The organism is Nonomuraea sp. NPDC005983, assembly GCF_040614375.1.
Taxonomy (GTDB): Bacteria; Actinomycetota; Actinomycetes; order Streptosporangiales; family Streptosporangiaceae; genus Nonomuraea.
In genome coordinates, this window is the sequence record NZ_JBEXUP010000034.1 from 1 (window position 1) to 57,671 (window position 57,671).

Sequence of the window (57,671 nt, forward strand, 5' to 3'; positions counted from 1 at the left end):
GGGCGGGCGCGGCCGCCCCGCCGGTGGCCGCGCGGCCCCCCCCGGCCGGGGTGGCGGCGCCCCGCCCCCCGGGGGGGCCGGATCGGGCTCCCGGTCGGCGAACTCGGTCGTTGAACCCAGTCGTTGAACCGGTCGTCGCGTGCCGCCCCGGGGATTCGAACCCCGACTGCCCGCGTCCTGAGCACGGTGCCTCTGCCGTTGGGCTAGAGCGGCGAGCCCGCGGCCCGCGATCATCTGGGGCGTTTGGACGGCGCCCGTGATGACCATCGCGTCACCGTCCGGTCATGCCGTACGGCGGGCCGCGGGGAGAGCCGCAGCGGGGCCTCGAACCCCGTCCTGCTGGTTGGAAGCCAGCTGCCTTACCCGTTCGGCCTCTGCGGCGGGACTTCCCCTCGGAATGTCTATGGAGTTTTCTTCTCAGCCGGCTGCCGGCTGGAACGAGCGAAAGAAAAAGCCGCCAGGTGCGTTTCCCGGCGGCTTCGACATTCCTCTGTCGAGGATCATCCAGAAGCCCGCCAGACGGCGCCGCCGCCGAACAGGACCGCTCGCCCGTGCAGGCAGGCGGCCGACGTCAGGTCGCTGAGCATGTTCACCGCTGTCCTTTCACCGCGTACCGATCCGTCTTTCTTGCTGTGTGATCACAGTAACCGCGGGCATTCCCCGGATGCCACACATTAAAAAGCGAGGGTGATGTCACGGGCTCGGCTGGAAAAGCGGCCGTGACATCACCCTCGCAGAATCTCAGCCCTTGGGGCTCGCGCTCTCGACGACCTCGAACGTCCACAGCTCCGACCCGGACGCGGCAGCCCCCTGGCCGTGGCCGTGCCCCTGGGCGGCCTGAGCAGCCTGGGCGTGCCCTCGCTGGAAGGCCTGCCCCTGCTGCCACTTCTGGAAGTCGTCCTCGCTACGCCAGCGGGTGTAGACGAAGTACTGATCGGTGCCCTCGACGGGCCGCAGCAGCTCGAACCACTCGAACCCGTCGGCGGATTCCACCATCCCGGCGCGGTTGGAGAAGCGTCGCTCCAGCTCCTCCCGCATCTCCGCCGGCACGGTCAACACGTTGATCTTCACGACTGACAACGGAAACCCCCTCTCGTCCACCCCAACGCTAGCGTCCGGGCGGCTGGGGGTGGTCGAGGGCAGGGGCATCGTGCCCCGGTGGCGCTAGCGCATGAGCCAGGCCTGCTCCGCGGTGTCGCGGCAGGTCCACTGGATGAGCCACTTGCCCGGCTTGGGCTCGCCCTTGCCGACTGCCAGGCACAGGCCGGTGGCCCGGTTCTTCAGCCGCTGCAGGTCGTCGTACATCCACTCCTGCTCGATGCCGCCGTCGGTGCACGGCCACTGGATCGCGTACTTGCCCTTGACCCGGGAGCCGTGCGCGATCGCCAGGCACATGCCGGTCTTGGCGTTGACGAGCCTACGATCCCGGTAGATCCACTGCTGGTCCTTGTTGTTGGAGCACGTCCACTGGATGACCTTCTTGCCCGCCCGCACCTCGCTCTTGCCCACGGCCAGGCAGAGCTCGGTGGCGGCGTTCATCAGGCGCGTGCTGCCCGCCAGGTGCGAACCGCCCGCTGCCGAGGCGGGGGCGGCGGCGAGGGAGAGCGCCATGGCGGTCGTCGCGGCGACGGCGAACAGCTTGCTGGGGGTGGCGACCACGTCGGTGACCTTCCTAAGAGGTGTTGGTCACTATGACGCCCGCAATCCCCGATTTGTTGTGCGATTCCCGGCCTGTGCGCTCGCAGGACAACCCGTACGCCCACAAGGTTGATACGACCTGCTGCGCCTACACTGCGACGACCGCTCGGGCGCGCTGCGGCGGCTGCTCTACTCGGAGAGCACCCGGTTTCCCGACGTCCTCGACATCGTCCGGCAGAGCGGGCCGCACCGTCTCAACCAGGCACTCGCCGACCGGCTGGCCCGGCTCCCGGACGTCGCCGGTGGGAGACGGGCGAGCCCGCCCCGCCCGGAGTACTCAGCGACCGGCCGGGGTGATGCCGGAGATCCGGGCGGCGAGCTCGGCCAGGCGCGTGAGCGTGGAGTCCGCTGACGGGTCCGGGACGGCCACGATGACGTGGTCGACGCCCTGGGCGGCCAGGTCACCGCACCGCTGGACGCTCTCCTCGACGCTCTCGCCGTCGGGGATGCGCATGTGGAGGGTCTTCTCGATCTCCTCGTAGGGCCGTCCCAGCCGTTCGCAGTGGGCGCGCAGCACGCCGAGCTTGTGCCGCACGTCGGCGCCGTGCAGGAGGTTGCAGGCGTCGGCGTACTCGGCGACGAGCCGGAGGGTCTTCTTCTCCCCGCTGCCGCCGATCAGGATCGGCGGGCGTGCCTGCGGTGCGTTGAGCGTGCGCTCCAGCCTGTAGTGCCGGCCCTCGTACGGTTTGTCGTCGTCGCTCCACATCTGCCTGGCGATCTGGAGCGTCTCCTCAAGCCGCTCGAACCGCTCCGCCAGGGACGGGAAGCGAAGGCCGAGGCCGCGGGCCTCCTGCTCGTACCAGCCGGCGCCGATGCCGAGGACGGCCCGTCCGCCGGAGAGCGCGTCCAGCGTGCTGACCTGCTTCACCAGCAGCCCAGGCTCGCGGTAGACGGCGCCGGTGACCAGGGCGCCCAGCGTGACCCGGCTGGTGAGGGCGGCGGCGTAGGACAGCGCGCCGTACGCCTCCAGCATCGGATCCTCCACGGCGCCGAAGTTGGGGATCTGGAAGAAATGATCCATCACCCACAGGCTGTGCAGCCCCGCTTCGTCGGCGCCGCGGGCGACGGCCGCGAACCGCCCGGCGATCGCGGCGTCCCCGCCGGGCCAGGTGAAGCGGGGACAGGTCAGACCGAGTCTCATCGAAAACTCCTTGATCGGGTGGGGGCATGCCTGCCGCAGGATGACGTCACTGCGGGCATGAAAAAACCCTCTCGCCCGGGTTGCTGCACCCGAGGCCGAGAGGGCTCCGTAGGTCTCATTATCTCATGGACGGCACGCGGCTCTCGCCGGGACCGAGGTGGCCCGCTTCCTGGCGCCGGACCGTGGGTCAGGCCACGACGCCGCCGTCCGCAGCCCAGGACAAGCGGTGTCAGATCTACCGGTGCCGCTCGACGTGCGCGAGATGATCGGGCCTGTTGGTCATGATGCCGTCGACGCCGTACGAGATCAGCTGGCGGATGACGGCCCGTCTGTGCACCGACCAGGTGTAGACCCGCATCCCCTGATCATGGACCTCTTTGACGTACTCCGGGGTGAGGCCGATGTGCGGCGCATTGACCGAGTCGGCGTAGGCGGCCACCTCGGAGAGCCGGTCGACGGCCGGCTTGCCGAGCAGCGCGATCGGGACCTCGGGCATGAGGCGGTGGAAGTTCCGCATCGACTGCCAGTCGAACGCCTGCACGGCCAGCCGCTCCTTCGTCCACCACCTGCGGTTGGCCTGCAGCTCGGCGGCCACCCGCCGGTCGACGTCCTCCGGGGTGCGCGGGGCGTGCTTGATCTCCAGCAGCAGCCTGATCTTTTTGTCGCTCGTCGCCCGCAGCATCTGTTCGAGCGTGGGCACCTGCACGCCCCGGTACCGCGCGGAGAACCACGAGCCGGCGTCCAGCTGCTGGATCTCCGCGAGCGTGAAGTCGGCGACCCGCCACGGCGACCGTCCGGGGAAGAGCTGCTCGACGTTGGTGGTGCGGGCCAGTGTCGCGTCGTGCATCATGACGAGCTGGTGGTCCTTGGTCTCCTGGATGTCGAGCTCGCACGCGTCGGCCCGCAGCGCCCGAGCCAGGGCGCAGGACGCGATGGTGTTCTCGGGCGCGTACGCGGAGGCGCCCCGGTGCGCGATGTTGTCGACTTCTGGCGGCGAGGCGGAGGCGGCTCTCGGCATGACGGGCAGAGCGATCAGGGCGGCGGTGACGACGGCACCGAACTGTCGGTACATGTCCCTCCTCGGGCTTGCCTGCTGCCTGTAACCCGAGCCGGACAATTGCGTCGTATGTCGAGTTAGGGAGAAAGTGCCCATTTATGCCAGCAAAGACCGTTTTGATTCGGCGTGTCGGACGCGTCAGAACGAACTCTTTGCCACGGCAGCAGGGCCGCTTGGCGAGCGCGGGCATGGCGAGGGCGGCATCGCGACGGCGGGCATGGCGAGGGCGGGCGAGGGGCGTCAGGCGACTTACGCCGGCGACAGGCGTGCGAGACGTGCTACGACCGCGGCGGCGTCGTCATACGCGACACGATGAGGCGCTCAGCGGAAGATCCCCGTGTGGCCGAGCGAGTAGCGTCCGGGCTGCGGGTACACGCACAGGCCGTGCGGCCCCCGGCCGACCTTGATCTTGTGCAACAGCTCGCCCGTCACGGTGGAGAACACGTAGACGACCCCGTGGTACCTGCCGGAGAGCCAGAGCTGCTTGCCGTCCGCCGACACCCCGCCCATGTCGGGCGAGCCGCCTCCGGGGATCTGCCACCGATCGACCACCTTGCGGTCGGCGAACGACACCACGGAGACCGAGCCCTCTCCCCTGTTGGAGACGTAGAGCAGCTGCGAGTCCCTGCTGACGTACAGGCCGTGCGCGCCCCTGCCGGTGCGCAGGAAACCGACCCTCCTGAGGGTGGCGGCGTCGATGATCCACACGCCGCCCGCCATCATGTCGGCCACGTAGAAGAGCCGCCCGTCGGGTGACAGCTTGACGTCCTGCGGCATGTTCGCCGACCCCACGCCGATCACCTTCAGCACGCGCGGACGTTTCCAGTCGATCACCACCAGCTGTCCGGAGAACTCGCAGCTCGCCAGGAACACCGATCCGTCGGCGGTGAAGTCGCCGTGGTTGACGCCCCTGCACGGCAGTTCCAGAGAGCGGATCAGGCGCATCGTGTCCGGGTCGCGGAAGTCGAGCCGGTTGTTGCGTTCGGCCATCACCACGGCGTACGAGCCGTCGGGCGTGAAGTACAGGTTGTACGGGTCGTCCACGGGCACCGGCTTGCCGGGACGGCCGGTGACCGGGTCGATGGGAGTGAGCCGGTTGCCCTTGTTCTCGTTGACCCACAGCGTCTTCAGGTCCCAGGACGGCACGACGTGCTGCGGCAGCATGCCGACCCGGTAGCGGTGGACGACCCGGTACGTCCGGGGGTCGATGACGTCCACCGTGTTGGACTCGCTGTTGGGCACGTACACGCGCGGGGTCAGGTCCCTGACCTTCGGGCTGAGCATCCCCGGCCGGTCGTGGGCGTAGACGTCGGTCACCTTTTCCCGTACGCGCGGCTCCGCCTGCCTGCGTGGAGACGGGCTCGGCGGCGGGGCGGGGGTGCTGGCGACCACCGCGGGCGGCGTGGGCGGCGCAGTGCACGAGACCGCGGCCATGACGGTCGCACCAAGCACGCTCATCACCCAGGGCAGACGCATGCGGCACAGCCTAGGAAGGCGTTCGGCAGCGTACGCCCAGGTCAAGGTCAACATCGTGGCGACGCCCGATCAAGGGACGACATGCACGTCCGCCGTCCTCCAGGTGGGGGCGGGGAGCCGGGCGGCCAGGTCCGGACGCAACCGGCCGCCCGTCAGCACCCGGTCGTCCGGGACGGCCGCCTGCCGTCTCAGGTGGGCGCGGACCCCTGGTCATCAGCACGGTTTCCCGTAGAGCCGAGGATTCGGGCAGACCGGAAGCGCTCTTGACAGCTCGCAACGCTCACAAATACCGTCTACACACTGTTACTGGTACGTATTAGGAAGATCCCGTGAATACCCAGAAACGGCGCAAAGCTACGCAAATCGACATCGCTCGTCTCGCCGGCGTCTCCCAGTCCACCGTGTCCCTGGTGCTGAACGAGGATCCATCCCGGTCGCAGATCCCGGCCGCCACCCGCGAGCGTGTCATGGACGCCGTCCGCGAGCTCGGCTACACCGCCAACCCGGCGGCCCGCAGCCTGAAGGGCGGACGCAACCGGCTGCTCGGCCTCTACACCTTCGAGACCGTCTTCCCCCTCGACCAGCGGGACTTCTACTACCCGTTCCTGGCGGGCGTCGAGGAGGAAACCGCTGAGCGCGGCTACGACCTGGTGCTGTTCACCTCCGCGGGCTACGACCAGGGGCGTGGCGTCTACGCGGGCGACGTGAACCGGCTCAAGGTCGCCGACGGCTGCGTGCTGCTCGGCCGGCACATTCGGCGCGACGATCTGGAGCGCCTGGTCGCCGAGGACTTCCCGGTGGTGTTCGTCGGTCGCAGGCACGTCGAGGGCGGGGCACTGTCCTTCGTCGCCGCCGACTACGCCGCCGCGACCAGGGACGTCGTGCTGCGGCTGGCCGCACTGGGCCACCGCAGGCTGCTCTACCTGGCCGCGGGCGACCAGTCCGAGCCCAGCCAGGATCGCGCGAGCGGCTACCAGGAGGGGCTGGCCGAGGCGGGCGTCACCAGTGACGAGCGGATCATCGAACCGGACGGGCTCACCGCGGACCGGCTCGTCGGCTGGCTGGCGGACGGCGTCACCGCGATCGTGGTGGAACCCACAGAAGACGACCGGGTGGCGGTCGCGCTGCAGGAGGCGGCCGCAAGCGCCCGCGTCGGCATCCCCGAGGACGTCTCGGTGGCCCTGCTCGGGGACCCCCCTACCTGGTCGGCCTCACCCAGAGACTGGGCCGGCTTCTCGATCCCGCGTACGGAGATGGCCAGGGCCGCTGTCGACATGCTGATCAACCTGCTGGACGGTCAGGCGGAGCAGCGCACGCTGTTCCTGCCGTGCCCTCAGGTGACGGGCGACTCGATCGCACCGGCGCGGGTCCGACCGTGACGAAGCTCATCGTCAAGCGGCTCCTGGTCGGCGTCTTCGTCATGTGGGGCGCGGTCACCCTCATCTTCCTGATCGTCCGCTGGGCACCCGGTGACCCGGCGACCCTGCTGATCGGCTCGGACGCGAGCCCTGCTGAGATTGCCGCGCTCCGCGAGAGCCTGGGACTGAACGACCCGCTCTGGTCGCAGTACGCCCACTACCTGGGCCAGGTGCTCAGCGGCGACTTCGGCAGCTCCTACCGGCTCGACCGGCCGGCCATGGCTGTGGTGCTGAGCAGGCTGCCGGCCACGTTGGAGTTGACCGTCGCCGCCACCGTGATCGCGGTACTGGCCGGCCTGACGCTTGGGACCATCGCCGGCGGACGGGCGGGCAAGGCGGTGGATCGAGTGGTCTCGGCCGCCACCATCGGCCTGCAGTCCTTCCCCACCTTCTGGGTCGGCATCATGCTGATCCTGCTGCTGGCGCTGACGCTGGGGCTCCTGCCCAGCGCCGGTTCGGGGACCCCGGCGCACATGGTGATGCCCGCCATCACCCTGGCCCTGCCGTTCACCGCGATCGTGGCACGCCTCACGCGCAGCAGCGTCGCCGAGTCGATGCGCGAGCTGTACGTGCAGACCGCCAGGTCCAAGGGGCTCACCGAGCCACAGGTGCTGGTGGGCCACGTGCTGAAGAACTCACTGATCCCGGTGGTGACGGTGGTTTCGCTGCAGTTCGGGGCGCTGCTGGGCGGCGCGGTGGTGGTGGAGAACGTGTTCGCCTGGCCAGGGCTCGGCTCGCTGATCGTGAACGCGGTGGCCAATCGGGACTACGCGATCGTCCAGGCGGCGGCCCTGCTGATCGCCGGCGTCATCGTCGTGCTGAACCTCGTCGCCGACCTGGCCTACTCGGGGCTGGACCCGCGCATCAGGCTGGCAGGCCGCCGATGAGCCCGCGTAACCGGTCGCTGGCCCGCGTGCCGTACCTCATCGTCGGTCTTTACCTGCTGACGGCCGCGCTCGGGCCGCTGTTCGTCGACTACAACCCGCGCGTCACCAGCGTCATGCAGCGGTTGCTGCCACCGGGGGCGGCGACCGGTGCCGGGCAGGTCGCCTGGCTGGGGACCGACGCACTGGGACGCGACGTCCTCGCCCAGATCGTGTACGGCGCCCGCACGTCCGTCCTGATCGGCCTCGCCACGGTCCTCGTTTCGGCCGTGGTCGGCCTCGTGCTCGGCCTCATCGCCGGGTACGCGGGGGGCTGGCTGGACGCCGTGCTGGCGCGCTGCTTCGATGTGCTGCTGGCCTTCCCGGGGATCCTGCTCGCCATCGTGATCGCCGGCATCCTCGACCGCAGCGTGTTCGTGGTGGTGCTGGCGCTATCGGTGACGGCCTGGATCCCGTTCGCCCGCGTCGCCAGGGGGTCGGCGCTGTCCACGCGCGAACGCGGCTGGGTCGACGCCGCCCGTGTCATGGGCGTCGGATCCCTGGCCACGCTCAAGCGCCACATCCTGCCCTTCACAGCCGGCCCGATCGTCGCCCTCGCCACGCTGGAGTTCGGGCTGGTAGTCCTGGCGGAGGCGGGGCTCAGCTTCCTCGGCATCGGACTGCCGCCCACGACGGTCTCCTGGGGGCAGATCATCGCGGGCGGCAAGGACTACCTGCAGACCGCGTGGTGGATCTCCACCCTCCCCGGCATCGCCCTGACCCTGCTGGTCGTCAGCGTCGGCCTGGCCAGCGACCAGCTTTCCGAACGCATCAAGCTCTCGCGTTAAGGAGACCCCCATGTCCGCTCGAAGAACTCTCATTGCCGTGGCCGCCGCCGCGCTGCTGCTCGCCGGGTGCGGATGGGGCCGCACCGCGGACGAGCCCACCACCACCGGCGGGTCCGGTGAGCTGACCGCCGCGGGGACCTACTCCGTGGAGAGCCTCGACCCGCACGGCCCGTCCGCGATGGCCTCGGGCACCCAACTCGCGGCGCAGGCGATTTTCGGCCGGTTGGTGCGGCAGGGCGCCGACGGCGCCTACCAGGCCGACCTCGCCGCCAAGTGGTCGTCGAGCGAGGACGCCACCACCTGGACGTTCACGCTCCGCGACGCCACCTTCTCCGACGACAGCCCGATCACCGCGGCGGACGTGGCCGCCTCCTTCAAACGGGTCAAGGACCTCAAGGGCCCGCTGGCGGGCAACTTCCCCGACACCGAGGTGACGGCCCCCTCCGAGCACGAGGTCGTGTTCACCTCCAAGGCGTCCAACGCCGCGCTGCTCGGCAAGCTCACGCTGTTCTACGTGACCCCGGCCAAGGCGTCCGGCGAGGGCTTCTTCAACGCGCCGGTCGGCTCGGGGCCGTTCACGGTCACCTCTTTCAGCCCCGGCGAGCGGCTGGTGCTCGCTCCGAACGCGAAATACTGGGACGGCGCCCCCAAGCTGCGGAAGCTGACCATCCAGACCATCCCGGAGCTGTCGGCCAGGCTGACGGCGCTACGCACCGGTGAGGTGCAGGTCATCTGGGGCATCCCCGACGACCAGCTCGCGACCCTGCGTGGCGACCAGAACGTGACGGTCGAGAGCGTACCCGGCACGGCGGTCTTCACCCAGTGGTTCAACTCCGGGACGCCGGCACTGAAGGACGCCGCGGTACGCCGCGCGCTACGGCAGGCGGTCGACTTCAAGAAGATCATCACCTCGCTGTACCCGGAGACGGGCCTGCCCGCGGACTCCGCGATCGCCCCCACTGTGCTGGGATACGCCGCGCAGACCCCGGTGACGCCCGACCCGCAGGCCGCCAAGGCCGCGCTGACCGAGGCCGGGTTCGACTTCTCCAAGCCGCTGCGGATGCAGTTCTCCGGCGCCGAGTTCCGGCAGTTCGTGCAGGCGGTCGCCTCCGATCTGGACGCGATCGGGGTGAAGACCGACGTCCAGGAGAAGGAGCCCGCGGTCTTCCTGGAGGACCTGTTGGCCATGAAGTGGGACATCAACTTCCAGCAGCTCGCCACACCCACCCGCGACGCCGCCACCAACCTCGGCCGCCTCTACCCGTGCGCGGCCGGCCGCACCGGTTACTGCAACAAGGAACTGGACAAGCTCCTGTCCGGCGCGGAGGCCACCAGCGACGCCGCCGAGCGCAAGCGGCTCTACGCCGCAGCGATCGGCGTCATCTGGAACGACGCTGTCGGCATGTACCCGATGTTCGTCAAGGTCCCCTACGCCTGGCGGCCGTCGGTCAAGGGGCTCGTGCTCGACCCGAGCGCACTGCCGGACTTCTCGAAGGTCACGGTGACCTCCTCGTGACACTCCTGGACGTACGCGAGCTGTCGGTGCTGCTGCCCGCGCGCTCGGGGCAGGCCGTGCCGGTGGTCGAGGGTGTCTCCTTCGAGGTGCGGAGCGGCTCGGTCACCGGGCTCATCGGCGAGTCGGGCAGCGGGAAGACGATGACCGCGATGGCCGTCCTCGGGCTGCTGCCCGAGGAGGCGTCCTGCTCGGGCGAGCTGTGGTGGGCAGGCGAGGACATGCTCGCCGCGACTCCCGCCCGGCGACGGGCGGTCCGCGGGCACGAGATATCCATGATCTTCCAGGACCCGCTGGCGGCGCTCAACCCCAGTCAGACGATCGGCCGCCAGGTCAGCGAGATCCTGCGCCGCGGCGGGGCGTCCCGCTCCGAGGCGCTGGCGAGCGCGCAGGCCCTGCTCGAACGGGTGGGCGTGCCTGATCCTGGGCGCCGGGCCCGCCAGTACCCGCACCAGCTCTCCGGCGGGCTGCGCCAGCGCGCCATGATCGCCCTCGCGCTCGCGGGCGAGCCCCGGCTGCTTCTGGCCGACGAGCCGACCACGGCTTTGGACGTCACCGTCCAGAGCCGGGTCCTGCGCCTGCTCGCCCGGCTGCGCGAGGAGTCCGGACTGGCCATGCTCTTCGTCAGCCACGACCTGCGGGTGATCGCCCACGTCGCGGACGAGGTCGTGGTCATGTACGCCGGCCGCGTCGCGGAGAGCGGCCCGGCTCGCGAGGTGTTCCGTGCCCCCCACCATCCCTACACCAGGGCGCTGCTGGCGAGCGTGCCGTCCGTGCGGGCCAAGAGCGTGCCCGCCGAACCTCTTCCCGGGACCCCCGCCAACCCCTTCGACAGACCGCCTGGCTGCCCGTTCCATCCCCGCTGCCCCATCGCCAGACAGGTGTGCACGCAGGAGCGGCCGGAGGTCCGTTCGCTCACGACCGGCAGGCGAACCGCCTGTCACTTCGCCAAGGAGGGCTCGTGAACGGGCTCACCGTCACCGATCTGCGGGTCCGGTACGGCAGAGGCCGCGGCGCCCACGAGGCGGTACGCGGCGTCAACCTGACCGTCGGCCCGGGAGAGACACTGGCGCTGGTCGGCGAGTCGGGATCGGGCAAGACGAGCGTCGCGCGGGCCGTGATCGGTTTGGTCCGTCCGGCTGCGGGCGCCGTCGCCTACGACGGGACACCTCTGGGTCCGATCCGCTCCCGCTCCGGACACCTGCAGCGCAGCATCCAGATGATCTTCCAGGATCCGCGGTCGTCCTTGAACCCCCGCATGCGGGTCGTCGACCTGATCGCCGAGGCGTGGCGGGCCCACCCCGCGACCGCCCCGCCCGGCGATGTCGCCGAAGGGGTCGCCGCGCTGCTGGCCGACGTCGGTCTCGACCCGGACGTCGCGAGCAGGCGCCCCGGCGCCCTGTCCGGCGGCCAGTGCCAGCGGGTCAGCATCGCCCGCGCCCTCGCGCTGCAGCCCCGGCTGCTGGTCTGCGACGAAGCGGTCTCCGCGCTGGACGTGTCCGTGCAGGCGCAGATCCTCCGGCTGCTGATCGACCTGCGTGCCGCACACGACCTTTCCCTGCTGTTCATCACCCACGACCTGGGCGTGGTCCGGCAGATCGCCGACCGGGTCGCGGTGATGCGCGAGGGCGTCCTGGTGGAACAGGGCGACACCGAGGACGTGTTCACCGAGCCCCGTCACCCCTACACCAGGGAGCTCCTCGACGCGGCGCTCGACCTCTCAGAAGGAGTGACCGGATGACGCCGCAACCTCGCGGCTGGAACACCTGGGACGTGCGCTACCACACCGGCTACGCGCATCTGCCCAGCGGACTGCGGATCCGGGCCGGGCTGCGCGCCGGCGACGGGCCGCTCATGGACGGCTTCACCTGGCGTGACGGCCTGGTCAGGCTGGGCCATCACACGGTGCACGGTGACTACGCCGAGGTCACGGTGCACGCCTGGGAGACGCGGCTGGAGCTGCGCTTCGCCGGAGGCGACGGCGACGTCCTGTGCCTGACCGCATCCGTGGACGGCCCCGCCGATCTGGTACTGATCGTGGATCGGATGGCCGGCGTCGAAGGCGACCCGCGGGAGTGGGTCCTCGGCGTGTCACACCCCGCCGAGACCACGCGCGTTCCGGAGGCCCCGCGCCCACCTGGAGAGACCACACCACCGCCCGACGGGCTGTGCCTGCGCGTGGCAACCGAGCGGCTCGACGGCGAACCACTGCGCGTCCGGCTCACGCCCGCGGTCGAACCGCAGGGCTGCGAGGTCACCGTACGGGACGCCGCCCCAGGGCCGATCGACGCCGAGCTCGGCCGGCGCCGCCACCACGCCCTGGCCGGGCGGATCCGCACGTCGGGATGGCTGGCCGAGGCCGGCGATCCCTACCAGCGATCGGTCACCTGGAACACGATCTACGCCCCCGACCTGGCCAGAGTTCTCACGCCGACCTCGCGCGACTTCGTCAGCGCCGACCGCGGCGGCTTCTACGGGACCTGGGCCCTGCACACCTGGGACACCTTCTTCACCGGCCTGGTCGCCGCGTGGACCGACCGGGACTATGCCCGCGGCATCTTCGAGCAGATCTTCGACCATGCCGACGAGCACGGCATGCTGCCCAACCGGGTGTCGGACGAGCGTGGCCGCACCGCTGACAGGTCGCAGCCGCCCGTGGGCGCCCTGTCGGTGCTGGCCGCCTATCTCGGCGGTGGCCTTGGGGAGCAGACGCGTGATCGCAGCCTCCTGGAGCGTGCCTACCCCGTCCTGTCCGCGTGGCACGCGTGGTGGCCGATCGCCAGGCGGGGCACGCACGGGCTGCTCGCGTGGGGCTCCGACCCGGTGGAGGGGGACCCGGAGTCCGCCACCACCGACCGGGCACGGCGGGAGTCGGGGCTCGACGACTCCCCGATGTACGACGACGTCCACCTCGACCTTGCGACGCACACGATGGACCTCGCCGATGTGGGCCTCAATGCGCTGCACATCGCCGACGCCGACGCCCTGGCGCGCATCGCCGAACTGCTGGGCCACATGGACGACACCGTCAGGCTCCGAAAGGAGGCCGACGCCGCCCGCGCCCGCATGGACGCGCTGATGTGGCACGACGGCACATACCGGAACCTGTACGCCGACGGCCGGCACTCCCCGCACCTGTCTCCGACGATGCTCTACCCGCTCCTGGCCGAAGTGCCCTCCCCCGAGCGCGCCCGCGAGCTGGCCGAGCGCCTGCTGCGCCCCGAGGCACTCGGCGGCGACCCTCCCCTGCCGAGCGTGTCACGCGAGGACATCGGGTTCACCGACACGTACTGGCGGGGCCGGATCTGGGCGCCGCTCGCCTTCCTCGCGGTGTCGGGCCTGCGCCGTTACGGCCTGCCCACGCGGCCGGTGGTGGACCGGCTCCTGGCGATGTACCTGGGCGAATGGGCCAGGCACAGCCATGTCAGGGAGAACTACCCGACGGTGCCGGGCGAGGACGTCCGACCGCTGGCGGCACGCTCGGACGGCCTGTTCGGCTGGGGTTCGCTGCTGGCCCACCTGGCCTTCCAGGAACTGGCCGACCCGCGCGAGGACGGCTGGCGCTTCGCACACCCCGGCCATCCGGCCGTGCTGGCCGGGCTGCAGCTGGGCGAGGGGCCGCTCACCGTGACGGCCGACGCCCGCCTTCGGGTGCTGCTCGGCGACGACGTGCTGCTCGACGCCCCACCCCACCTGACGGTCACCGAGTACAGCAGGGACGCCGCCTCGGTCACCGCCGTCGTCCTCGGCGGACCGGGAGAACTCCTGCTCGCGCCGCCACCTGCGGTCGGCGGCCCACCCGTGACCATCCACGTTCCCACACCGGATCCGACCCCCGTCCGCTTGGAGAAAGGCGCTCCGTGACCGACCGCATGACAGACGTACTGGTAGTGGGAGGCGGGCTGGGCGGCGTCGCCGCCGCACTGGCCGCACTCCGGAGGGGCCGCTCGGTGGTGATGACCGAGGAGACCGACTGGCTGGGCGGCCAGCTCACCACCCAGGGGACCCCGCCGGACGAGCATCCCTGGATCGAGCAGTTCGGCTGCACGAGGAGCTACCGGCGGCTGCGCGACGAGATCCGGCGCTACTACCGTGACTGGTATCCGCTCACCCCGCAGGCCCGCGACCGTCCTGACCTCAACCCGGGCGAGGGCCGGGTCAGCCGGCTGTGCCACGAGCCCCGGGTCGCCGCCGCCGTGTTGTCCGCGATGGTCGCACCGTACCTGGCCGCCGGAACCCTGCGGATCCTGTACGGCCACGTTGCGGTGTCCGCGGACGTCGAGCATGACCGGGTGCGCGCCCTGACGCTGGTCGGGCCCGGCGGCGAGCGGGTCGTCATCGAGGCCCGCTACGTGCTCGACGCGACCGAACTCGGCGACCTGTTGCCGCTTACCGGCACCGAGCATGTCACCGGCTTCGAGTCGGCAGCCCGTACCGGGGAGCCCAGCGCCCCCGCCGAGGAGCAGCCCGCCAACATGCAGGCGTTCTCCTGGGTCTTCGCCGTGGATCACCGCGCGGGCGAGGACCACACCATCGACCGCCCGGCCGGATACGCCCGCTGGCGCGAGTACCGTCCGTCGTTCTGGCCGGACCGGCTGCTCAGCCTGACCGCTCCCGATCCCCGGACGCTGGAGACCGTGCCCCGCCGGTTCGTGCCCAATGAAGCGAGCGGGCCGACGTTCGCCGACCAGAGTAGGGACCCCGGCGACAAGGACCTGTGGACTTTCCGCCGGATCCTGTCACGGGGGGTGTTCAGCCCGGGGTTCCTGGACAGCGACGTCGTCGTGGTCAACTGGCCGATGATCGACTACCTACCCGGCCCGCTCATCGGCGTGCCGGACGAGGAACGGCGACGACACCTGGCCGGTGCCAGGGAACTCAGCCTGAGCATGCTGTACTGGCTGCAGACCGAGGCGCCCCGCCCCGACGGCGGAACCGGCTGGCCCGGTCTGCGCCCGCGCGGCGACGTCATGGGCACGACCGACGGCCTGGCGAAGGCGCCCTACATCCGCGAGTCGCGCCGCATCACGGCGAGGTACACCGTCGTGGAGCAGGACCTGGCCTACTCGGTGCGGGGCGAGCGCGGCGCGGTCGACTACCCCGACAGCGTCGGCATCGGCATGTACCGCATCGACCTGCACCCCTCGACCGGCGGCGACACCTACATCGACGTGGCGAGCTGCCCCTTCCAGATCCCGCTCGGCGCGCTGCTGCCGGTACGGATGCGCAACCTGCTGCCCGCCGCGAAGAACCTCGGGACCACCCACATCACCAACGGCTGCTACCGCCTGCACCCGGTCGAGTGGAACATCGGCGAGGCCGCGGGCGCGCTCGCCTCGTTCTGCCTGGACCGCCACCTGGAGCCGGAGCAGGTCCACAAGGACGAGCTCCTGCTGGCCCAGTTCCAGCACGGTCTCGTGGCGGACGGCGTCGAGCTCGCCTGGCCGCAGGTCAGGGGGTACTGACCATGATCGACGGCCGAAACCTGCTGCGCGGCGTGACCGCGCCCGTCGTCACGCCGATGGCGGCGCCCGGACGGCCCGACCACACCGCCGCCCCTGATCTGCTGCCGCGTCTGGCCGCCGCGGGCGTGCGCGGCCTGCTGCTGCTCGGCAGCAACGGGGAGGGGCCGCTCATCCCCGCCTCGTCGATCGGCGCGCACGTCACGGCCGCCGCGCACGCCTGGCGTGCCCTCGTCACCGACGGGCCCGTGCTGGTCAACATATCGGCGCAGGGCACGCTCGACGCGCGCGCCAGGGCTGAGGCGGCCCTGGCGGCCGAGCCGGACGCCTTCCTGCTCAGCCCGCCGGGCTACTTCAGGCACCGCGACGACGAGATCGTCGCGCACTACGCCGCCCTGGCCGACCTCGGCGTTCCCGTCGTCGCCTACAACGCGCCCCGCTACGCCAACCCGCTCACACCCGCCCTGGTCGCGCGCGTCCTGCGGCTCGACCACGTCGCTGGGATCAAGGACAGCTCCGGGGATGAGGAGCTGTTCACCGGCATCGTCGCCATCGCGCGTGACGTGGGTGGCGTGGGTGTCACACAAGGGGCGGAGGGACGGCTCGCCGCCGGGCTGCGCGCCGGAGCGGACGGGATCGCACCGGGTCTGGCCAACTTCGCGCCGGAGCCGATGGCCGGGCTCGTCGCCGCGCACGAGGCCGGGAACGACGCCCTGCTCAACCAACTCCAGACGGTCGCCACCGAGCTTGCCGCGCTGCACGCCATCCGGCCCGGCGTGCCGTCGGTGAAGGAGTTGCTGCGCCAGCGCGGCCTGTGCACCGAGCACGTCGCCCCGCCGCTACTGCCCTGCGACGCGGCCGAACGGGCCGCCATCAGGGAGTTCGCCGCCGAACAGGCGGAACACCTCATAGAGGGGAGCCATCGTTGACGTCAGCGAGCATTCGTGCGCGGGCCTTACCGACCGTTGTGATCAGGACGGTCCTGGCCGTGGCGATCGTGGCCGCGGCACTCGCCGCCGGTCCGCCCGCGCGGGCGGGCGCGGGTCACTTCGACGAGACCGTCCTGTGGGACGCCGACACCGACCAGACCTACGAGAACTTCCATGTCCACGCGCTCGGCATCACCAGGACCGGCACCGTCCTGGCCTTCACCGAGGGGCGCTACGAGGTTTGCGACGCCGGGCCCCGCGACGTGCTGCTTCGGCGCAGCACCGACGGCGGCGCCACCTGGCAGCCCACCCAGGTCGTCGTGCCGTCCCAGGACGGCAGCTCGCCGGGTAACCCCGCGATGGTCGCCGACCGGGCCACCGGCGAGGTCTTCCTCTTCTACAACGTCGGCACTCGTGACGCCGGGAACACCACCTGCTCGGCCGACCGCACCAGGCTCTTCGTGATCTCCAGCCGTGACGACGGCCTGACCTGGTCGCAGCCGCGCGAGCTGACCTCGCTGTTCGACGGGAACCCCAACGGCTGGACGCTGCACAACGCCGGCCCCGGCAACGGCCTGCAACTCGCCAACGGCCGGCTGTACATGCCCGCGAACCACCGCAGGGAGATCAGCTACTCGGTCCCCGAACGCCGCTACGGCATGTCGGGCCTCTACAGCGACGACCACGGCGCCACCTGGCAGGCAGCCACGCCCGTTCCCGTCTCCGCCAGCTACCCGATGAACGAGGTGCGCGTCTACCAACGCTCCGACGGCGCACTTGTCGCCAACACCCGCAACGCGGTCGGCGGCGGGCAGCGTCGGATCGTCGCGATCAGCCAGGACGGCGGCACCACGTGGTCGGAGCCGAAGCTGGACACCGCCATCGACTCCTACGTGGCCGTCGACTCCGCAGTGCGCCGCTACAGCGGCGGTCCAGGCGGCAACGGGCCCGACCGGCTGCTGTTCTCCAGGCCCGACTCCACTGCCAGGGAGAACATGACGGTCTCGATCAGCTACGACGAGGGCTACAGCTACCGTTACAGCAAGGTCGTCAACGCGGGGCCGTCCTACTACTCCGACCTCGCGGTCGCCGCGGACGGCACGATCCTGATGCTTTACGGCAAGGACGGTGCGAACGCCTCCTTCCCCGCCCGGGTGGCACTGGCCAGGTTCGACCTGGCGTGGCTCACCGACGGCAGGGACTCGGCCGGCGAAGGCCCCGGCCTCACCGAGCAGGCGATCGAGCTGGCCGGCGTCCGCCACGGGACAGGCCGGGCCGTGAGCGACCCGCTGGCCCGGGGCGGCGAGTACCTCACCTTCCAGGCCGCGCAGGCAGGAGACCGCGTCGAGGTACCGTTCGTCGTCAAGGGGCGGAGCCGGACGCCGGCCGAGGTGGCCATCCGCTACCTGCGCGTTCCTGACGGCGCGACCGTGCGGGTCGCCATCGACGACATCCCGCTGCCGGCCGCGGAGGTGGACACCAGCTCAGCGTCGCTGCCCATGTTCCAGGTCTACCGGCAGGGCAGCCTCACGCTCCAGCCCGGCAAGCACGCGATGACGTTCACCGTCACCGGGCCCGGCCACGGCGGGGGCATGACCCTCGCCCTTGACCACCTCTCCCTCGTCACCGGTGGCTTCCCCGCCGATCCGCCCAAGGGCATCACCGACAACGACACGGCGCTGAACTTCGCGATCGCCTCTGGCACGTGGGCCACTGGCACCGGCGCGACCGGCTACTACGGCCGCAACTACCGCTCACACGCCGCCGGCGACGGCTCCTCGGTTGCTCGCTGGAGTCCTGAAGTCCCGGCGAGCGGCGTCTACGAGGTGGCGGTGCGGTACACCGCCGACCCCAACCGGGCGTCCAACGCGCCGTACACCGTCACCTACGCGGGCGGCTCGGCGACCGTCCGGGTGAACCAGCGCGCCAACGGAGGGATCTGGGTCCCCATCGGCCGCTATCCGTTCGTGGCGGGGAACGCCGGCACAGTCGAGCTCAGCGATGGTGCGAACGGCTACGTCATCGCCGACGCGATCCGCCTGACGCCCGTAACCGGCAGGTAGCGCGCGCCCGTGCCGGCAGGTCATGCCCTGCCGGCACGGGCATCGCAGAGCACCGTGACCAGCACCGAGGCCCGCATCCTCCACACCGTCCCGGGCCGCCGTCGTTTAAAGGTTTTGCCCCTGTGTGCTCATCAATTTCGGGGAAAGTTTCAATCGAAGGTTCAACGACGTCCCGGGGAGCTAGGCTCCCTCAGCCTTCAGCTGGAGGCGGTGGGCCGGTGCTCGGGCGCCGTTGCTCCAGGCTCTGATGAGGGTTCACCTGCTATGCGGGCGGCGTGGGGCGGAACGGATGTGTCTCGTGCGCCCCGTGCTCGATCACGATGTACGTCGACTCGGGCACCTCGTTCCAGGCGCCGGGCAGGTCTCGCAGCGGCTCGGAAACGACGAGCCGCGCGTCGTCGGACAGCTGCTCCCGGGCGAAGACCTCCGGGTGCAGTTGCCGGAGGCTACGTACTTCGGTGCTGAAGAACAGGGACCGCGACCGATTCTCGCTGGAGTACCGGAAGGACCACAACCGCTCACCGTCAGACGTCGCGATGGTCATCTGGACCGGGTACTCGACGCCGTGCAGTCGACCAGTCCGCTCGACGAAACCGACCATCCGCGCCACCGCCGCAGGCGGGTCGTCGCGCAGCCCGAAGGTGAGGGCGAGGAAGAACATGACCTCCGAGTCCGTCGAGCCCTGTATCGCCGGGTAGAGCTCTGGGTCAACGGCGAATACAAGATCGCGTTTGAGCCGGCCGAAGTCGGCGATCGACCCGTTGTGCATCCACAGCCACCGGCCGTACCGGAAGGGGTGGCAGTTGGTCTGCTGCACCGCGGATCCAGTGGAGGCGCGGATGTGCGCGAAGAACAGTCGCGATCGGAAGTGGCTGGCGAGCTCGCGCAGGTTCAGGTCGCTCCACGCCGGTATGGTGCTCCGGACCACCGTGGGCGGGATGTCGCGGCTGTCTTCGTACAAGCCCAGGCCATATCCGTCGCCGTTGGTGGTCTCGGCTCCCAACCGGGCGAAGCGGCTCTGCTCGATCAGCGAATGCTCCGGTTTGAAGAGAAGTTCGTCAAGAATGATCGGGGAGCCGCTGTAGGCGAGCCATCTACACATGTGTGCCCCCTACCCTCGATCGCGCCACCCACCGCGCGGGCGGGATGTGCCGACTGTCCGGGCACTCCAGCCTCACACACCGTGGCGCGGGAGGACCTCTCGAGTCGGGAGGGACTAGGGTCGTAACGCTTGGTCGAATTGTCCCAGGGGAGGGCGATGCGCTGCAAAGCGGTCGTGGCGGTGGTGACCACGGTCATTGTTGTCGCGGCGTGCGGCGCGGACCTCGCGCCCTCCGCCCCTCGGCGGTCGCCCGCGCCCGATGCCGCTCAGACGTCGGGCCGTTCTCAGCCGCCGCTGAGCTCACCACCTGCTCGGCCCGCCGCCACGGGCGCGGCCGCGCCCGATGACTTCAACGGCGACGGCTACGCCGACCTGGCCCTGCGCATGCCGAGGAAGGGTGAACCCGACTACACCGCCATCGTGTACGGCTCGCGGCACGGTCTCGATCCACGGACCAAGACGATGCTGACCTACTGGATGCCCGGCTCGGAATCCTGGGACGTCGACGTGCGGACAGGAACGGCTGACCTGGACGGCGACGGCCACGCCGACCTGTTGATCAGCGCCGGGCAGATGAGAACGCCGCTGCAGGTGTTCTGGGGCGGACGATCGAGGGTCGCCGCCAAGCCCCAGCCTGTCGCCTTGCCTTTCCCCGCCGACAGGCACATCAGCACGTACGTGCTCGGTGACTTCGACGGTGATGGCTCGGCTGATCTCGCTGTGTGGCTGACCGGTCCAGGGGAGGGTCAGTTCGCCGACGCCGTTTCTCTCACAGTCCTCTACGGTCCGTTCACCCGCGCCGGGGCCGCCAGCCACCACACGCTCAAACCTTGGCCGCTCGCGTACCCGTTCTACGTGTCGGCCGACCGGATCCACGGCCGTCGCGCCACCAGCCTGATCATCAGTGATACCAACGGCGATGCCCAGGGACCCGCGTGGCTGGTGCAGGCGGGGCCGGACGGTCCCATCTGGAGGGGGCGCAATCTGGGTGAGGGCAATGCGACGGCGTTCGGCGACTTCGACGGCGACGGCACGCGGGACGTCGCGGTCGGCGACACCGGCACCCGCGACGACGAGATCGACAACGGCTGGGAGCCGCCGGAGACCGACAGCACGTTGACCGTTCACTTCGGCGACGGCCGCCGCCAGCGCTTCACCGGGGTGAGAGGCGTCGCGGTGACGGCCGACCTCAACGGGGACGAGCGGGACGACCTGGTCATCGGCGGCGGCGACCCCTTCGGCAGGCGTCCCTCCCGTCCGCGCGTCTTCTGGGGCGGCCCGCAAGGGCTGCGCCGCGGCGCGGAACTCCGGACGCGCGCGACCCCGGCCGTCTCGGGCGACTACGATCACGATGGCCGCGACGAGGTGGTGCTGATCTCGTTGGAGAACCAGGTTCAGGTCTGGAACGGGCACCGGATCACTGGCAGCTTCGAGACCTCCGGCTTCCCCAGATAGCCGCCCATGTACAGCTACGCCACCGAAGCCGGCCGTGCTGATGACTCCCGGCAAATGCGACGAGCCTTTATCTCGGTCTGCTGATCACAGCATGATCGCGGGTGTGCGGTTCTCCTGAGAACGTAGTGGCCGGGTGGCGCGGAGGGGTCTCACCTTCGGGCCGTCCCTGCCGTGGTTGCGCCGGCGGCGCCCGGCGAGCAGTGGTCCTTTAAATCCCAATTGCCCTTGACCATGCCGAAGTGGCTCTACTAGCGTCACTCTCTGCGATACATCGTCTCTCTGAGAGAGACTGTCTTGAGGGATGTGAACGCCCGTGAAGAGGGTGCAGGTTGTAGCGGCCACGTTGGTGTCCGCGGTCGCGCTCGTCAGCTGCTCGACGCCCACCGACGCCCCCCAAGGCGATCAGGCGAAGAGCGGCGCGGCGAATATCGAGCAGGTCGACACCTTCACGCAGGTCAAGCCCAGCCCAGAGGTCGAAGCACTGCTTCCCGCCGGGGTGAAGAGCTCGAAGAAGATCACGATCGTGCTCAGCGCGGGCGCTCCGCCGACGTCGTTCATCGCACCCGACGGCAAGACGAGCATGGGACTGAACGCCGACATCGGACGGGCGCTCGCCAGGACCATGGGAGTCGAGCCCACGCTCGTCTCGATCCCCCTCGACGGCATCATCCCCGGCCTGCAGTCGAAGAAGTACGACATGGCCCTGGCGTCCATGTCGCCGAGCCCGGAGCGGCTCCAGGTCCTCGACATGGTCGCCTTCACCAAGGGCGGCTCCGCGATCGCCGTGCCCAAGGGCAACCCGAAGAAGCTGAGCTCGAAGGCGCTCTGCGGGCTCCAGGTGGGCGTCGCCGTCGGGTCGTTCCAGGCCACGACCCGGCTGCCGAAGCTCAGCGAGGAGACGTGCACGAGCAGCGGCAAGCCGGGCATCAAGGCGGTGGAGTTGCCCGACCAGAGCCAGGTGCTGCTGGCCCTGTCGAGCGGCCGCGTCGCCGCGGTCATGGCCGACGGCCCGGTGCTCGGCTACGCGCAGAAGACCCAGGACACCAAGTTCGAGCTGCTGCGGGACGAGTCCAGTCTGACCTCGACCGGCGGCATGGCCGTCGTCAAGGGCTCCGAGCTGACACCGGCGCTCGTCAAGGCGATGGAGGTCCTGCACGGGCTTCCCGAGTACCAGAAGATCTACGACAAGTGGGGGATGGCCGGCTACGTCCTCCCCGCCGGCGAGCTGGGCCAGCTCAAGGGCTGAGGCGACCGAACCCGTGAGCGTTACCCCCGGGGTCCGTCCGCGGACCCGCCGCGACCCGAAGAAGAGCCCGTGGCGCTACGTCGCCATCGCGGTGATCCTCTTCCTGGCGCTGTCGCTGGCCGACGTGGCGTTGACCAACCCGAACTTCGGGTGGTCGGTCGTCGGCCAGTACCTCTTCAGCGCCGTCATCCTCAACGGGCTCCTGCTGACGCTTGAGCTGACCGCCCTCGTCATGATCATCGGTTCGGTGCTGGGCGTCCTCCTGGCGATCATGCGGACGTCCAGCAACGCGTTCGTGGCCAGGAGCGCGTGGGCCTACGTCTGGTTCTTCCGCGGCACTCCCCTGCTGATTCAGGTCATCTTCTGGTTCAACATCGCGGCCCTGTTCCCGGAGATCGAGCTGGCCGTACCGTTCGGTCCGACGCTGGTGGGCTTCGACGCCAACGCGCTGATCACACCGTGGACCGCGGCGGTGCTGGCGCTGTCGCTCAACGAGGGCGCGTACATGGCCGAGATCGTGCGCGGCGGCCTGCTGGGGGTCGACCGTGGTCAGTACGAGGCGGCCCAGGCGCTCGGCATGCGGCCGAACAAGGTCTTCCAGATCATCATGCCGCAGGCCGTGCGCACCATCATCCCGCCCACCGCCAACCAGCTGGTGACCACGTTCAAGAACACCGCGCTGGTCAGCGTCATCGGCCTGGCGGATCTCCTGCACAGCGCCCAGGTCGTCTACGCGCTGAACTACCAGACGATCCCGCTGCTCATCGTCGCCGCCTTCTGGTACCTGCTGCTCACCTCGTTGCTCAGTTACGTCCAGGCGCTGCTGGAACGCAAGTACTCCAAGGGTTACGCACCCAGGTCGCGCCCGCAGGCCAGGACCGAGTCCGTCGTGGCGAAGTCCGCCGTGGCGAAGGAGGTCTAGTGGAGACACCGATGATCGTCCTGAACGGGATCCAGAAATGGTTCGACTCCGTGCACGTCCTCAAGGGAGTCGACTACTCCGTGGCCAGGGGCTCGGTCAGCTGCCTCATCGGCCCGTCAGGCTCGGGCAAGTCCACCCTGCTGCGCTGCATCAACGGGCTGCAGCCCGCCGACGAGGGCGAGGTCTGGGTCGACGGCGACCTGATCGGCCTGCGGATCGACGGCGACCACCTGATCCCCCTGCCGGAGAAGGAGGTCGCCGACCAGCGGCGCCAGATCGGCATGGTCTTCCAGCGCTTCAACCTCTTCCCGCACATGACCGCGCTGGAGAACGTCATGTCCGGGCCGCTCCGTGTCAACCGCGCCCAGAAGGCGCAGACCCGCGAGCTGGCCATGGGGCTGCTCGACCGGGTGGGCCTGGCCGAGCGCGGCGACCACTACCCCAACGAGCTGTCGGGCGGGCAGCAGCAACGCGTCGCCATCGCCCGGGCCCTGGCGATGAAGCCCAAGGTCATGCTCTTCGACGAGCCGACCTCGGCGCTCGACCCCGAGCTCGTGAACGAGGTGCTCTCGGTCATGCGAGACCTCGCCGCCGAGGGTATGACGATGATCGTCGTCACCCACGAGATGGGCTTCGCCCGCGAGGTCGCCGACCACGTGTGCTTCATGGACGGCGGCGTCATCGTGGAGGAAGGCCACCCGGACGCGGTGCTCGCCAACCCACAGACGGCGCGGGCACGAGAATTCCTCAGTAAGGCTGACGAACAGTGAACAACAGCATTGACCTCGAGCGGGTACGTGATGAGACGCCGGGATCCCGGGACCTGGTCCATCTGAACAACGCCGGCTGCGCCCTTCCCCCCGCGGTCGTCCTCGACACGACGACGGACTACCTCCGGGCCGAGGCCACCCGCGGCGGCTACGAGACCCAGCGCGAGCGCGCCGGCCAGATCGAGGCGACCTACGACTCGCTGGCCCGCCTGATCGGTGCGAACCCGTCGGAGATCGCGCTGGCCGACAACGCGACCCGCGCCTGGGACATGGTGTTCTACGGCATGCGGCTCGCGCCGGGAGACCGGATCCTCACCTGCCAGTCGGAGTACGGCAGCAACGCCATCGCCTACCTGCAGCAGGCGAGGCGCTTCGGTGTCGAGGTCAGGGTCATCGACGACGACCCGAGCGGGCAGATCGACCTCGACCTGCTGGAGAAGGAGCTGGACGACGACAGCGTCAAGCTCGTGTCGATCACACACATCCCGACACAGGGCGGCCTGATCAACCCGGCGGCGGCGGTCGGCGCGCTGGCCGAGGCCGCAGGGGTGCCCTTCCTGCTCGACGCCTGCCAGTCCGTCGGGCAACTGGCCCTGGACGTCACCGACCTCAAGTGCGACGTGCTGACGGGAACCGGCCGCAAGTACCTGCGCGGGCCGCGTGGCACGGGCTTCCTGTACGTGCGCGAGAGCGCCATGGGCACGTTCGAGCCGGCCATGCTGGACAACGGCTCGGCGGTGTGGACGTCGCCCACGGAGTTCGAACTGAACCCCGACGCCCGCCGCTACGAGACGTGGGAGAAGAACTACGCGGCCGTCGTCGGCCTGGGCGCGGCCGTCGACTACGCTCTGGACCTCGGGATGGACGCGATCGAGGCGCGGGTGCTGTCGCTCGGCGACCTGCTGCGGCGTACGCTCACCGGTGTCGGCGGCGTCCGGGTGCACGATCTCGGCCAGAGCCGGTGCGGGATCGTCTCGTTCACCGTCGACGGCCTCGCGCCCGACACGGTGAAGAGCGCCCTGGCCGGCCACGGGGTCAACGTGAGCGTCTCCAAGTCCACGTCGTCGCAGTGGGACCTGCCCTCGCGGGGGCTGGCGAGCGTCGTCCGGGCATCGGCGCACTACTACAACACGGAGTCGGAGATCGAGCACGTCGGCTCGCTGGTCGCCGGACTTCGCTGATCGAGAATGGATGCGATGATCCTCGGAGCTGACTCGCGGTTGGAGGAAGACGTGATAGAGGGGCCTGTCAAGGCGGCGTCGTTGCAGGGCGTGGACCGGGTGCTGACCGTGCTGGAGGCCTTCGTGGGGCAGGCCGAGTGGCGTGTCTCCGATCTGGCCAAGCACCTGGGCATGCACAAGGCGGTGACCCACCGGATCGTCCGTTCTCTTGAGGCGCGGCAGTTCCTGGAGCAGGCCGAGGCGCGTGGCTCCTACTCCCTCGGCCCGGCCGCTGTGGCGCTCGGCCGGGCGGCCGGGCGGCGGGCGCCGCGGACGGCCGCCCGGCGGCACCTGATCCGGCTGGCCGAGCAGACGGGCGAGGTCGTGCTCTTCTACACGCTCAGGGGGCACCGATACGTCTGCGTCGAACGGCTGGACATCAACGCCGAGACCGCGGTCACCGTGGAGATCGGCGACACCATCGGGCTGAACGCCGGAGCGGGGAAGACCCTGCTGGCGTTTCAGGACGAGCGCTTCATCCAGGAGGTCCTCGCCGCGCCGCTGCCGCGTTACACCGACAGGACGCCGACCGATCCGCAGGTCATCCGCGACCTGCTCGACAGGGTCAGGGCCGAAGGGGTCTGGGTCAGCAACGGGGAGATCACACCGCACACGGTCGGCGTGTCGGCTCCGGTCTGGGACACCGAGGGGGCGGTGAGGTACTGCATCTGCGTGACGATGCTGGACCGGACGATGGACGACAGGCGGCTGGCCAGCGTGTCGGCAGCCGTTCAGGACACCGCCACGGCCGTGTCGCAGAGTTTGGGATACCGCGAGAGCGGCATCGAAGGGGATCGGGACACCACATGAGGATCGCGTTCAAGGCCGCCACCGTGATCACGGACGTGCTCGCCGATGACGCCGTCGACGACGCGATCGTCCTCGTCGAGGACGACCTGATCGCCTGGGCCGGACCGGCGGCAGCCGCGCCCGCCGGCGAGCACCCGGTCGTGGACCTCGGCGAACGCGTCCTGCTTCCCGGGCTGATGGACGCGCACGTGCACCTGGCCTTCGACGCCGGAGCCGACCCGGTGGCGAGCATGCTCGCCAGGGACGAGGAGGCGCGACTCGACGGGATGCGGCTCGCGGCACGGCAACTGGTCGACAGCGGCGTGACCTTCGCCAGAGACCTGGGCGCGCCGGCCGGGCTCTCCGCGCGGATCCGCGACGAGATCCGCGCCGGTAAGACGCCGGGCCCCCGCCTGATGGTCGCCGGCCGGCCGCTGACCCGGCCGAACGGGCACTGCTGGTTCATGGGCAACGAGATCGACGGGCCTGACCGGGCCCGAGCCGCCGTCGGCGAGGAGATCGAGGCAGGAGCCGATCTCGTCAAGGTCATGGTCACCGGCGGTCGGATGACCCCGGGCACCGATCCGCTGCGGTTCGAGGTGTCGGAGGCGGCCCTGGCTGCGATCGTGGACGAGGCGCACCGGCTCGGCGTCACCGTCGCCGCGCACGCCCTGTCGACGGTGGGCGTCCGGGCAGCCGCCGCCGCGGGGGTCGACTCGGTGGAGCACGCGACGTTCATCTCGCCCGAGGGCGGCGACGGCTACGACGCGGCCGTGGTCCGCGACCTGGTGAGCGCCGGCACCGGGGTCTGCCCGACACTGGGGGTCGCCGGCGCGCACGCCCACCCCATCCCGCTCGACGTCAGGGGCGGCTGGGTCGCCCAGCTGCACGCCGCCGGCGTGCCGATCCTCGCGGGGACCGACTCCGGCATCCCGCGGCACCCGCATGTCGGCGGGGTCGTCGACGGGCTGCGCGGTCTCGTCGCGTCCGGCCTGTCGGTACGGCAGGCGCTGGCGGCGGCCACCGAGAGCGGCATGCGAGCCGCCGGGCTGGAGAAGGCCGGCGCGATCAAGCCCGGCTACCTGGCCGACCTGATCGCGGTCGACACCGACCCGCGGTCCGGCGTCGACGCGCTCCTCGACCCGGCGTTCGTCGTCGCGGCCGGCCGGGTCGTCAAGGACACCATCGCGGTGACGTGACGGTCCGCCGGGCACCCCGTCGTGGCGTGCAGCCCGCACCAACGTCCTGGGCACCAGTCATGATCACGCTCGGTGATCTTATGGGTCGCCTGCACGACGGCGTCAATGACGTTGGAGTGTGCATAAAACTACAGTTTTCCGACAGAACATATCCGGCATTTGACGCATCCAACGTCTTGTGGAAGCTCTGATTCCGGGGGACCCGCAGCGCTTGGGCGGGTACTGGCTGGCCGGCCGCCTAGGCGCCGGCGGGCAGGGTGTGGTCTACGAGGCGTACGCCGAGAACGGCGCCCGGGTGGCCATCAAGGTCCTGCACGGCGACCAGGCGGCGCAACTGGCCAAGGAGGCGGCGGCCGCTCAGCGGGTCTCCTCGTTCTGCACGGCCCGGGTCATCGAGGCCGTGCTGGACGGGCCGCGACCGTACCTGGTCAGCGAGTACGTCCCTGGCCCCAGCCTGCGCGAGGCGATCTCCGAGGGCCGCCCCTTCAACGACGGGGACCTGCACCGGCTCGCGACCGCGGTGGCCACGGCGTTGACCGCGATCCACGAGGCCGGCGTCGTCCACCGCGACCTCAAACCGGACAACGTGCTACTCGGGCCCGACGGCCCGCGGGTCATCGACTTCGGCATCGCCAGGACGGCCGAGATGTCGCTGACCGCGACCGGGCTGGTCACCGGCACGCCTACCTACATGGCGCCCGAGGTGTTCTCCGGCAAGCGGGCGGGCCAGCCCGCCGACGTCTTCGCCTGGGGCGGGATCATGCTCTACGCGGCCACCGGCACCGACCCGTTCGAGGCGGAGAGCCTGGGCGGAGTGATGCACCGCGTGTTGTCGTCGAATCCCGACCTGAGCGTCCTGCCCGAGCCGATGCGCTCGCTGGTGAGGGCGGCGCTCATGAAGGATCCACGCGAGCGCCCCAGTGCCAGGCAGTTGCTGCTCGCCCTGGTCAGCGGCGACAGCCGACTCGACACCGCGCGGCTGCTGGCCCAGGGCGGCCGCACCGCGGCCCAGATGGCCGGGCCGGGTGACGACCCGGCGCTCGGCGCGCTCGCCGAGGAGTCATACGCGCTGCTCGGCCCGGCCGAGCGCGAGTTGGTCCCCGAGGTGTTGCTGCGGCTGGTCACAGTGGACGGCGAGCACGACGAACTGGCGGTCCGGCACGCGGGCCTGGCCGAATTCATCGAGGGTCGGCCCGCACCCGAGGTCGCCGCCATCACGCGGATCATGGAAGTGTTCGGCTACCTGCTGGGCCGGGATCACCAGGAGGTCTGGCTGGCCCATCCCGTCCTGCCGCATGCATGGCCGCGGCTGCGCCGCTGGATCGAGGCCAACCGCGACGGTCTGGCCGCGCACCGCCAGATCCGCAGCGGCGCGCAGCAGTGGAACCAGGCGGGGCGCAAGGACGGAGACCTGCTCCAGAGCACCAGCCTGGACAGCGCCCTGCAGTGGGCGGCCACCTACCGCAGGAACATCACGCTCTCGCCTGTCGAGCGCGACTTTCTGGAGTCCTCGGTGCGCGTGACCAGGCGCCGTGCCAGGAGGGCCAGGCTGGTCACGCTGAGCCTGGCGGGACTGCTGGTCATCGCGCTGACGGGCGGCGGGCTGGCGGTGTGGCAGAGCATGGAGGCCGACGCCAAGGCCGTGCAACTGGCGACGGCGCTACGCAGCTCGGAGTCGATCCGCCTCGCCGCACTGGCGGACGCGACCAGCCGTTGGGACCCCCGCCTCGGCATGCTGCTGAGCGTGGCAGCCTGGCGGCTCGCGGGCACGACACAGGCCAGAACGGCGCTGAACGGCGCACTCGCCCAGCGCGAGCAGGCGATGTTCCGCAACAGCGCTGGCGGGGCGGGCGCACTTACCTACTTCGCCGCCGACGGGCGCACGCTGGTCAGCCTGCACGGCGGCCGGGCGCGCCTGCTGGACGTGCGCTCGGGCCGGCAGGTCGCCGCGGTCACCGGGGTCATCCTCGGCGGCGGGCCGGTCACGGACCTTGAGCTTGCGCTGTCGCCCTCCGGCCGCACGCTCCTCGTGGCGAACGACGAGCAGGCCGGAGCGTGGGACGTCCGCACCGGCAAGGCTGTCGGCACCTGGCCGACTCCCCGGCTGTCGGACCGGATCACCAGGTGGGCCGAGGCCGTCGCCCGGAACGAGGGCACGCGGGTGAGCGTCTACGCCGGCCGCCGATGGGAGGTGGTCCCCGCGGAGCGGTCGTCCCGCACGGGTGTCGTCAGCCCCGACGGCAGGTGGAGAGCGTCGCAGGTCCGGGGCAGGCTGGTACTGACCGACCTCAGGAAGGGCTCGGCGCAGCGGCCCGGCGAAGGGATCGACGACGACGGCGACCCGGTCTTCAGCCGGGACGGGAGGCTGCTGGCAACGGTGTCGCGGACGAGCATCCGGTTCTGGCGGCTGCCCGGTCTGCAGCCGCTCACCAAGGTCCAGGTCCGCGGCGACGGGGACGCCGCCGTCTGGCCGATCGGCGCCTTCGACGGCTCGACGTTCCGCTATCTCATGGGTGACCAGGTCTTCTCGCTCGACGTCGCCGACCTGACGGCCGAGGCGGGCCGGAAACCGGTGAGCCAGGCCGTGCTCAGCGGGGACGGGCGATATCTGGTCGTCTCGAACATCGATGACGCAATCACCGTTCGCTCGCTTGCCAACGGGAAGGCCCTGCCTGCCATGCCGGGCCCCGTCGCCTTCGCCTTCAGCCCGCACAGCAGGCTGGCCGTGGTGTACGAGGGCCGGACCAGAGTCCTGGACCCGGCCACGGGGAAGGTCCTGGCCGACTTCGCGGCGGGCAGGGGGAGCTGGGAGGTCGCCTTCAGCCCAGACGGGCGGCGCCTCGCGCTCCTGCTGCCCACCGGGCCCGGGCATGCGGTGGAGCTCTGGGATTGGGCCGCGCGCCGCAGGCTGTGGCGCACGCCCACGGCGGAGCCCACGGCGCTCGCGTTCTCCCCGGACGGCCGGCGGCTGGCCGTGGTAGGCCGGGACCAGCGCCTGCTCGACACCGCTTCCGGCAGGCCGCTCGGCCAGCCGTTCGGCGAGATCGGCGCCGGCGAATCAGGCACAGAATCAGGCACAGAGGCGTGGTTCACCCGTTCAGGGACGATCCTGATCGTGCATGACTCGCTTGGACGCGTCACCCGCTGGGACACCGCCACCCGCCGGAGCGTCGGCCTGCCGGTGCGCGGCGTCTTCGGTACGGGCGCAGCCTACTCTCCCGCAGAGGACCTCATCGCCTTCCCGCAGAGCCAAGGCCGGGTGCTGCTGTTCGACCCGCTGTCGGGCAGCACCATCGGCCGCTCGGCCGACACCGGCGGCGGGCTGGACCCGGCGACCGGCAAGGTGTGGTCGGCGGCCTTCTCCCCGGACGGTTCACGGGTGCTGACCGCCGACGGCCACGCCACGGTCAGAAGCTTCCCCGCCGCGCCTGAGGCCGCCGCCCAGGCCGTCTGTACGCGTGCCGGGCGGTCGCTGACGCGGCAGGAGTGGGCGGAGTACGTTCCCGCGCTGCCCTATCTGGAGGTCTGCCCACGCTGAGGCGCTGCTGCGTGCCCTGCTGGTGTGCGCCACCGGCCTCCCTCAGGCACGCGAACGGCGAACCGCCGGTGACCACGGACAGGACGACGGGTTACCAGACGAAGCCTTCTTGACCAACTCGCTTGACATTCGGCTCCGACCGCGGAGCTGGACAGCAGGCCATCCACGCACCTCGCCTGGGTTTACTCCAAGCATTCGCTCAGGATGACCCCATAGCTTGACCAGATGTCTATCAATCTGGCCGCCCGGGAAGGCGGCGCGCTGCAGGCCGTGGTCCAGACGCACGCGCCCCCGCCGGCCCACCGACAGGCCTGGCTGGACACCCTACGCGGTGTGGCCGTGCTCGCCGTGCTCTTCGAACACTTGCTGGATCCCCTCTTTCCCGAGGTTCGCGCGAACATCAGTCCATGGTTCGACTTCGGACAATACGGCGTCATGGTGTTCTTCCTCGTCAGCGGCTATGTGGTGCCGGCCTCGCTCGAACGGCGCGGCAGCGTGGCCGGTTTCTGGATCAGCCGCCTGTTCCGCCTCTACCCCCTGTGGATCGTCGCGGCGACCATCGGCACCGTGTTCGGTCTCGTTCAGGTGTACTCGGCCCTGCCCAGCCAGTTGAGCGACCACCCGGTCGCGTCCGGTATCGCTCACCTGACGATGCTCCAGGATTTCCTTCAGGTGGTCAGTGTCATCAACGTGTTCTGGACGCTCTCCTACGAGATGGTGTTCTACCTGCTCGTTACCGCGATCTTCGTCTTCGGGCACCGCGCGGGCACCACTCGCACGCTCACCATCGCGATGGCAGGAGTGCTCGTGGGCGGCGTGCTTCCCGCAGGCGCCCTGTCACGCGGTCTCGGCGGTGACCTCGTCGTACTGATCGCGACCGTGGTGCTGCTGTTGGGACTCGCCGCGATCCTCGGCGGCGGTCATCGCGTACGACTGTGCGGTGCGGCCGCCGTGGCCGTCCTGGCCGTCGTACTGCTCGGGGTCAACAGCCGGATCGGCGCTTGGCAGAGCCTGGCCATCGTGTCCACCATGTTCGCCGGGACAGCGCTCTACCGGCTGGACCAGGGGCAGCTCCGCCGAAGGGTGACGGGATGGATGATCGGACTGGTGCCCGTCGTCTCCATCGCCGCCGCGATCTGGTTCGGCCCCGGCTGGGGCATGTCCGACGAGCAGGCGCTGGCGTTCAGGTGGAGTTGGTCCGCCGCCGTGGCGGCCGCCTGGCTGACCTTCTTGATCGGCCGCCTCGCGCGGACATCCGCCCTGCCTCGCTTCCTTGTACGCCTCGGGCTGATCAGCTACTCCGTTTACCTGCTGCACCCCCTCGCGGTGGAGACCCTACGACGGTTGATCCCCGATGCCGCCCAGGTCCCCCTCCCCGCACGGATCACATGGTCCGTGGTGCTGCTGACCGTGGTGGTCGCCTGCGCCGCCCTGAGCTACAGGTTCATCGAGCAACCGGCTCAGAAACTCGGCCGCCGCCTGGCTCGCTCGACCACTCGAAACCGACGCGAGACACCCCTCTGACCCGGAGGCCCGGGCGGGGCTCCGTTGTCGCGTAGTGGCGGGGATGTCACCGGATCCGCCCTTACGGCGGACCCGTGCTGGTTTCAGCCCTCCGACATGCGGAAGTCGTAGGCCGACGGGACCGGCTCTCCGGGATGGACCGCGAGCCACAGCGTGTTCAGCGAGACTTCGCCCTCGCGCAGGTTGTCGACCCGGATCCCCTCGGCCAGTAGCCGCCTGACCCGGTCGTGATCGCCGGACGCGTACGCCGCGTCGGCTTCGGCGAGCCGGACTCGGCCGTGGCCGCGATCGGCAGACGGCAGCGCCCCGATGACGCGAAGGGCCTCCTCGGCGCGCCCTGCGGCCAGCAGCGCGTCGAGCGCCTCGATGGTCAGTTCCAGGAGATCGGGGCGCAGCCGGTGCGCTCGGAGCATGAGGTCGGCCGACTCCTCGGCGGAGGCGGCCAGGAAGGCCAGGACTCGCAGTGCCCATGGCGTGACGTGCTCGGAGACCGAACGCTCGCATGCGGCGCGCGCGCCGTCGTCGTCTCCGTCGGCCAGGCGGACCAGGCCGAGGTGATAGGCGGAGTGCCAGTCACGTGCGCTCTCCTCGAGCAGTTCGCGCCAGCGCGGTCCGACGATCGGAGCGGCGGGCGGGTCGCTGACGGGCAGCCGGCCGGTCGCCAGGAGTTCCCGCCATGGAGCCTGCTCGGCGCCTGAGTCCGGAAAGCCAGGCAGCCCTTCCAGCCCGCCCCAGCCGGATCCATGGGCGAGGACCTGCGAAGGCTCCCCGAACCCTGCTGCGAACTCCAGAGCCTGGTCCAGTGCTGACGGCGGGACCAGCGCGGTCAGGGCGTCCGCCGCCGCGGCGCGGGCCGCTTTCCACGGTCCGTGCACGGCCGTGGGCTCGACCTCCAGCAGCCCGTACGCCTCGGCCCAGGACCATGTGGCCCCGCCGGGCATCGGCAGGTGCTCCAGCTGGGTCCTGGCCAGACCGGCCTGGATCTCCAGGTACGCCGATCCGGGGCCGGAGAGCCACTCCTGCCAGTGCTTCCCGCCGGTCCCGGTTCCCCAGCAGAAGACCTTGCGGCCGCGCAACAGGCCGGTTGAGCTCTGGACGAGCCCCGAGCCGGACTCGTCCAGCGCCGCGATCCAGCGTCGCTCCCCGTCGGGTATGTCCATGAAGTAGTCCGCCGCACGGGAGGCTCTGCCGGGGTAGCCGCGGTCGGGGCCGGGGAAGTCCACGCGCCGGAGTTCGGAGACGTAGTCGAAGTGGAAGGCGCGTTCGGCGGGGGCGACGACGCGGACGTTCTCGGTCTCAGGCACGGCGATGTTCGACCACCAGTAGACCGCGGTCTCCTCCGCCGAGGGGTTGTGGATCGAGACATGGACGTAGAGGACCGGCGAACCGGCGGGCAGCCAGGTGTCGATCCGGAGGATCAGCCTGCGCAGGCGCTCAAACTCGAACATGCTCAGCACGGGAGTTCCGTCCGGCGCGCTCAGCCGTACGGCGTGCAGCGGTTCGCAGGTCAGCGGCCAGTGCCCGGTCGCGCCGAGGTTCCATTCCACGCCGCCGGCCAGCCACGCGTCACGAAGGGCGAGGTTCGCCGGCTGGAGGATGGGGTTGCGGTGCAGCAGTTCCCTGCCGGTCGGCCGGTGTGTCAGGGACCAGAGCCGCCCGCCGTACGAGGGGAGGAACGTCGCGGTGAGAACGTCGTTTTCGAGCACTACGGTGGGGAGTTCGCGCTCGGCCCGCTCGCGGTCGTAGCCGCTCTGCCGGGTGTAGGGCAGCAGCGCGTGGGGGCGTCCGTAGCCAAGGTTGCGCCGCATCTCGGCGTCCACCCCGGCCCCCTCTGTGACGTGACCGGATACGCCGTGCAAGATCGGCAGGGTTCCGGAGAGCGGGTCGGCGGCCCCTTCGATCTTCAGGACACCGGTGCGCAGCGACGAGGTCATGTGCCGATTCCAATCGTCATGCCCTGAACGATCCGCGACCCCATCCAGGACAGGGCGAGCATCGGGGCGAGGATGATGCAGACGTCGGCGACCATGATCCCGTAGTCCACGCCGTTGAACTGCACGACCAGCACCTGGCCGGGGACTCCCAGCCCCATCGCGAAGGCCACCGTCAACGCCGAGGAGGTACGAGAGCGGCGACGGGCCGGCGCGTAGGCGGCAGGGGCGGCGATGGCGACCGCGAGCACCGAGTGAGGCGACCGTCTTCGGGGTTGTTGAAATGAGGGAGGGCCTGCGGGTTCCACCTGGCGAGCCAGGGGCTCGATCCAGCACAAAGTGCCTGATCACATAGGGGGTGCGGATGTTATCGTCCACCGCATGACCGAACTGATCGCCCCCACGGTACGGCTGCATTCCTCCTGGCTCACAGCGCGTGACGAGTGGCAGGCCGGTGCTCACCAGGACGGGGCCGGCTTGCGCCTGGTCGCTAACGATGACCTCAACAGTCCAGAAGGGTTCGCCTCATGGGTCGAGCGACTACGCCAGCAGTCAGACCGGTCGCTGCCTGTCGGGGAAGGACGCGTCCACGCCACCCACTGGTGGATCGTCGACGGCGAGACCTACCTCGGAGCCATCGACCTCCGACACTATCTGAACGCCTTTCTCCTGGAAGGCGGCGGACACATCGGCTACAGCATCCGGCCTTCTGCCAGAAGACAAGGACTGGCCACGTGGGCGCTGGGAGCGGTTCTGCTCAAGGCGCCGGCGCTCGGTCTGGACCGAGTCCTTCTCACCTGTGACGACGGCAACGCCGGTTCGGCGCGCACCATCGAAAGCAACGGCGGTGTCCTGGAAGACGTGCGCAGCACCGAAATCGGGGTCAAGCGCCGCTACTGGATCGCTCTCGATGACGCTGGTCACGGCCGTTCATCGATGGCAGCGGCGAGGACGACCGCCTCGTAGCGGACGGCGAGCGTGTCGTGTCTCCTGGCCACTGCCCGATGCCTCTTGAGGCGGTTGATGCCGCACTCGACCGCGTGGCGCTCACGGTTGTCGATCTTGTCAAACTTCGGGGGGCGCCATTCCGCGTTTCGCTGTTCATGTCGGCGCCCTGGACTACGGTCCTACGCATGAGTGATCATCGAGTCTTGCGTTCCTTCCTCGCCCCGGAGGGCGACGCCGTCCACGCCCTCGCCCCGCTTGTCCTGGACGGCGCCCCGGCGGTGATCGGCAAACACGGCGACGGCGCCCTGTGGACCTGCGATCTGACTACGGGTGAACGTGTCGCACGCCCCATCGATCTCGACAGCGCCGCGCCCGAGGATCCTGTCCCCGACGCCGAGGGGACCATCTGGGGGGACGACGAGGGCGAGGATCTCGAAGGCGAGAAGGGCGAGGCGGATGCGTACGAGGTCGTCTCCCGGCTGACTGCGGCGACCCTCGACGGCCGTCCGGTGATCGTGACTGGCGGTGGCCGGTTCGACCTGACCTCCCTGCTCGGTGAGGACTATATGGGCGGCGCGGTCCGCTGCTGGGACTTGGCCACCGGCGAGAAGGTCGGCAAGACCATGACCGGCCACGGGCTCGGCGTCACTGCCCTGAGCATCCTTCCCTCCGAACGCGGATCTCTGGTGCTCAGCAGTAGTGAGGAGGGCGTGCTGCTCGTTTCGGCGCTCGCGTCTGGGGAGCGCGTCGCGGAGATCCGGGGCAGCTACAACGGCGCGATGACCGCCGCCGTGGTGAATGGCCGCCCGCTTGCCATTACCGGCGGTCACGACCCCCACGTCGAGGTCTGGGACGCGCTCACCGGGGAGGCCGTAGGCGGCGCTCGGCAGACCGGCGACTATGTCTACGCCATCGCGGTGACCGAGTTGGCCGACCGCACCGTGATCCTCACCGGCGGCGACGACAACTCGCTGCGGATCTGGGACCTGGCCAGCGGCCAGCCGGTGGGGGTGCCGCTGTCCGGGCATGCCGACGCCATCCAGGAGATCACCCTGACCCGGCTCGGCGGGCGTCCGATTGCCGTCACCGAGGCCAGGGAGGAACCGCCCCGGATCTGGGATCTCGCCCGTGCCGAACAGCTCGGCGGCACGCTGGCCGTCCCCGATGAGCAAGCTCCGACGGCCGTGACTGTCGCCGAGATCAACGGCGAGCCCGTCGTCGTGACCGGTCACGACGACGGCACCATCCGAGTCTGGAGTATCTCCGCCGCGTGACCGGCGACCAACGGCTCGCCTCCGAAAGTGGCTCGGGTCGGTCATCGTGGTGGTGCGCGAGGCTGCCCGCGCTCGGAGCGGTCCTGATCGTTCTCGCCACGGCGCTGGGCTGCGCACAGCGGTTCCGGAACGCGGACGAATCCCACAGACCGGCACCTCCAGGCGGAGCCACACGACCAACCCCGCAGATGCCGGATCCATCGAGTGTCCATGCTCAGGTCGCAGCGAGTCGGTCGATCGTGGTCAAGCTGATCGGTAACGATCCCTCCTGCAATAACGCCAGGCCAGAAGGGACTGGGTTCGCCTACGCGCCTGAACGAGTTATGACCACCGCGCACCTGGTGGCAGGCACCACCGGCCCGATCACGGTGGTCGGACCAGTCGGGAAGCGCTACAAGGGCAGCGTCGTCCTCTTCGACCCAGGCCGTGATGTTGCCGTGCTGCGGGTGCCAAGCCTGCGCGCAAGATCGCTGGTCTTCGGCCCGATCAAACCCGGTGAAAGCGCTACGGTCGCTGGATATTCAAACGGCGGGGACCTCATTATGACGTCGGGCAGCGTCGGCCGCAGCGGCACCGCGCATGGCCTGGACATCCACCACAAGCGCCAAGTCCGCCGCGAAGTCCTCATCGTTCAGGTGCCCGTCAAGCCAGGGGTTCCGGGCGGACCTCTGTTCAGGTCCGACGGAACGGTCTCCGGCATGATCTTTGCCAGTGATGTCGATCAGAGCACCGGCTTCGCGCTTACAGCCGCAGAAATCACCCGCCCGGCGATGGACGGCAGGACCGCCACCGCCACCACATCCACACAGGGATGCAGCGACTGAGGCGGCGCGGGACGCGACACTCGGATGCGTAACGCGATCACGAGTGACACTCGCCGCCGGCGATGTCGGGTGGCATGCGGGTGGTCGTTCCTGGCGGGCCCGTCGCCGAGACGTTTCGCAGGGCGCTCGACACACTGCTCCCGTCAGGACCGCCGAACGGGAGCTTGGGCCTGGTGTGACCGGGTACGGCCGGGTGGCCTGGTCAGGTCGGCGCGGGTACCGGCTGGGCCTCCGCCCGCGCGATGCGCGCCTTGACGTCGCGGAAGTGCAGCCGCATCGCCTCCCGGGCGGCCTCGGCGTCCCGAGCGCGAAGCGCCGCCACGATCCGGCGGTGGTTGACGACGATCTCCTCGGTCCGCTCCTCCGGCGGGCCGAGCGTCGGCTCGACCTCGTGGTAGACGTCCCAGAACAGGCCGATCAGCTGCAGCACCAGCTCGTTGCCGCACGACTCGTACAGCAGCGCGTGGAACGCCCGATCGGCTTCGCGGTCCCGATCCATGCCAGTGACCAGGGCGTCCAACGCGGCGAGCCGGGGGGCGCTGGTGCTCTGGGCCACCTGGCCGATCAGCCCGGTCTCGAGCAGCTCGCGGACCTCGACCAGATCCTGCAGCGCGCGGATCCCGCCGCCCGGCCCCGAACGCACCCGGAAGGCGAGCGACGGGGTCAGGGCGTCGAGCGACGCGTGCCCGACGAACGTCCCATGACCGTGCCGGATCTCGACGATGCCCAACGCCCGCAGGGCCCGCACGGCCTCGCGGACGCTGTTGCGGCTCGCCCCGAGCAGATCCATCAATTGCACTTCGGTCGGCATCGGTGACCCGGGGGCCAGTCCGCGCTCGTGGATCAGGGCGACGATGCGCTCCTGAAGCGACGCGCCGTCACGCGTACCCATGCTGCCCCCAGGCTCGTCGAAGACCTTGTATCAAAACATCCCACCTCTCGGTCCCGGAAGGACAGGCGGGGCAGGAGATTTTACGCCGACGACACGGATGGGCCACCCGACGGACGTGGCCTGTTCGCCGCTTCTCACGACATGGGATGTCCTATGTTTACCGATCGGATAGCGTGGCGCCGGCGAGTTCCACGCACTCGGCGAGGACGAGTACGCCGCGCTGGACAAGTTCCTGGCCTACCTCGGCGACTGGGCCGACACCGGCACTCGAGCGCGGCGATGACGCCCACGGGGCCCCGCGAGCGTCATCGCCAAAGCGGTTCGGTCCCCTTAGCTGACGTGATCGAACGGCAGCCGCAGCCCAAGCTGACCGCCGATCGGGAGGTTCCGCTCTCGGATCAGGTCCAGCTCGGCGCCGGTGAGGGCGCGCCGGTAGACGCGTACCTCGTCCAGCGTCCCGCGGAAGCGGTCCACACCGTCCATCCGCTGTCCGATGTGGATTCCCCCGAGCCCGAACTCCTTGCCGAGGGTCAGCGAACCGGCCGGCGCCGCCGCCGCCGAGACCTGTACGCCGTCCACCAGGAGCCGGAGCTCGCCACGAACCCGCTGGAGCGCCACGAAGTGCCACTGCCCGTCGTTGTACGCGCTCGGCGACTGTACGGTCACGTTGAACCGGTCGACGGAGAGGACCGCCCGGATGCGGTTGCTGGCCGGTTCGGCCCGCAGCCACAGCGCCGGCGGGTTGGTGCCCCGGTTCACCCGGTGGAACCAGAGGATCGCGTGCGAGCCGGCCTGCTCCGAGTACCGGATCCAGGAGGTCAGCGTGAAGTCTTTCGCGCCGAGGTCGATGGAGTCGTTGAACGCCACCTCCACCCGGTCGTCCACCCGGTCCAGGGCCAGCCCGTCGCCGAACCGCCCGTCGGTGGTCTGCGCACCACCGCGGACATACGCCTCGTTACGGTACGGCGACTCGTCCGGCGTCGTCGGGCCGGGCGCCGGGGGGCCGGGGATGCCAGGCGGGGTGCCGTTCGGCGTCTCCAGGTAGGCCTCGTTGAACCGCGCAAACCGGATCTGCTCGTACGGCGTGATGTTGCCGGCCTCGTACATCAGGGCCGCCTCGTCGCCGTCCAGACGCACCATGTCCGAGTACGCCGACGGCCCCCAGTAGAAGACCTTGCCCTCGTCCCAGGTCTCGAAGCGGCGCCCCTCGTCGTAGGACGACCGGATCCCCATCGCTTCCCGGGCGCCCGGGTGCATGGGCGAGGAGAAGAGGATGCGCCCTTCGCTGAACCGCAGCAGCGAGGCCTGGATGTCGGTCGTCGCCAGCGCCGGCATGGTGCGGAACGGGGCGTCCCACGTCTCGCCGCTGTCGCTGCTGGTCGCGTACGCCCGGCTGCCCTCGTCGGTGCCGCGCTCGCGGGCCGAGGCGTAGATCCGCCCGTCGGTGAGCTCGACGACGGTGACCTCCTGGGCGATGACCGTGCCGTCGTCGCGGGACGTCTCGGCGCCGATGTTCCAGGTCACCCCGCTGTCGTCGCTGTAGAGCAGGTGCGTGCCGTAGACGTGCTTGCCGACCCGGTCCCAGCTTTCGAAACTCGCCCCGACGACCAGCCGGCCGGCGTGCGGGCCGAGCTTGAGCTGGATGCCGTGCATCGGGCCGGTGGCGTACCAGAAGTTCCACTCCGGACGCTTGCCCTCGGTCATCTCCCTGGCGGCCGACCAGGTCGCCCCGTGGTCGTCACTGAACTGCACCCAGGGGTCGCGGTCACAGCCGTTCGGACACGGCTCCGCACCGTTGTGGGTGCTCACCAGCACGACCCGCCCGGTACGTTCGTCAACGATCGGCACCGGGTTGCCGTGGGTCGTGCCGTTGCCCTCCGAGATCACCTGCAGTGGCCCCCAGGTCCGCCCACCGTCGGCGGAACGGCGCAGTACGAGGTCGATGTCCTCGTCATCGCCGCAGTCCTTCACCCGCCCCTCGGCGAACGCCAGGAGCGTGCCGTTCGCGGCCCGCACCACGGCGGGGATCCGGAAGCAGCTGTATCCGAAGTCGCCCTGCTTGTAGAGCACCTGCTCGTCCACGAACGGTGCGGTGTCGCCCGTCGTGCCGGCCTCGAAGGTCTCCGCCGGCGCCGCGGTCGCCGGCGCGCCGAAGGCGCTGACGAGTAAGCCGGCCAGCACCATTACAGCGCCCGCCCGACGGCGCAGAGAGCGCCAGGTACGGCGCTCCGGGGGGTAACCATCGTGCATGTCCTCGCCCTTCCTGACAGGGGAAAGTTGTGAGAAGACATCCTACGTCCGACGTCGGATGTTAAATAGAGGGTGAACGTAGAATGTTCGCTAGAGGGCGAATATGTCGTCGGCTTGTAACCGCGTGTCCGGCGCCAGAGCTGGTGCAGGGCCGTTGACCTGGCCTTCCAGGGTCGGCTGTTGTGCTGCTTCGTCTCCTGTATCTGCCGGCGGTCCGGTTGATCGGTGACGCCTGGCGCGTTGCCGGCCCGACGTGATCGGTGCCGGCTCGGCCGAGGGCGCCCCCTGCCGCGATGAGTTTCGGCCGGGTCGCGGGTCTGTTCTGGTAACCGTCGTAGGGCGTCGTACGACGCTGCCCGGCACGAGACACCACGGAGGACACCATGACGACCACGCCGAGTGACCCGACCGCCGCGCTGCCCGGCCGCCCGCCCATCGTCGACCTGGCCACCTGGCAGGCCGCCCGTGACGAGCTCCTGGTCCGCGAGAAGGCCTGCACCCGCGAGGGCGACGCCATCGCCGCGGCCCGCCGCCGCCTGCCGATGGTGGAGCTCGACGGGGCGGTCGAGGTCGTCGGAGCTGACGGCCCGGTCCCGTTCCTGGACCTGTTCCAGGGTCGCGACGAGCTCGTGGTCTACAAGCACATGTGGCACGACGGCGCGCCGCACCAGGGGCAGTGCGAGGGCTGCACCACCACCGCCTGGCACCTGAAGGACGCTGTCTACCTCAACGCCCGCGGAGTCTCGTTCGCCATCCTGACCACGGGCCGGTGGGAGGAGGTGGCCTCCTACGTCGAGTTCATGGGTTACACCCAGCCCTGGTACTCGGTGCGCGGTGTGGAGGCGCCGGTCGGTAGCAGCATGGGTCACATCACCTGTTTCCTGCGCGACGGCGACCGCGTGTTCCTCACCTACTCCACGACGGGCCGTGGCAACGAGCCGGTCAACGGGTCCCTCGGCCTGCTCGACATGACGCCCTACGGCCGCGGCGAGGCGTGGGAGGACAAGCCCGAGGGCTGGCCCGAGGGGCGCCGCTCGGGCTGGTTCTGGCGCTCGGACGCGGACGGGAATGCCACCTGGGGCCCGACCAGCCGCCCCGTGCCGCAGTGGACCCGCCACGGCGCGACCCCCGTGGAGACCCTCGGCCGGCACGGCCACCACCACTGACAGGCCTTCGTCGACGGCGTCGGCAAAGGTGTTAGGTGCCGGGCCAGAGCGGCTGTCGCCTTGTCCTGGAACTCCGCTGCGACGCCCGGCAACGTGCCCAGCAGGCGGAGCGCAGGCGGGCATGGGAGACGATCGCGGCTGCGGCCCCACACGTCAGTCAGTTCAGGTCCAGAGCAGCCTCCACGCGCAGGTAAGCGTCGATCCAGGCCTGCTCGACCGCCTCGTCAGAGTCGTGGGGCCGCGTCGCCGCGAAGGCCGTGACGGCCTGCGCGATGCGCTGCAGTCCGAGCACGGTCAACCGCTGCGCCTCGGCGGCGAGCCGGTCGTCGTAGGTCGGCGGCAGGTGAGACAGGCCGTGATGGGCCACTTCGGCGAGCAGTCCCCGGGTGTCGATCAGCGCCGCGGTCAGTGGTTCGTACCGGTCGTCCTCGGCGACCATGAGCCTGCCACTTCCACCGGCAGGCTGTAGGTCGGGGACGACGACTCGGCCGCCGACCGCCAGACCGACCGGTTCGATGACGACACCGCCTGCGGTCCGCCCGACCACGCCGCTGACGAAACGCAGTTCGCCCTCCTCACCGGCGAGCACAGCGGCCAGCGAGTCGAGGCGTCCGGGGGCGGCGCCGGTGTGAGTGACCCTGACGGTGGCGGTGTTACCCGCCTGGTCGACGATGACAGCGTCGAGGCGCTGGTCTCCGGGGGCGTAGGTGACGCCCTCCACCCGAGCGACGGCGACGACCCGGACCAGTTCCGCTTCGACCCGCGGGCGGATGGGCCGGAGTGTGAGGGCGTCGAGTTCACGGCTGAGCGCGGCGAAGTCGGTCACCACCAGAGACGTCGGCAGTTCACCCCAGTCGCCCCGTGACGGGCTGACCGTCGTCTTGGAGATCCGCCCGGTGGCCAGCCGCACCGTACGGCTGGCGCTGCGGACGGCGGACTCCGTGACCAGGTTGCCGGTGGCCAGAGCGCCCAGCGTGGACGTGGCGATCCGCCGCCGCGCCAGCGCCGCCCCGTCGTCGTCGCCGTCCCACTGACGGCGGAGGACCAGCACCATGGCACTGTCGCTGTGGGCCAGGTAGACCTCGGCGATCCGCTGGTCGCCGAGACTACGGATCCGGCAGCCGAGGCTCTCCAGCCGGGCCCGGCGCAACGGGGTCTCGTCGGCCTCGGCGGTGCCGAGCACGCTGCTGCGCAGGGTGGTGTCCGGCCGCGTCACCGCCCGGTGCCGGGCGTGCAACTCGGCGACGTGGCTCGCGAGCAGTTCGGGACGGTAGTGGGCGCTACGGTCGCGGTAGGAAGCCAGTTGCTCGGCGAGGTCGCCGACGGCCAGCAGCGGCCAGCGCAACCCGGCGGCGTCCAGGTGGCGCTGCACTTCGGCGATGGTGGCCTCGAGGCCCTGACCGAGATGCGCCGCCCCCTCGCGCAGGACCGTGCCGGCCAGCCCCAGGGCCCGCTCCAGCCCGGATCCGGTACCGGCTTCGCCCTCGCCACCGACGTCGACCCGCACCTCGGGGACGCCGGGGTGCAGCACGTCGGCGACCCGGAACGCCCACACCGCCAGGGCGATGACGTCGTCGCGACTACCGGCGACGGTGTCGGTGTGGACGAACCCGAGGTCGCCGGGGACCAGGAAGCGCACGGTCGCGGTGGCCAGCTCGACCTGCGGCACCGGATCGGTGGAGGTCGCGCGGCGGACCCGCGCGGTGAATCCGGTTCCTTCTGTACGGCGAGCGGCGGCCATCAGGCGGGCACCGATCTTGGCGGTGAGTTCGTCGTCGGTCACCTGCCCCGGCGACCAGGGCAGGGGCTCCGGCTCCGGGTCAGCCTCAGCGGGCAGGCGTTGGTAGGCGAGGATCACCCCGATGACGTGCCGGCAGACGCCGGTGGCACTGCAGGTGCAGCGGGCCACGTCGAGGCCGCCGGGAGGCAGGCTCGCGGTCAGGCCGTCGGGGAAGCTGCCGTGCACGGTGCCGTCAGCGTCGGTCCGAAGCTCCGGCGCGCCTTCCTTGCCGGCACGTTTGACCAGACCGCGATTGGCGAGTGCGGCGAGGGAGTCCGCCGTGAGCCCGAGTAGATCTGTCCTCATCGGCCCACGTGCTCCGCCACGAAGGACGCCAGTTCACCGGGTGTCATCGCACCCACGTAGGCCCCGGCATCGGCCAGGCGCTGCGCCAGCGCCCGGTCGTAGGCGGGGTTGGCCTGCTCGTCGAGGGCGGCCAGGCCCAGCACCTTGCTGCCCTGCTCCACCAGGTGGCGCACGACGCGTACCAACCGGTGCGGATCACCGCCCTCGTAGAAGTCGGAGATCAGCACGACGATCGCCCGGCGCGGCTGATCCACCAGGCCCGCACCGTACGCCGCCGCGCGGGCGATGTCAGTGCCGCCGCCGAGCTGGACCTTCATCAGCAACTCCACCGGATCGTCGACGTCGGCGGTCAGGTCCACCACTTCGGTGTCGAAGGCGACCAGGTGGGTGCGTACACCGGGCAGCCCCCACAGGCAGGCCGCGGTGACCGCCGAGTGGATCACTGAGTCGACCATCGACCCGGACTGGTCGACGAGCAGAATCACCTGCCACTGCTCGAGGTGGCGGCGGGTGCGGGAGAAGAAGAACGGGGTCTCGATCACCACCTTGCCGGTTTCGGGCTGGTAGCGGCCGAGGTTGGCGCGCAGGGTCCTGACCATGTCGAAGTTGCGCGCCAGCCGCATCCGGCCGGGCCGTCGCACCTTGGTGCCGGAGAACGCGCTGCGAACCTCGGTGGCGAGTTTCTCCATCAGCTGCCGGACGACCTGCTCCACGATCCGCCTGGCCAGCCGCAGCACCTGCGGGTTCATCAGGTGCTTGGTCCGCAGCACCGCCTTGAGCAGCGCGGGATTGGGTTCGATGCGCGCCAGCACGGCCGGGTCGGTCACCACGTCATGGATCTCGTAACGCTCGACCGCGTCACGTTGCAGTCGTTCGACGGTCTCCTTGGGGAACAGCCGGGTGATGTCGTCGAGCCAGTCAAAGGTGGTCAGCGTTGATTCGCCCGTCCCGCCTCGCCGTACGCCACGTCGGCGCAGGTCCTCGTCGCGGCCGTAGAGCCAGTCCATGGCCGCGTCACGGGCGGCGGCCTGTGCGTCGAGCTGCTGCCCGCCGAGGCATGCGCTGCCGGGCTCGCCGAGCAGCAGGCGCCACCGTTCCAGGGTGGGGTCGGTCATGATGTGATCAGTCCCTCCCGGCGCAGTGCCGCCTCGACCCGCTCGTCCAGTGCCATACCGGCGGCGACCAGCTCCGGTGCCGCGTCCAGCCGCATCAGGTCCCATCCAGATGCGCCGCCGGCGCGCCGCTCGATCAGGCGAGTGGCGATGAGGTGCCGTTCGCGGGGCGGAAAGAAGCCGAACGCCTGGCGCAGCGCGGGCAAGGCCACCAGGAAGTCGTCATCGGTCATCCCTCCGACCAGCTCGTCGAGCAGCTCCAGCATGCCGGCGGTGTGCAGCACCTCCTCGCGGGCGAGCGCGAACAACCCGGCCAGCCAGTCCCCGGCTGACGCCGGGACGAACGCGCCGCGCATCGCCCGGGCGGGGTCCGCGGCAGCCGTACCACGCAGTGACCAGCCCAGACCCAACGACGCTCCACGCAGGTCGGGTGGCGCCTCCTGGCAGGCGGCGAGCCGGTCCGCGACGCCCAGCGCCGCGTCCGTGTCCAGTCCGAGCGACGGGCCGGCGTGTCTGAGGGCGTCGCGGACGGCGGTCACGGCGTGGATGCGCGGGAGGTCGGCCGGTGCGGGGCCGCCGCGCACGCCTTCGGCCAGCCACAGCGCCCGGTGGGTGGCGGCCTGGACGACCGTGCCCAAGGTGGTGCTGCCGCTGGTGCGGAACAGGTCGTCGTGGCGCCACATGGCCAGGACGACGGTGAGGGTGCGGCCCAACGATCCCAGATCGGCCGCCGCGCCGACAGCCCGCGCCAGGTCGTCCAGCACCTGTCCGGTCAGTTCGCCGATGCCGCACAGCGCCGTGTCGAACAGCACGTCGGCCAACTGGTCCAGGTCGGCGCCCGTGATCCGTTCGGCGAGGGCGGCAGCCGCCGCCTCCTGCGGGTCCACGCCGTACCCACCGGCCTCGATCAGTGCGGGCAGCCGGTCGTCGGACTCGGTCAGCGCCCATCGTTCGATCAGCTCCGTACCGCCTGCCGGGCGGGGTCCCGAGGTGCGCACCACGCCGGGAATCTGCAGCACCCGCAGCCGGTGCAGCAAGTGGCTGCGCTCGCGGTCGGCTTCCTTGCCGAGGTCGAGCCGTTCCTCACCCGGACCGCCCAGTACCGCGAGAACCGCGTGGACCAGCGGCGGCAACGGAGTCGAGTGATGCAGGCGGCCCACCCGGTCACCACTGAGGGCCGCGATCATCTCGACGATCACCGGATGGTTGCCGACCTGCAGCGGGCCACGGGTCGCCCAGGGCAGCGGGGCCTCGATCGCCTCGCTGACCAGCGCGCTGGCCAGGCCGTCCAGCACATCGACCCGGGCCGGATGCAGATGGCCGCGCATCAACGCGATCCCGTCCGCAGTGGTCCGAGCGGCGATCAGGTCCGCGGTGGACACCGGCTGACGCCGGGCGCGCAGCCGGGCCGTCACCGCCTCGGTGAGCCTGCGGGCGGCGTCGGCGGGACCGGACTCCCACAGGTGCTGGTAGTAGCCCGGCGACGGCATACCCGACTGGTAGCCGTCGAAGGCGTCCAGCCGCCGGAACGAGTACGGCACCAGGTAACTGCCGACGGCCGCGTCCGCGGGCGGCTGCGGCACGTCCGGCCAGCTCCGGTCACCCTGCTCGGCCAGCCGGATCAACGCGGGGCGGTGGAAGCCGCCCGTCACCACGACCACCGGCCTGTCGCCCGCGTCGGCGACGGCGGCGCGGATCCACTGCGCCATGTACGCCTCGCGGGCCGTGTCGTCCGGCCCGGTCGACGTGTCGCCGCGCACCAGGTCGAAGTAGGTGGCCAGCCGTTCGGCCAGCCCGTCGGCCGGCTCGATCTCGAACAGGTGGTCCCACAACGCGTCCACGTTGTCCACGGCGAAGGTACGGCACAGCCGTCTGGTCACCTCGCTGTAGCGGGCCTCGGCGTCGGCGTAACGGTTGCGGACTTCGGCCAGCGCCGGATGCCAGGCGGGCAGGTCGATGAAGCGCAGCTCGGAGCCGACATCACGGCCTGCGGTCAGCGCCGTCCACTCCGGGGAGTAGTCGCACAGCGGCGTCCATGAACCGTGCCGTCGTTCCGGATCCCGGTAGCTGGTGTAGACCGCGATCGGCAGCTCATGACCCAGCAGGAGCTCATCCATCCTGTGGTTCATCTCTGCTGGGCCCTCGACCAGCACGTACGCAGGCCGTACGGAGTGAATGGTGTCGGCGACCAGTCGGGCGCAGGCGGGGCTGTGGTGCCGCACGCCGAGGAACGTGACCGCCATCGTCAGCCCGGCAGCAGGTGACGGGACTCGTACAGGGCCTTCCACTGGTCGCCGTGCCGCCTCTGCTCCAGATATCTGCGGAGTTTCGCCAGGTCCTCCGGGTTGTCCTTGGCCGCCGTGCCGGCCAGGCAGGAGACCAGGTCGGCGGCGGTACCGGGCTCGCCGCGCAGGAACCAGCCGCGCAGCCCGACGGCGTGCGCGACCGAGACGGCCTCGGCGGTGCTCATCACCCCCGACAGCCGGTCGGTGGCGTCACCGCGCGCGCTCTGCCCCTCGCGCAGCTCCCGGAACGCGGTGACCAGGACCTCCAGCACGTCGCGCCGTGGCGGCGCGCCGACGCCTGAGCGCTTCAGGAGAGCGGTGGCCTCCGCCTCCACCAGCAGCAGCTCGGTGTCGAAGTCGGCGATCGGGAAGACGGTCTCGAAGTTGAACCGGCGCTTGAGCGCGGCGCTCATCTCGTTGACGCCGCGGTCGCGGGTGTTGGCGGTGGCGATGACGGTGAATCCCTCCTGGGCGAACACCATCGCCTCCGGACCGGTCAGCTCCGGTACGGCGAGCACCCGGTCCGACAGCGGCGACAGCAGGCAGTCCTGCACCTCCAGCGGGCACCTGGTGATCTCCTCGAAGCGCACCACCTTGCCCTCGGCCATGCCTCGCAGCAGCGGAGCGGCCACCAGCGACCGGGTGGACGGGCCCTCGGCGACCAGCAGCGCGTAGTTCCACGAATATTTGATCTGGTCTTCGGTGGTGGCCGCCCCGCCCTGGATGGTGAGCGTCGAGGTTCCGCTCACCGCCGCGGCGAGCAGCTCGGACAGCAGCGACTTCGCTGTGCCCGGCTCACCCACCAGCATCAGCCCGCGGTTGGTCGCGAGCGTCACCAGGGATCGGTCGATCAGTGAAGGATCACCCACGAACTTGCGGCTGATGCCCAGCTTCTCGTCCCCGAGGACGAAACGCCGGGCGGCTCGCAGGCTCAACGCCCAGCCGGGCGGCCGGTCGTCGGTGTCGCTCTCCCGCAGCCGGGCCAGCTCGTCGGCGTAGCGGATCTCGGCCGGGGGCCGCTGGGCGTGTTCGTTCATCGGGTGATCTCCCGTAGGTCTCGAAGGATCTCGGAGACGGTGATCGGATCGAGGCCGTCGAGGGCGACCCCCTCCAGGGTCTGCTCGTCAGCGAAGTCGCGGTAGCCGATCGCGATGCCCGGATTGAGACCGATCGTGATGGTCCTGCCGTCGGGCACGTCCCGCTCGATCCAGCCCTGCCAGCCGGCGTCCTGCGGCGCGCCTCGCCGCCAGCCACGCCGTTCCAGGCCGATCACCGCGCCGGTGGGGATTCTGGCGGCGCTGATCTCGGTCAGCAGCGTCTCGTCCAGGCCATATGTCTCCCGGCCCAGTTGCGGGAACGGCTGCAGGATCTCGTAGTCGGCGAACACCTCGGCCCAGGCGGCCAGCTCCTCCCCCAGCTCCAGCGGGTGCGCCACCCCGACGACGGCCTCGTCGGGCAGCGTCAGCGTGTCGTCCTCGACGTCGGCGAAACTGCGGTCCTCGGCCACTCGCAGCGCTCCCGTGAGCCAGCCCGAGGGGTCGTAAAGCCCCCACACCAGCCGCCGCACGATGTGCCAGAGCAGCGGGTGGCCGACGAGCAGCCGCCTGAAGTCCTCACCGCTCCAGCGGCGCCGGTTCACCATGGCCTGCTCCAGTCGGCGGATGTTGTCCGCGGCCACGGCGCGCACGTCCTTCTTCAGCCCGGCGAACCGCTGGTAGGCAGCGGGCGCGAGCTCCGGATCGTCGTTCGCCCCCGGCTTGGGAAGGTTCTTGAGCCGCTTCCCCGCAGCGTCGGCAACGTACGGCTTGAGCTGCTCATCGAAGCCGACGACGAACTGCCTGCGGCCGTAGTCGAGGGTCAGGCTGCCGTCGGCGGACAGCCCGAAGTCCGGCACCAGCCGGTCGGCCAGCTCATGCGGCGTCAGGCCGAGCTCCGCGGCGACCTCGTCCATCTTCTGCCTGGCCCGGTTCTTGAGCCCGCTGAACTTGACCTTCTCGGCGATGCCGTGCAGGTGCATCAACGCGACCTCGGAGCCGATGCCAGCCAGCAGGTCCAGGCCTGCGACCGCACGCGCGTGCCCGCCCTCACCGGGCCAGGTCCTGATCAACGGCGTCAGCCGCCGGACGGTCTCGTCGTCGCCGAGCAGCCCCAGCGCGTCCATCACCCAGCTCTCCTTGGACGGGTAGCCGGCCGCCTGCCAGCGCTGGAACAGCGCCCAACTGAAGTCCGCGAGGCTGCGGCTGTCGCAGGCCTCCTTGACCAGGGCGAGACCGGCGTACGGATCACCGGGCCGGGAGATCGCCAGCATCGTCATCACATGGCGGACCGCCTCGGCCGGCAGCGCGCCTACGTCGCCGCGCAGGTGGATCGGTGTCAAGATCGCGACCTCCGCCCACTCGGGCAGCACGGGCATCCTGCCGGGCAGCGCGTCAAGCGGGTCAGCCGAGAGCAGGTCGACGACCGCGGCCTCGGCGACGGGCCCGTACCCCGCGGCGGCCTCCGCCACAGCGTCGCGGCTGCCGCCCGCGGCCAGCACCGCCAGCGCCTGCTCGGCCCGTCGCCGGGCCGGGCCGGGCTTGCCCAGAGCCGGCGGGATCAGCGCCCTGGCAGCCGCCTCGGGGTGGCGTGCCAGCCACGCCAGCGCGGTGGCGCGCACCGACTTCAGCCGGGACAGCCACTCGGCCATCAGCACAGCGATCTCCGGGCCGGCGAACGGGAGCAGCGCCGGAGCGATCGCGCCGGGGTTGCGCCGGGCGCTGTCCAGCGCCTGGGGCAGCGCCGCCAGCTCGAACCTGGCGACCACCCTCGGCATCCATTCGGAGGCTCTCCAAAGGTCAGCCGGGCGCCACTTCTCGATCAACGGCCCGGCAAGCTCCTCGGGCCCGGAGACGAACAGGACGACCTCGTCGTACCAGTGGCCCTGCCCGGCATCGGCGATCTGACCGGCGATCTCCTCCCAGTTCTGGCGCCAGGCCCGCTCCCATGAGTCGTCCCCCGGCCGGACGGAACGCCAGTTGTCCCGCTCACCCGGCCCCCACACCACGGTCGGCTCATCGGCACACACCAGGTCACTGACCACGACCGGCTTGCGGGCCGTACGCGGCCGGGTCCAAGGGGGGCTGACCAGCACCTCGGGCAGGGCCTCGGGCGGAGCGCTGGCGACGGTCGCAGCGGTCGCGGCGGTCGCGATCCTGTTGATCCGCTCGGCGGCGGCGTCTCCGACGCTCGCAAGCACCTCGGCCACCAGGTCGGGATGGGCCAGCACGTGCGCGCGCAGCAGCAAGTCCACGACCTTGCCGCCCGAGGTGGCCAGCATCCGCATCGCCCGGCGCGGGAAGCGGGCCGCCGCGCGCAGGAATGCCGGCTGGGTGTACTTGCGGTCGATCCGGTCGAGGAGCGCCTGCATCGCCGCGTCGGTCGGCAGTTCGGCGAGCACGCCCAGCAGCCGCCGCTCGCTTTCCGCGTCGTAGAGTTCGTCGAACCATCCGACCAGCACCGGCACGGCCGCGTCACCCATGCCGTCGACGACCGTGGCGGGCAGAGCGAGAGAGCTCATCACGGAGTAACCCTGCGCGTGGCTTGCGATGAGCGCCGCATGCTCGGACGTGCTGATCGCGCCGACCAGGACGAAGGCGAGGCCCGGATTGACGCGGCTCACTTCGGCGCAGTCGGCAGCAACCCAGTCAGCCTCGGTCGGCGCCAGGTAGGAAGCCGCCACCTGATGGTGGAGCCCGCCTTCACGGCCCACCGCCAGCGCCGCGACGACCTCGGCGTACTCGGCATCCGATGCGACCGCGAGGGTGGCACGGACCCGCGTGGCGAGCTCCATCTGGTTCCAGCCGAACCAATAGTTGGGGGATTCACCGGCAGCCATCCGCCGAACTGGCCGAGTGTACCCGTCGACATCGCAAGCCAGCGAGGCCAGTTCGGTCACGGCCACTGCCGCGAACACCAGGCCATGTTCGACCAGCCAGGCTTCGGCGAACAGGGGCAGCAGCAACGTCCGATCGTCCCATGGCAGGGACGCGGCCACCACTTCGGCGACCACCGCAGCGCCCAGCGGCGTGGCGGTGGGCTCCCCGGCCAGGTATGCCGCGCCCGCGGAGGCGATCTCCGGGTCGCGACACTTCGCCAGCGAGTCAAGGATCAGCTGGCGACGCTCGTCCAACCTTGCGGCGAGTTCCTTGGGCGCGCCCGCGTCCAGCCGCTTCACGGCGACCTTCACTCCACCCCGCCGCGGATGTAGAGCGCGCAGCCAAGCGGTCGGCATCGTCAGCCGATCCTCATCCCCAACGCTGTCGATCATCACCGGGGAGGTCGCCGGCGCGGCGACCGCTTCGTCCTCCGTGTAGCCCTTGCGTAACTTCTCTGCCACCAGCTTGTCGGCCGCCGCTGTGGCGGCGGCAGCGGAGTCGAACGACTTGACCTGCGCCTGACCGGCTGCGCCCAGCCGCCCATAGCGAATGTTCAGCTCCGTACCGTTCTGATGCACTTCCCAGAACTTCGCCGAACCGTCGCCGACATAGGTCAGCATCCGGTCTGCGCTCATGCCGATACCTCCACGCTGTCTTTGATGGAGAGCTCGTCGTTCAACCGACGGCGTAACCGCGCCATCGCCGACGCCTCACCCTCGTGATCGCCAGCGGCGAGTATTGCGCGCAGGACTGACAAACCGGCACTCACCGCAGTGCCGACGGGTTCACAGCCACGGAATCTGATCGATCGGCCTTGGGGGGTGACGGAGACGCCTGGGCGGGAGCGACCCGCGGGCAGATGAGCGCGCTGCTCACGTCCCGCGCGGGTACAGAAGGCCGTGAACGGGCGGCCGTGGGCAGGTTCGCCGGCGCGGCACGACGGACGTTCGTGTGCCGGTTCACCGTCGCAGAGTCGAAATGATCAACCCGCCTGTCGACATATGATCTTTTCATCTGATAATTGCCCGATTGCCGGAAGGCCTCCATGACCCACCCCCTGAGTCGACGGTCCGCCCTGCTGGGCGCCGCGGCCGTGGCCGGCGTCGCCCTGTGGGACAGACCGGCCGAGGCGGTCGGCGCCGCCGCGTTCGACGCCGCGCGTGAGCGGTGGGTGAGCCTGCTGGCCGGCGGGTCGTACAACTCCGCCTACACCGACAAGACGCAGGCGATCGAGGGCTCGGCCAATGCGGTGCTGCGCAAGCTGAAGCCCGCCCCCGACCGCCCGAGCCTGTGGCCCGACCTGCCGCTAGAGGACCCCCGGACGGGCAACTTCAACCGCGCCTACAACCGCATGCGCGCATTGGCGCTGGGCTGGGCCACGCCGGGCACCGCCATGCACCGGGACAGTCAGGTCGCCGAGACCGCGGTCAGGGCGCTGGACTTCCTGTACGAGCACGCCTACAACGAGGGGCTCGACCGGCGGGGCAGCAACTGGTTCTGGTGGGAGATCGGCGTCCCCCGCTCGCTGACCGACACCTGCGCCCTGCTCTACGACGGCCTGCCCAAGGACCGTCTCGAGCGCTGGCTGCGCCCATTACGCCGCTGGTGCCCCGACCCGGAGCACCGCGTCAGCCACCCCGGCGTCGTCGAGACCGGCGCCAACCGGGCGGGCAAGGCCATGGCGGTGGCGATGCGCGGATTGCTCACCTACGACGCACGCCTCATCATGCGGGCCAGGGACGCGGTCTCCGACCTGCTGCGGCCGACCGCGGGCCCAGGCGACGGCTTCTACCGTGACGGGTCGTTCATCCAACACGACGTGTACCCCTACACCGGCAGCTACGGCGTGGACTACCTGGAGAGCGTCGCCAAGCTGATCGCCATGCTCTCCAGGTCACCGTGGGAGATCACCGGAGTTGCGAACGTCTATGACATTGTGGATCGCTCGTTTGTGCCGTTCATCTTCGACGGGCTGATGATGGACTGCGTCCGCGGCCGGCAGATCTCGGTGCAGGGCCACCGCGACTACCACTCAGGGCAGAAGGCGGTCGAGGCCGTCCTCACCTTGTTGGAGGCGGCGCCCGAGCGCTATGCCCGGCGCTGGAGACCGATGGTGAAGGGCTGGCTCACCCGCAACCAGGCCATCCCCTACGACACGCTCGCACCGCTGGCGAGCGTCGCGAGGGCCAACGCGCTGCTGGACGACCCGTCGGTGCCGGTCGGCCCGCGCACGACGGGCACGTACGTCCTCGCCGACATGGACCGGATCGTGCACCGCCGTCCCACCTGGGCCTACGCGATCGCGATGAGCTCGAAGCGCATCGGCGCGGCCGAGGCCATGAACCGGGAGAACCTGCACGGCTGGTACACCGGCGACGGCATGACCTACCTCTACACCGGCGACCTCACCCACTGGAACGATGACCTGTGGCCCACGATCGACCCGTACCGGCTGCCGGGCACGACGGTCGACACCCGCAGACGCGCCGACCTCCCGCACGGCAAGCGTCGACTGCCACACACCCCGTGGGCGGGCGGCGTAGCACTCGACGGCGAGTATGGCGTGGCGGCCATGAAGCTGATGGCCGACGGCTCCTCGCTCCGGGCCAAGAAGGCGTGGTTCCTGCTGGATGACGCGGTGATCGCGCTCGGCACCGGCATCACCGCCTCCGATGGCCGCCGCATCGAGACCATCGTGGAGAACCGCAACACCCATGACGGGCATCCGCCGCTGACCCGGGGCGACGGCTGGGTCCACCTGTCCGGTGTGGCCGGCTACGCGCTGCTCAACGGCGTCGACGCGAAGGTGATCCGCAGGAAGCGCACCGGCCGTTGGCAGGACATCGACAAGGGCGCCACCACCGGAGGCGACAGGACCCCTGTCACCAGGCACTACACGACGGTCCTCATCGACCACGGCGTCGATCCGCGCAAGGCGCGCTACGCCTATGCCGTCCTGCCCGACGCCTCCATCGCGCAGACCGCGGCTTTCGGCCGGCGGATCGAGATCCTCGCCAACTCCGGAGCGGTGCAGGCCATTTCCCGCGATGACGTGCTCGCCGCCGTCTTCTGGCGCGCGGGGACCGTCGAGACCGCCGATGGGCCGCTCGCCGCCGACGGCCCGTGCACGCTGCTGGTCCGACGCGACCGCAAGCGAGTACGGCTCGCGGTCTCCGACCCGTCCAGAACCGCTGACGAGGTGAAGATCACGCTGCCCTGGCCGGTGAAATCGGTCAAGGAAGGCGACCGCAGCGTGCGCAAGACCAAGAGCGCGGTCAAGGTGGAAGTCGGCGGCAGCCGCGGGCACGCCCACACCGCGGTGGTGCGCATCTGAACCTCCGAGGCGCGTGATCAACCGCGGCAGTCGACCCGCCTCGCTTCAGCCGTCCTCGTCGTCCCAGTCGTCGTCCCACAGGTCGCTGGGCGGCAGCGGGTGCCCGTCGTCGATGAGAGAGTTCATCGATCCGCCCGGTGCTGCCGGGCCGCCCACGTCACTCGCCTGCCCGGCAGCACCTCGGCGGTTCAGCCGGCGACCACTTCGTAGCCGACCTCTTCCACGACATTCCTGATCTCCGCGTCGTCGAGCGGACCATCCGAGGCCACAGTCACCTGCCCGGTCGCCAGCTCGACATCAACGGAGGAGACCCCGGCGATCTTGCCGATCTCGGTCTTCACCTTGCCGGCACATCCACCGCAGGTCATCCCCGACACCTTGTACGTGCTCGTGCTCATCGCCATAGCTCCTCTCACTCATACCCCTACCAGGTATACGCAAGGAGACGGTACGCCGCGATCCCCCTCGAGGCAAGCTATACGGGCCAGGGGTATATGAGACCCGTGTCACATTGCCACACCTATACCCCCTATAGGTATTGTCTCGGTCATGGGAGAACTCAACAAGATCACTGTCGTCGGTGCTTCGCTGGCAGGGCTGCGGGCCGTGCAGGCGCTGCGCCGGGAGGGCTTCGAGGGCGAGGTCACGCTGGTCGGCGCCGAGACGCATGTGCCGTACAACCGCCCGCCTCTGTCGAAGGGCGTGCTGCGCGGCGACGACGACGTCACGCTCCCGGGCGCAGAGGAGCTCGGCGATCAGTGGCTGCGCGGCCGGCAGGCCGTACGCCTTGACACGCGAAACCGGACGGTCACCCTTGACGACGGCGCCGAGCTCGGCTACGACGGCCTTGTCATCGCCAGTGGCGCACGCCCGCGGCGGCTCGACGGAGTGCACACCCTGCGCACCATCGACGACGCGCTGGCGCTGCGCGCGGAGCTCGAGTCGGGACACGAGCACGTACTGATCATCGGCGGCGGGTTCATCGGCGGCGAAGTGGCCTCCACAGCGCGGCAACTCGGCAGGAAAGTCACCCTGGTCGACTCTGCGCCGTACCCCATGCACACCGGGCTGGGAGAGGAGGCGTCACGCTGGCTGGCCGCACACCACGAGCGCAACGGCGTCGAGCTCATCACGGACGTCCGGGTCGCCGCCGTGGAGAGCGGCCAGGTCCGGCTCAGCGACGGCCGCACCATCGCCGCGGACCTGGTCGTCGGCGGCATGGGCGTGGTGCCGAACACCGAGTGGCTGGACGGCAGCGGCCTGGCCGTCGACGACGGCGTCGTGTGCGAACCGACGCTGTTCGCGACGAGCTCGACCGACATCGTGGCCGCCGGTGACGTGGCTCGCTGGCCGCACGGCCTCTTCGGCGGGGAGATGGTGCGCATCGAGCATTGGTCCAACGCCAACGAGCAGGGCGCGGTGGCCGCCCGTAACCTGCTGGCCGGGGCGGAGAACGCCGAGCCGTTCCTGGACGTGCCGAACTTCGCCACCCATGTGCACGGCGCCCGCATCCAGACGGCCGGGCTGCCGCACCTCGCGGACTCGGCGAGCATCGCCGCAGGCACTCCCGAAGAGGATCGCTTCGCCGTGGCCTTCACGCGCGCCGGCGTGCTGGTAGGTGCCGTCGCGGTCAACTCGCCCAAGGACCTGATCAAGCTTAAGAGGGCGGTCACGGCACGCGAAACGGCCTGACTACGATCGCAGGTAGCATTACCGGCATGCTGCGCGGCCTCGGCGAACTCGAATCCACGATCATGGACCGGATGTGGGCCCGGCGCCGACCCGCCTCCGTACGAGACGTCTTGGAAGACCTCCGCCAGGAGCGGACCATCGCCTACACCACCGTGATGACCGTGATGGACAAGCTGCACACCAAGGGCCTGCTCAGGCGCCGGCCCGTCGGTCGCGCCTACGTCTACGAGCCGATCGCCTCCAAGGAGGCCTACACCGCCGACCTGATGCGCAGTGCGCTGGCCGACAGCGGCAACCAGGCCGCCACGCTGGTGCACTTCCTGGAGCGGCTGACGGCGGAGGAGGCCGCGGCGCTGGAGGCGGCGCTGCAGGTGTTCCCGCACCGAGGCGGTCAAGCATGATCGCCGCCATCGTCCTGCTGCTTTATCCGGTCGTGGCGGCAATCTGGCTGCCCAGGCTGGGGAGCCGGGCGGCGGGCTGGGCCGACCGGGCACCGCGGCTGGCGATCGCGCTCTGGCAGGCGGCGGCCGCTTCGGTGGTCGCCTCGGCGGTGCTGGCCGCGCTGGCCTTCGCCGTTCCCCCCGAGGTCGTGGGGCACGGCCTGGCCGGGCTGTTCGAGGCCTGCGCCGACATGCTGACCAACCGGTCCGACCTGACTCCGGCGGGCGTGGGTGCGCTGCTGGCAGCGGGCGCGGTACTGGCCCGAGTCGCCTACTGCGGCGGCGCCGTCCTGGTCAGAGCCCGCGTGGAACGTCGCGAGCACACGGCGCTGCTCAGCCTCCTGGGCCGGCGTGACAGCGACCTGGGCGCGATTGTCATCGAGTACGACGAGCGGCTGGCCTACTGCGTGCCCGGCAGGAACGCCCAGATGGTCATCACCACGGGAGCGCTGCAAAGCCTGGCCCCTGAGCAGGTCGCCGCGGTGCTGGAGCACGAGCGGGCGCATCTCCGTGGGCGCCATCATCTCGTGCTCGCGGGCGCCGAGGCTCTGGCCCGGGCATTTCCTCGCATCCCGCTGTTCGAGCGGGCCAAGGTGGAGATCGCCAGGCTGATAGAGCTGCTGGCCGACGACGTCGCCGCGCGTCGCCACCCGCGTGCGCAGATCGCCGCCGCGCTGGTCCGCCTGGCCACCGGCCGCGCGCCCGCGTTCACTCTCGGCGCAGGTGGCGAGACGGCGCTCACACGCGTACGCCGCATGCTCAATCCCGAGGCGCCGCTCTGCCGACGCGAGCGCCTGGCCGGGCTGCTTGCGGTCGCCGGGCTGCTGGGCGGCCCCGCGATGGTCGCAATGGTTCCCGGCGTCAGCTCCTTCCTGGCCCATCACTGCCATTCGCTCCTGACTCTCTGACCTACGAGCGCTGATAGTAGACTCCCGCCATGCGAGGAATTCACGCTGCAGCGCTGGCGCTCCTGGTTCTTGCGCTAGGGGCCTGCGGGCAGTCTGGTGAGCCGGCGCAGACCGATGATCCGGGCGTTGGGCATGTTCACGGTATCGGCGTCGATCCCGCCGACGGTGCCCTCTACCTTGCCGGGCACTACGGCCTTTTCAAGATCACGTCCGCCCATACCGCTCAGCGTGTGGCCGGGCGCGTACAGGACCATATGGGATTCACCGTGATCGGCCCCAAGACGTTCCTCGCCAGCGGACACCCCGGCGAGGCCGACACCGACTCCCCGCCCCACCTCGGCCTGATCCGTACCACCGATGCCGGCACAACGTGGGAGGCGAT

At 70.4% G+C, this 57,671-nt stretch carries 45 protein-coding genes and 2 tRNA genes (1 of these 47 running past the window's edge); 29 read left to right on the forward strand and 18 right to left on the reverse strand.

The window, feature by feature from the left end:
* Nucleotides 1–140 precede the first annotated feature (140 nt).
* The 4 genes from ABZ297_RS17440 to ABZ297_RS17455 all read right to left on the reverse strand — a co-directional run bounded on the left by ABZ297_RS17440 (nucleotide 141) and on the right by ABZ297_RS17455 (nucleotide 1,659).
* Nucleotides 141–213, reverse strand: a tRNA-Leu gene (locus ABZ297_RS17440).
* Between the two features lie 96 nt (nucleotides 214–309).
* Nucleotides 310–381, reverse strand: a tRNA-Gly gene (locus tag ABZ297_RS17445).
* Between the two features lie 360 nt (nucleotides 382–741).
* Nucleotides 742–1,080 carry an antibiotic biosynthesis monooxygenase gene (locus tag ABZ297_RS17450; protein WP_355346490.1) on the reverse strand — a complete coding sequence of 113 codons (339 nt, stop codon included), beginning with the start codon at nucleotides 1,078–1,080 and terminating at the stop codon, nucleotides 742–744.
* 84 nt (nucleotides 1,081–1,164) lie between these two features.
* Nucleotides 1,165–1,659 carry an RICIN domain-containing protein gene (locus ABZ297_RS17455; protein ID WP_355346493.1) on the reverse strand — a complete coding sequence of 165 codons (495 nt, stop codon included), beginning with the start codon at nucleotides 1,657–1,659 and terminating at the stop codon, nucleotides 1,165–1,167.
* Nucleotides 1,660–1,780: 121 nt separating this feature from the next.
* Between ABZ297_RS17455 and ABZ297_RS17460 the strand changes: the two genes are divergently transcribed.
* Complete coding sequence (locus ABZ297_RS17460) at nucleotides 1,781–2,050, forward strand: TetR/AcrR family transcriptional regulator C-terminal domain-containing protein (RefSeq protein WP_355346643.1); 270 nt, start codon at nucleotides 1,781–1,783, stop codon at nucleotides 2,048–2,050.
* On the opposite strand, the gene ABZ297_RS17465 is transcribed toward ABZ297_RS17460, so the two are convergent.
* The 3 genes from ABZ297_RS17465 to ABZ297_RS17475 form a co-directional block, all read right to left on the reverse strand.
* The gene (locus tag ABZ297_RS17465) at nucleotides 1,976–2,839 is read right to left on the reverse strand and encodes an LLM class F420-dependent oxidoreductase (protein WP_355346496.1); all 864 of its coding nucleotides are present in this window, start codon (nucleotides 2,837–2,839) and stop codon (nucleotides 1,976–1,978) included. The genes ABZ297_RS17460 and ABZ297_RS17465 overlap by 75 nt on opposite strands.
* A gap of 235 nt (nucleotides 2,840–3,074) precedes the next feature.
* Nucleotides 3,075–3,911: a glycerophosphodiester phosphodiesterase family protein gene (locus ABZ297_RS17470; RefSeq protein WP_355346499.1), complete on the reverse strand. Its 837-nt coding sequence runs from the start codon at nucleotides 3,909–3,911 to the stop codon at nucleotides 3,075–3,077.
* A gap of 306 nt (nucleotides 3,912–4,217) precedes the next feature.
* Nucleotides 4,218–5,372, reverse strand: a complete 1,155-nt coding sequence (locus ABZ297_RS17475; RefSeq protein ID WP_355346502.1) for a YncE family protein — start codon at nucleotides 5,370–5,372, stop codon at nucleotides 4,218–4,220.
* A 329-nt stretch (nucleotides 5,373–5,701) separates the two neighbouring features.
* Between ABZ297_RS17475 and ABZ297_RS17480 the strand changes: the two genes are divergently transcribed.
* The 10 genes from ABZ297_RS17480 to ABZ297_RS17525 are packed head-to-tail and all read left to right on the forward strand — an operon-like array spanning nucleotide 5,702 to nucleotide 18,468.
* Nucleotides 5,702–6,751: a LacI family DNA-binding transcriptional regulator gene (locus tag ABZ297_RS17480; protein ID WP_355346505.1), complete on the forward strand. Its 1,050-nt coding sequence runs from the start codon at nucleotides 5,702–5,704 to the stop codon at nucleotides 6,749–6,751.
* On the forward strand, nucleotides 6,748–7,677 hold the full coding sequence (locus ABZ297_RS17485) for an ABC transporter permease (protein ID WP_355346508.1): 930 nt from the start codon (nucleotides 6,748–6,750) through the stop codon (nucleotides 7,675–7,677). The genes ABZ297_RS17480 and ABZ297_RS17485 overlap by 4 nt, the downstream gene beginning before the upstream one ends.
* Nucleotides 7,674–8,501, forward strand: a complete 828-nt coding sequence (locus ABZ297_RS17490) for an ABC transporter permease (protein ID WP_355346511.1) — start codon at nucleotides 7,674–7,676, stop codon at nucleotides 8,499–8,501. Before ABZ297_RS17485 ends, ABZ297_RS17490 begins: the two co-directional genes overlap by 4 nt.
* A gap of 10 nt (nucleotides 8,502–8,511) precedes the next feature.
* The gene (locus tag ABZ297_RS17495; RefSeq protein ID WP_355346514.1) at nucleotides 8,512–10,017 is read left to right on the forward strand and encodes an ABC transporter substrate-binding protein; all 1,506 of its coding nucleotides are present in this window, start codon (nucleotides 8,512–8,514) and stop codon (nucleotides 10,015–10,017) included.
* On the forward strand, nucleotides 10,014–10,979 hold the full coding sequence (locus ABZ297_RS17500) for an ABC transporter ATP-binding protein (RefSeq protein ID WP_355346517.1): 966 nt from the start codon (nucleotides 10,014–10,016) through the stop codon (nucleotides 10,977–10,979). The genes ABZ297_RS17495 and ABZ297_RS17500 overlap by 4 nt, the downstream gene beginning before the upstream one ends.
* Nucleotides 10,976–11,755, forward strand: coding sequence for an ATP-binding cassette domain-containing protein (locus ABZ297_RS17505; RefSeq protein ID WP_355346520.1), 780 nt, complete (start codon nucleotides 10,976–10,978; stop codon nucleotides 11,753–11,755). Before ABZ297_RS17500 ends, ABZ297_RS17505 begins: the two co-directional genes overlap by 4 nt.
* Complete coding sequence (locus ABZ297_RS17510; RefSeq protein ID WP_355346523.1) at nucleotides 11,752–13,878, forward strand: trehalase family glycosidase; 2,127 nt, start codon at nucleotides 11,752–11,754, stop codon at nucleotides 13,876–13,878. The genes ABZ297_RS17505 and ABZ297_RS17510 overlap by 4 nt, the downstream gene beginning before the upstream one ends.
* Nucleotides 13,875–15,479, forward strand: a complete 1,605-nt coding sequence (locus ABZ297_RS17515) for an FAD-dependent oxidoreductase (RefSeq protein ID WP_355346526.1) — start codon at nucleotides 13,875–13,877, stop codon at nucleotides 15,477–15,479. Before ABZ297_RS17510 ends, ABZ297_RS17515 begins: the two co-directional genes overlap by 4 nt.
* 2 nt (nucleotides 15,480–15,481) lie before the next feature.
* Entirely contained in the window at nucleotides 15,482–16,405 is a 924-nt protein-coding gene (locus ABZ297_RS17520) for a dihydrodipicolinate synthase family protein (RefSeq protein ID WP_355346529.1), read from the forward strand.
* A gap of 38 nt (nucleotides 16,406–16,443) precedes the next feature.
* Entirely contained in the window at nucleotides 16,444–18,468 is a 2,025-nt protein-coding gene (locus tag ABZ297_RS17525) for an exo-alpha-sialidase (protein ID WP_355346532.1), read from the forward strand.
* 262 nt (nucleotides 18,469–18,730) lie between these two features.
* On the opposite strand, the gene ABZ297_RS17530 is transcribed toward ABZ297_RS17525, so the two are convergent.
* Complete coding sequence (locus ABZ297_RS17530) at nucleotides 18,731–19,570, reverse strand: class II glutamine amidotransferase (protein ID WP_355346535.1); 840 nt, start codon at nucleotides 19,568–19,570, stop codon at nucleotides 18,731–18,733.
* A 156-nt stretch (nucleotides 19,571–19,726) separates the two neighbouring features.
* Between ABZ297_RS17530 and ABZ297_RS17535 the strand changes: the two genes are divergently transcribed.
* From ABZ297_RS17535 to ABZ297_RS17575, 9 genes are all read left to right on the forward strand, one after another.
* Entirely contained in the window at nucleotides 19,727–21,025 is a 1,299-nt protein-coding gene (locus ABZ297_RS17535) for a VCBS repeat-containing protein (protein ID WP_355346538.1), read from the forward strand.
* A gap of 313 nt (nucleotides 21,026–21,338) precedes the next feature.
* The gene (locus ABZ297_RS17540; RefSeq protein WP_355346540.1) at nucleotides 21,339–22,271 is read left to right on the forward strand and encodes an ABC transporter substrate-binding protein; all 933 of its coding nucleotides are present in this window, start codon (nucleotides 21,339–21,341) and stop codon (nucleotides 22,269–22,271) included.
* A gap of 13 nt (nucleotides 22,272–22,284) precedes the next feature.
* Complete coding sequence (locus tag ABZ297_RS17545) at nucleotides 22,285–23,193, forward strand: amino acid ABC transporter permease (protein WP_355346543.1); 909 nt, start codon at nucleotides 22,285–22,287, stop codon at nucleotides 23,191–23,193.
* Between the two features lie 11 nt (nucleotides 23,194–23,204).
* The gene (locus ABZ297_RS17550; protein ID WP_355346646.1) at nucleotides 23,205–23,963 is read left to right on the forward strand and encodes an amino acid ABC transporter ATP-binding protein; all 759 of its coding nucleotides are present in this window, start codon (nucleotides 23,205–23,207) and stop codon (nucleotides 23,961–23,963) included.
* Nucleotides 23,960–25,144 (forward strand): aminotransferase class V-fold PLP-dependent enzyme, encoded by a 1,185-nt coding sequence (locus ABZ297_RS17555; protein ID WP_355346546.1) that lies wholly within the window; start codon nucleotides 23,960–23,962, stop codon nucleotides 25,142–25,144. Before ABZ297_RS17550 ends, ABZ297_RS17555 begins: the two co-directional genes overlap by 4 nt.
* Before the next feature lie 15 nt (nucleotides 25,145–25,159).
* Nucleotides 25,160–25,993 (forward strand): IclR family transcriptional regulator, encoded by an 834-nt coding sequence (locus ABZ297_RS17560; RefSeq protein WP_355346549.1) that lies wholly within the window; start codon nucleotides 25,160–25,162, stop codon nucleotides 25,991–25,993.
* The gene (locus ABZ297_RS17565) at nucleotides 25,990–27,171 is read left to right on the forward strand and encodes an amidohydrolase family protein (protein WP_355346552.1); all 1,182 of its coding nucleotides are present in this window, start codon (nucleotides 25,990–25,992) and stop codon (nucleotides 27,169–27,171) included. Before ABZ297_RS17560 ends, ABZ297_RS17565 begins: the two co-directional genes overlap by 4 nt.
* A 178-nt stretch (nucleotides 27,172–27,349) precedes the next feature.
* Nucleotides 27,350–30,709, forward strand: coding sequence for a WD40 repeat domain-containing serine/threonine protein kinase (locus tag ABZ297_RS17570; RefSeq protein ID WP_355346555.1), 3,360 nt, complete (start codon nucleotides 27,350–27,352; stop codon nucleotides 30,707–30,709).
* Nucleotides 30,710–30,934: 225 nt separating this feature from the next.
* The gene (locus ABZ297_RS17575) at nucleotides 30,935–32,233 is read left to right on the forward strand and encodes an acyltransferase (protein WP_355346558.1); all 1,299 of its coding nucleotides are present in this window, start codon (nucleotides 30,935–30,937) and stop codon (nucleotides 32,231–32,233) included.
* Between the two features lie 83 nt (nucleotides 32,234–32,316).
* Here ABZ297_RS17575 and ABZ297_RS17580 read toward each other — a convergent pair whose 3' ends face one another.
* The gene (locus ABZ297_RS17580; RefSeq protein WP_355346561.1) at nucleotides 32,317–34,167 is read right to left on the reverse strand and encodes a DUF5107 domain-containing protein; all 1,851 of its coding nucleotides are present in this window, start codon (nucleotides 34,165–34,167) and stop codon (nucleotides 32,317–32,319) included.
* Nucleotides 34,164–34,415, reverse strand: coding sequence for a hypothetical protein (locus ABZ297_RS17585; protein ID WP_355346564.1), 252 nt, complete (start codon nucleotides 34,413–34,415; stop codon nucleotides 34,164–34,166). The genes ABZ297_RS17580 and ABZ297_RS17585 overlap by 4 nt, the downstream gene beginning before the upstream one ends.
* A 130-nt stretch (nucleotides 34,416–34,545) precedes the next feature.
* On the opposite strand from ABZ297_RS17585, the gene ABZ297_RS17590 reads away from it, so the two are divergent.
* From ABZ297_RS17590 to ABZ297_RS17600, 3 genes are all read left to right on the forward strand, one after another.
* Nucleotides 34,546–35,130 carry a GNAT family N-acetyltransferase gene (locus ABZ297_RS17590; RefSeq protein WP_355346567.1) on the forward strand — a complete coding sequence of 195 codons (585 nt, stop codon included), beginning with the start codon at nucleotides 34,546–34,548 and terminating at the stop codon, nucleotides 35,128–35,130.
* A 38-nt stretch (nucleotides 35,131–35,168) separates the two neighbouring features.
* Nucleotides 35,169–36,386: a hypothetical protein gene (locus tag ABZ297_RS17595; protein ID WP_355346570.1), complete on the forward strand. Its 1,218-nt coding sequence runs from the start codon at nucleotides 35,169–35,171 to the stop codon at nucleotides 36,384–36,386.
* Nucleotides 36,387–36,625: 239 nt separating this feature from the next.
* Entirely contained in the window at nucleotides 36,626–37,210 is a 585-nt protein-coding gene (locus ABZ297_RS17600) for a serine protease (RefSeq protein WP_355346573.1), read from the forward strand.
* A 202-nt stretch (nucleotides 37,211–37,412) separates the two neighbouring features.
* Here the strand turns inward: ABZ297_RS17600 and ABZ297_RS17605 are convergent, their stop codons facing one another.
* Both ABZ297_RS17605 and ABZ297_RS17610 read right to left on the reverse strand, forming a co-directional pair.
* Nucleotides 37,413–38,102 carry an FCD domain-containing protein gene (locus ABZ297_RS17605; protein ID WP_355346576.1) on the reverse strand — a complete coding sequence of 230 codons (690 nt, stop codon included), beginning with the start codon at nucleotides 38,100–38,102 and terminating at the stop codon, nucleotides 37,413–37,415.
* A gap of 330 nt (nucleotides 38,103–38,432) precedes the next feature.
* Nucleotides 38,433–40,352: a sialidase family protein gene (locus ABZ297_RS17610; RefSeq protein ID WP_355346579.1), complete on the reverse strand. Its 1,920-nt coding sequence runs from the start codon at nucleotides 40,350–40,352 to the stop codon at nucleotides 38,433–38,435.
* 383 nt (nucleotides 40,353–40,735) lie between these two features.
* On the opposite strand from ABZ297_RS17610, the gene ABZ297_RS17615 reads away from it, so the two are divergent.
* A complete protein-coding gene (locus ABZ297_RS17615; RefSeq protein ID WP_355346582.1) occupies nucleotides 40,736–41,518 on the forward strand; it encodes a DUF899 domain-containing protein in 783 nt (260 codons plus the stop codon).
* A 157-nt stretch (nucleotides 41,519–41,675) separates the two neighbouring features.
* Here the strand turns inward: ABZ297_RS17615 and ABZ297_RS17620 are convergent, their stop codons facing one another.
* Genes ABZ297_RS17620 through ABZ297_RS17640 form a run of 5 tightly spaced genes read right to left on the reverse strand, consistent with a single transcriptional unit; the run spans nucleotide 41,676 to nucleotide 51,550 of the window.
* Nucleotides 41,676–43,604, reverse strand: coding sequence for a hypothetical protein (locus ABZ297_RS17620; RefSeq protein WP_355346585.1), 1,929 nt, complete (start codon nucleotides 43,602–43,604; stop codon nucleotides 41,676–41,678).
* Nucleotides 43,601–44,719, reverse strand: a complete 1,119-nt coding sequence (locus tag ABZ297_RS17625) for a VWA domain-containing protein (protein ID WP_355346588.1) — start codon at nucleotides 44,717–44,719, stop codon at nucleotides 43,601–43,603. Before ABZ297_RS17625 ends, ABZ297_RS17620 begins: the two co-directional genes overlap by 4 nt.
* Nucleotides 44,716–46,959 carry a DUF5682 family protein gene (locus tag ABZ297_RS17630; RefSeq protein ID WP_355346591.1) on the reverse strand — a complete coding sequence of 748 codons (2,244 nt, stop codon included), beginning with the start codon at nucleotides 46,957–46,959 and terminating at the stop codon, nucleotides 44,716–44,718. Before ABZ297_RS17630 ends, ABZ297_RS17625 begins: the two co-directional genes overlap by 4 nt.
* A 2-nt stretch (nucleotides 46,960–46,961) precedes the next feature.
* Nucleotides 46,962–48,038, reverse strand: coding sequence for an AAA family ATPase (locus ABZ297_RS17635; protein ID WP_355346594.1), 1,077 nt, complete (start codon nucleotides 48,036–48,038; stop codon nucleotides 46,962–46,964).
* Nucleotides 48,035–51,550, reverse strand: coding sequence for a DUF4132 domain-containing protein (locus tag ABZ297_RS17640; protein ID WP_355346597.1), 3,516 nt, complete (start codon nucleotides 51,548–51,550; stop codon nucleotides 48,035–48,037). The genes ABZ297_RS17635 and ABZ297_RS17640 overlap by 4 nt, the downstream gene beginning before the upstream one ends.
* Before the next feature lie 410 nt (nucleotides 51,551–51,960).
* Between ABZ297_RS17640 and ABZ297_RS17645 the strand changes: the two genes are divergently transcribed.
* Nucleotides 51,961–54,249, forward strand: coding sequence for a polysaccharide lyase 8 family protein (locus ABZ297_RS17645; RefSeq protein WP_355346600.1), 2,289 nt, complete (start codon nucleotides 51,961–51,963; stop codon nucleotides 54,247–54,249).
* 188 nt (nucleotides 54,250–54,437) lie between these two features.
* Here ABZ297_RS17645 and ABZ297_RS17650 read toward each other — a convergent pair whose 3' ends face one another.
* The gene (locus tag ABZ297_RS17650) at nucleotides 54,438–54,647 is read right to left on the reverse strand and encodes a heavy-metal-associated domain-containing protein (RefSeq protein WP_355346603.1); all 210 of its coding nucleotides are present in this window, start codon (nucleotides 54,645–54,647) and stop codon (nucleotides 54,438–54,440) included.
* A gap of 151 nt (nucleotides 54,648–54,798) precedes the next feature.
* Between ABZ297_RS17650 and ABZ297_RS17655 the strand changes: the two genes are divergently transcribed.
* The 4 genes in view from ABZ297_RS17655 to ABZ297_RS17670 are tightly spaced (at most 29 nt apart) and all read left to right on the forward strand, a layout consistent with a single transcriptional unit that may run on beyond the window.
* Nucleotides 54,799–55,941 (forward strand): FAD-dependent oxidoreductase, encoded by a 1,143-nt coding sequence (locus tag ABZ297_RS17655; RefSeq protein ID WP_355346605.1) that lies wholly within the window; start codon nucleotides 54,799–54,801, stop codon nucleotides 55,939–55,941.
* A gap of 26 nt (nucleotides 55,942–55,967) precedes the next feature.
* On the forward strand, nucleotides 55,968–56,342 hold the full coding sequence (locus tag ABZ297_RS17660; protein WP_355346608.1) for a BlaI/MecI/CopY family transcriptional regulator: 375 nt from the start codon (nucleotides 55,968–55,970) through the stop codon (nucleotides 56,340–56,342).
* Nucleotides 56,339–57,289, forward strand: a complete 951-nt coding sequence (locus ABZ297_RS17665) for a M56 family metallopeptidase (RefSeq protein WP_355346611.1) — start codon at nucleotides 56,339–56,341, stop codon at nucleotides 57,287–57,289. Before ABZ297_RS17660 ends, ABZ297_RS17665 begins: the two co-directional genes overlap by 4 nt.
* 29 nt (nucleotides 57,290–57,318) lie before the next feature.
* On the forward strand, nucleotides 57,319–57,671 hold the 5' end (the start) of the coding sequence (locus tag ABZ297_RS17670) for a F510_1955 family glycosylhydrolase (protein ID WP_355346614.1). It continues 499 nt past the right edge of the window; only the first 353 of its 852 coding nucleotides appear in the window; its start codon is at nucleotides 57,319–57,321; its stop codon lies off the right edge, out of view.

Coding starts and splice junctions, on each gene's coding strand:
- ABZ297_RS17645 (WP_355346600.1), top strand. CDS start 51,961: ATGACCCACCCCCTGAGTCGACGGTCCGCCCTGCTGGGCGCCGCGGCC.
- ABZ297_RS17575 (WP_355346558.1), top strand. CDS start 30,935: ATGTCTATCAATCTGGCCGCCCGGGAAGGCGGCGCGCTGCAGGCCGTG.
- ABZ297_RS17560 (WP_355346549.1), top strand. CDS start 25,160: ATGATCCTCGGAGCTGACTCGCGGTTGGAGGAAGACGTGATAGAGGGG.
- ABZ297_RS17465 (WP_355346496.1), bottom strand. CDS start 2,839: ATGAGACTCGGTCTGACCTGTCCCCGCTTCACCTGGCCCGGCGGGGAC.
- ABZ297_RS17665 (WP_355346611.1), top strand. CDS start 56,339: ATGATCGCCGCCATCGTCCTGCTGCTTTATCCGGTCGTGGCGGCAATC.
- ABZ297_RS17650 (WP_355346603.1), bottom strand. CDS start 54,647: ATGAGCACGAGCACGTACAAGGTGTCGGGGATGACCTGCGGTGGATGT.
- ABZ297_RS17630 (WP_355346591.1), bottom strand. CDS start 46,959: ATGGCGGTCACGTTCCTCGGCGTGCGGCACCACAGCCCCGCCTGCGCC.
- ABZ297_RS17660 (WP_355346608.1), top strand. CDS start 55,968: ATGCTGCGCGGCCTCGGCGAACTCGAATCCACGATCATGGACCGGATG.
- ABZ297_RS17535 (WP_355346538.1), top strand. CDS start 19,727: ATGCGCTGCAAAGCGGTCGTGGCGGTGGTGACCACGGTCATTGTTGTC.
- ABZ297_RS17590 (WP_355346567.1), top strand. CDS start 34,546: ATGACCGAACTGATCGCCCCCACGGTACGGCTGCATTCCTCCTGGCTC.
- ABZ297_RS17620 (WP_355346585.1), bottom strand. CDS start 43,604: ATGAGGACAGATCTACTCGGGCTCACGGCGGACTCCCTCGCCGCACTC.
- ABZ297_RS17510 (WP_355346523.1), top strand. CDS start 11,752: ATGACGCCGCAACCTCGCGGCTGGAACACCTGGGACGTGCGCTACCAC.
- ABZ297_RS17565 (WP_355346552.1), top strand. CDS start 25,990: ATGAGGATCGCGTTCAAGGCCGCCACCGTGATCACGGACGTGCTCGCC.
- ABZ297_RS17635 (WP_355346594.1), bottom strand. CDS start 48,038: ATGAACGAACACGCCCAGCGGCCCCCGGCCGAGATCCGCTACGCCGAC.
- ABZ297_RS17580 (WP_355346561.1), bottom strand. CDS start 34,167: ATGACCTCGTCGCTGCGCACCGGTGTCCTGAAGATCGAAGGGGCCGCC.
- ABZ297_RS17655 (WP_355346605.1), top strand. CDS start 54,799: ATGGGAGAACTCAACAAGATCACTGTCGTCGGTGCTTCGCTGGCAGGG.
- ABZ297_RS17625 (WP_355346588.1), bottom strand. CDS start 44,719: ATGACCGACCCCACCCTGGAACGGTGGCGCCTGCTGCTCGGCGAGCCC.
- ABZ297_RS17495 (WP_355346514.1), top strand. CDS start 8,512: ATGTCCGCTCGAAGAACTCTCATTGCCGTGGCCGCCGCCGCGCTGCTG.
- ABZ297_RS17475 (WP_355346502.1), bottom strand. CDS start 5,372: ATGCGTCTGCCCTGGGTGATGAGCGTGCTTGGTGCGACCGTCATGGCC.
- ABZ297_RS17490 (WP_355346511.1), top strand. CDS start 7,674: ATGAGCCCGCGTAACCGGTCGCTGGCCCGCGTGCCGTACCTCATCGTC.
- ABZ297_RS17470 (WP_355346499.1), bottom strand. CDS start 3,911: ATGTACCGACAGTTCGGTGCCGTCGTCACCGCCGCCCTGATCGCTCTG.
- ABZ297_RS17530 (WP_355346535.1), bottom strand. CDS start 19,570: ATGTGTAGATGGCTCGCCTACAGCGGCTCCCCGATCATTCTTGACGAA.
- ABZ297_RS17595 (WP_355346570.1), top strand. CDS start 35,169: ATGCCTCTTGAGGCGGTTGATGCCGCACTCGACCGCGTGGCGCTCACG.
- ABZ297_RS17615 (WP_355346582.1), top strand. CDS start 40,736: ATGACGACCACGCCGAGTGACCCGACCGCCGCGCTGCCCGGCCGCCCG.
- ABZ297_RS17520 (WP_355346529.1), top strand. CDS start 15,482: ATGATCGACGGCCGAAACCTGCTGCGCGGCGTGACCGCGCCCGTCGTC.
- ABZ297_RS17550 (WP_355346646.1), top strand. CDS start 23,205: ATGATCGTCCTGAACGGGATCCAGAAATGGTTCGACTCCGTGCACGTC.
- ABZ297_RS17640 (WP_355346597.1), bottom strand. CDS start 51,550: ATGAGCGCAGACCGGATGCTGACCTATGTCGGCGACGGTTCGGCGAAG.
- ABZ297_RS17605 (WP_355346576.1), bottom strand. CDS start 38,102: ATGGGTACGCGTGACGGCGCGTCGCTTCAGGAGCGCATCGTCGCCCTG.
- ABZ297_RS17610 (WP_355346579.1), bottom strand. CDS start 40,352: ATGCACGATGGTTACCCCCCGGAGCGCCGTACCTGGCGCTCTCTGCGC.